Raw genomic sequence first — 56132 nt, forward strand, 5'->3', positions numbered from 1 at the left:
ACTATAAAGGCCCGCCAGGCTCCCGCCCGGCGTGCCTTTGTGTGTCTCGGCTCCCATGTGCCGGTACGGCTCTCTCGAATGGCCGCCTCGCCTTCCAACACCAACCCAGAGCGTCTAAAAAAGGTGCCGCCCTTAAGGCGACCGGACGGCCGACATCCGCATTGGTCCTGATTGCGTCAGGACTCTATTTGTCGCCAAGAACCCGATTGAGCCGGCCAATCGACACCACAACGAGAAAGTCCTGACAATGAGCGAAGAAGAGATCCAAAACAGCGAACCTACCGTGCCGTTGGCAAACTGGGGCGCGCCCGAACTGCGCGTGATCGAGCTGTCCGATCTGACCGAGCAGTTCAACGGTGGGGCCGGGGACGCCAACACCGGCAGCTGACGCGTATCAGGGCTTTCCGTTCGAGACCCCTTCCCACAAATCCACCTGCGGGAAGGGCGAGATTCGGTTATGGTCGCGCCATGATACTGTTTTCCTTTGCCTCCGCGACCAACCGATCATGAGTCTCTCGCTCTGGCATGGCCTGTTCGTGGCGCTGATCGTCACGATGGCGATGGAAGCGGTCGCCTGGGCCGTACACCGCTATGTGATGCATGGGCCGGGATGGATTCTGCATCGGTCACATCATGTGCGGTCTGGCGGGTGGCTCGAGTGGAACGATCTCTACGGCCTGTTCTTTGCGCTGATCAGTGTCGCGCTGCTGATGAGCAAGCCGCTCGACAGTCCGGGCTACTGGGTCGGCATAGGCATGACCCTCTATGGCGCATTATACGCCGTGCTGCATGACGGGCTGGTACATCGGCGCCTGCCGCTGCGCTTCGATCGGATGAACGGCTACCTTCGCCATCTCGTCCGCTCGCATCATCTTCATCACGCCACCCAGGGGCGCGATGGAGCGGTGTCCTTCGGGTTCCTCTATGCACCGCCGCTCAAGGCGCTCGCCGAGCGGCTTCGCCATAATCGGCAGCGCCGCCGTGGATGATGTTTCGCCGACACGCGGCCTGCTACTCGCTACCCTCGTGCTCAGTAGCTGGGCTGCGCTGCACATCTGGTCGGTCTTCCTGATCGATATCGGTCAGGCCCCGCTGTGGCTGACGGCATCGTTGGTGCTGCTGCTCTGCTGGCTGAGCGTCGGGCTGTTCATCGTCGCCCACGACGCGATGCATGGCTCGCTCGCGCCGGGACGGCCGGCGCTGGGCCGCGCGATCGGCCGGCTATGCCTGTTCGTCTATGCCGGCTTTTCCTTCGATCGGCTTCTTCCCAAGCACATGGCGCACCATCGCCATGCCGGGACGGGCGAAGATCCCGATTTCCATGCGCCCGCGCCGCGCAGTCTGTTGCGCTGGTACGGGGCCTTCTTCCGTCAATATTTCGGTCTGCGCGAACTGGCGATGATGTCGGCGATGATCGCCGTCTATCTTTTTCTGCTCGGCGCCCGTTACGAGAATCTGTTGCTGTTCTGGGCTTTGCCTTCGATCCTGTCGTCGATGCAGCTGTTCTTCTTCGGCACTTATCTGCCGCACCGCGCCGGGGACGACTTCGTCGACCGGCACCGTGCGCGGAGCGCCGACGTGCCTGTCTGGGCTTCGCTGCTCAGCTGCTACCATTTCGGTTATCATCATGAGCACCACCGCTGGCCGCATGTCCCCTGGTGGGGCCTGCCGGCGGCACGCCGGCGAGCGGTGGCCCAAGCGGCTACGCCGTCAGGCGGCGGCGCGTAGCAGCGAGCGCGCAACGATCGCGAGTTTGCGCGGCGTCGATATTGCCACCCGCTCATCCCAGGCTTGAGCGCCGCGGGCTGCGACTTCCCGACCGATGCCGCCATAGATCGATCGGGCGCTGTGGATCGCCCAGCGCGAGCGGAAGTCGAGCCGGTCGATCCCCGCCATCGCCCGCTCCTCGTATAGCAGCGACAGATCGACGATCCGTCCGACCAGCGCAACCAGCGCTTCGCGCCGCGCCGGGTTCATCGGATCGGCAGGATCCACCCCCAACTCATCCATCCACGCGCTTGGCAGATAGCAGCGGCCGCCGGCATGATCTTCGGCCACGTCGCGCGCGATATTGCCGAGCTGGAAGGACAGGCCGAGCGCGCAGGCCGTGTCGAGCGTGGCGTCGTCGTCCGGATCGATGCCCATCACCACCGCCATCATGCAGCCCACCGTGCCCGCCACATGATAGCAGTAGCGGAGAAGATCGGCTTCGCTCTCGGGCGTCCAGCCAGCGCAGTCGAGGGCGAACCCCTCCAGATGATCGTCGATATAGCGGACTGGCAAGCGACGTTCGGCAGCGACGGAAGCCAGCGCACGGTAGGGCGCCGCGACCGACATGTCCCCCGCCAGCGCGCGGTGCGTCTCGCGGCGCAGTTCGTCGATCATATCGGCGTCGCTGGCGCTGAGCGGACCGCCCAGCTCCTGCCCGTCGCAGCGGTCGTCGCAATGGCGGCACCAGGCATAGAGCAACCACGCCCGCTCGCGCGTGGCACGGTCGAACAACTGGCTGGCCATATGGAAGGAGCGCGAGCCGATCCGGATCGTCGACCCGGCCCAGTCGACCAGTTCGCTCCGATCGTTCGGAACGGTCAGAGGTGCGTTTCCGCTCACCCGGCGAGGTCTTCGATCATCAGGGCCGCAGTGGCCTTCGCGCTTCCCACGACGCCGGGAATGCCCGCACCAGGATGGGTGCCCGCCCCGACGAAATAGAGATTGCCCATGTCGGAATCGCGGTTGTGGACGCGGAACCAGGCACTCTGGGTGAGCACCGGTTCCAGGCTGAAGGCCGAACCGAGATGCGCCGCCAGGTCGTCGCGGAAATCGAACGGCGTATAATGGAACATCGTCGTGATCCGCTCGCGCAGGCCCGGCATGAAGCGCTGCTCGAGAATCGACAGGACCTGGTCGCGATAGCGCGGTCCTTCGACCTCCCAGTCGATATCTGCCTTGCCCAGATGCGGTACCGGCGCGAGGACGTAGAAAGTCGAATGGCCGGTCGGCGCCATCGACGGATCGGTAGCGGTCGGATGATGGAGATAGAGCGAGGGATCCGGCGCGAGACCGCCGCCCTTGTAGATGTCGTCGAGCAGCCCGCGATAGCGCGGCCCGAACACGATCGAATGGTGAGGGACATCGGGCCAGTCCCCGGTCGTGCCGAAATGTACGACGAACAGCGACGGGGAGAAGCGCTTGGCCTTTAGCTTGCGCTGCTTGCGCTCGTCACCGAGCAGGCCATAAGTCGAAACCACGTCGGCGTTGGATGCGACCGCATCATAGCGTGCGCTGTGCCCGGAGCGCGTGATAATCCCGCGTACCCGGCTTCCGCCGCTGCTTATGTTCACGACCGGATCGTCGAGGCGCAGCACGCCCCCGAGCCGCTCGAAATGCCGCACCATGCCGCTTATGAGCGCGTTGGTGCCGCCCTTTGCGAACCATACGCCGCCATCCTTTTCCAGCTTGTGGATCAGCGCATAGATGGCGCTGGTCGTCATCGGATTGCCGCCGACCAGCAGGGTGTGGAAGGAGAAGGCCTCACGCAGCTTCTCGTTGCGGATGAAGCTCGACACCATCGAATAGACCGACCGCCAGGCCTGATAGCGTGCCAGTTGCGGTGCGGCCTTCAGCATCGAGGCAAAGTCGAGGAACGCGACCGTGCCGAGCTTGCGATAGCCTTCCTCGAACACGCCTGCGGAATATTCGAGGAAGCGGCGGTAGCCGGCGACGTCGGCAGGGTCGAGCGCGGCGATCTGCCGCTCGAGCGCGGCATCGTCATTGTCATAGTCGAAGGTCGATCCGTCGGGCCAGGACAGACGGTAAAAGGGCCGCACGGGGACGAGGTCGACATCCTTCGCCATCTCCGCGCCGCTCAGCGCCCAGAGCTGCTGCAGGCAATCGGGATCGGTGATGACGGTCGGCCCGGCATCGAAGACATGGCCGTCCTCTTCCCAATAATAGGCCCGCCCACCGGGGCGGTCGCGGGCTTCGTAGATCGTGGTCGCGATCCCCGCCGACTGCAGCCGGATCGCGAGCGCCAGGCCGCCAAAGCCCGAACCGATGACCGCCGCGCTCTTCATGCGCGGCCTGCGATCGCCGAGAGCGCGGCGAAGATGCCGACCGGCGGCTTCCCGCTGAGCGTACGCAGCTTGTCGAGCGCAGTCAGGCGGGTCGCGTAGAAGCGGGCCACACTCGCCTCCGGCAGATGATAGAAATGTTCGAGTACGCGGTAGCGCTGTTTGGGTGGGGCGGCGTGGAAGAGCATGCGGTTCAACATCCTGTAGAAGCCGCGTTCACGCCAGAGGCGTTTTGCACGGTCGTGGAGAAGCCGGCGGAGCCCCGATGTGGTCATGTCGGATGCCTCGGTCAGCAGCATGGCATTGGCGACCGCATCCGGAACCGAATAGCCGGTGGTAGGATGGAAGAAGCCGCCGCGCATCCCAATCCGTCCAAATGGGTAGTCGTCCGGCCACAGCGCGTCGAGCCTGCCGCCGAGGACGATCGGCAGCACGCCGGTTTCTTCGCCCAGCGTCTCGAACGTCCGTCCGATGCGATCGTCGACATAGGCGTCGATCCGCTGCCGCAGCAGGCCTACGTCCAGCGCCGGATCGAGGCTGTAATAGGTGTCCTCGACCAGCAGTTCGGTGGAGGAGAAGGGGAGGAGATAGACGAAGCGATAGCCGTCGGCCTGGTCGACCTCGGCATCCATGATCATCGGCTCGGCGACCCCGTGGGGCGCCGCGAAACGCAGATGGCGCCCGACGAACTTCTGCCAGCCCAGATCCAGTCCTTCGATCGGGCCGCCTCCGCGTGCATCGACCACCGCATCGGCGGCGATCGTCTCGCCATCGGACAGCCGCACGCCCTCCGGCGTCACCTCGACGGCCTCCCGGCCGAGCCGCAAGGACGCGGCGGGCAGGGTCCGGAGCAAAGCGTCGTTGAGGTCGGACGATCGCAGGCTGTTATAGCCGAGACCGATATGTCGTCGCCGCGCCGGGAAGGCGATCCGGTGCGAGGGCCAGCGGGTCGGGCCGATCGCATCGACGAGCCAGCGGTGGCCGGCGTCCACGTCCTGATCGAAAAAGGACCAGATATGATTGCCGCCAAAGCGATCGCCGCGTTCGACCAGGATCGGCTCGACATCGCCCCTTCTCGCATGGAGGGCGAGTGCGCTAAGCCCTCCGGCGAGACCGCCGCCCAGAAGCAGGACACGCCGCTTCATGCGGCGTTCCGCGCCGCGTCCCGGCATGGGCAGACCGAAGGAAGGGCAGGATGATGGCGAGGCGCGGATATCAATGGGTGGCCCTTATCGTCGCGGTGACCCTCGGCGCGGAGCCCGGCCATGCCGCTACCGCCGAGCTTCGGCTGTGTCTGGAGGGGTTGCGTAGCACGCGGGGCATGCTGCGCCTATGCCTCGCGCGCGAAGCGTCGGCCTTTCCCGATTGCAAGGCAGGGGCGTCGGTTCGCCGGGATGTGCCGATCGGTGCTGCGCCGGACCATTGCTTCATTGTGACCGCGCTCCAACCCGGGCCTTACGCCATATCGCTCTTTCATGATGAGAATGCGAATGCGCGGCTCGACAAGACAATGGCAATACCCCGCGAAGGTTTCGGCTTCTCGCGAAACCCCAAGATCGGTTTCGGCCCGCCCCGGTTCGACGCGGCGCGCATCGACGTGAAGGCCGGGCAAAATACCGAGGCGATCAGGGTCCGCTATCTGCTGTGACGCGGACAGCTGTACCTTAGGTCGCTGCGATGAAGCCCTGCGTGTGACTATCGCTCGTGCCAAGCCTCGGGACCAGGCGATAGGGCGCCCGCCACCGGGTGTTTGTCCGTTCCGTTCGTCGCGACTGGCGACGCGATCTGCTTCCAAAGTCTCGAAGGATGCGGCATCGTCGGATTGTCCGATGCCGCATCACGGTGGAGGACGGCGTCGACAGGGCCCTGTCCGCGCTGACTGAGAGAAACAGGCTCTCGATCGGCGAGATGGATGCGCGGGCGAAGTCGATGCCCTTGAGGGGGAGACCGCTGCATGACGATCGAGATGTTGACTGACCAGGACCTGCCTACGGCGATGCGGCAGGTGTCGGATTCGGTCGACGCGGTGTTTGCCGACATATTGGCGACCCCGCCCGGCGCGAGCGAGCGGCTTTACGAAGCGATGCGCTATGCCGCGATCGGCGGCGGCAAACGGATGCGACCTCTGCTGGTGGTTGCGTCGGCCAGGCTGTTCGAAGTCGCGCCGCAGAACGCCCTGCTCGCAGGCGTCGCGGTCGAGTGCGTCCACGTCCACTCGCTGGTTCATGACGACCTGCCTTGTATGGACGATGACGATCTGCGGCGTGGCCGGCCGACGCTGCACAAGCGGTTCGACGAGGCGACCGCCGTACTTGCAGGGGATGCGCTGCTGGCGCTTGCCTTTGAGCTTCTGGCGCGGCCCGAAACCCATGCCGATGCGCTGGTGCGCGCCGAACTGATCTCGACGCTCGCCTCGTCCGCCGGCGCGTCGGGCATGGCGAGCGGACAGATGATGGACATGGCCGCCATCGATGCGACGCTCGACATGGATGCGGTCGTCCAGCTGCAGCAGTTGAAGACCGGCGCGATGATCGGCTGGTGCGTCGGTGCCGGCGCGGCTCTCGGCGCGGCCGATGCCGGCCAGCGCGCGGCACTGTCGCATTATGCCCAATGCGTCAGCCTGGCCTTCCAGATTGCCGATGACCTGCTCGATGTCGAAGGCGATGAACAGGCCGTGGGCAAACGTCTCCGCAAGGACGACGAGCAGGGCAAGCAAACTCTGGTTCGCATGCTCGGCCGCGAGAGCGCGCGCAACTATGCGAGTGGGTTGATCGACCGGGCGGTAAGCAGCCTTTCCCCCTTCGGTCCCTCCGCCGATCTGCTCCGCTCGATCGCGCATTTCAGTATCCATCGCGACCGCTGACCGGTCGCCGTTGCAGCAGCGGCAACGATCCTCTCGTCGGCAGAGATTGCGTTTCGGACCGTCCGGCTCATCCATGGTCGCGACGGCCACCGGGCCGTCGGTCAGGGAGAGATCGGCATGGCGACCGACACCATGGACATGGTCATCCGCTATCGCGCTGGCGCGATCTGCCGCGATAGCGTCATGCCAGCGGCACCGGGTCCCGGAGAGGTTCGCTACCGCGTGGCGGCCTTTGCGCTCAACCGGTCCGAGCTGCTGTTTGCCGACGATCGCCATTATGTTCCGCGTCTTGATGGTGCGCGGCTGGGTTACGAGGCCTGCGGGATGGTCGATGCGGTTGGGCCGGATGTCGTCGCTATGGCTATAGGCGACAAGGTGAGTTCGATCCCCTTCGCCAGCGACGCCTATGGGGTCAACGGCGGCTGGGCGGTGACGCCGGCGGAATGGCTGGCACCCTGGCCCTCCGCGCTTAGCGCCGCCGAAGCCTGCAGCGTCTGGATGCAGTATCTGACGGCTTATTTTCCCTTGTTCGAGCTGACGCCGGTGGGGCACGGCGACGCCATCATCGTCTCCGCGGCATCGAGCAGCGCCGCCATCGGCGCCTGTCAGCTCGCGCGGATTCGCGGCGCCCGCGTAATTGGACTTACCCGGCGTTCGTCAAAGCGCGCCGCGCTGCTGAAGATCGGCTATGATGCGGTGGTCGCCAGCGACGAAGTCGCGGATCTGGCGGAAGCGATCGACGCCGCCGCCGCCGGACATCCGATCCGGCTGTCTTACGACGCCGTCTGCGGCGACCTCATCGGCCGCTATGCCGGGGCACTGGCCAGCGGCGCCACCATCTTCGCTTATGGCAATCTCTCGGGCGACGCCGAGGTGCGGCTGCCCTTGATCGCGGGGGTTCGCGGCGACCTGCGCCTGCACGCCTACTCGACGCCGAATTTCTCCCACGATCCCGCGCGGCGGGCGAAGGCGCTCGCCGTGATCACGCCGCTGCTCGAAAGTGGCGCGCTCCGGCCGGTCCTCGACCGCTGCTACGCCTTTGCCGACTGGCAGCACGCCTATGCACGGCTGCGCAGCGGCGATCAGATCGGGAAGATCGTCGTGACCATCTGAGCCTCGCTCTGGATTGGCTACCCACAAAGCCTTGAGTCGGTTCCGGAAACGCGCGACGCTGGCGGTCTGTCAGTTTCGAGGGATGCCATGATCAAGACGTCGCTGCTCGCCCTGTTCGCGGGCGCCTCCATCTTCGCCACGCCGGTCCTTGCCCAGGAGGCGGCGAGCACGGTTTCGCGCTTCGAGGGGAAGGATATCTTCGCACTGCAGGTCGCGGCCGATCCGCAGATCAGCCCCGATGGCCGCAGCGTCGCTTATGTGCGGCGGCAGGGCGACATCATGACCGACCGCCAGAAGGGGGCGATCTGGCTCGTCGACGTGACCAGCGGTCGCCAGCGGCCGCTGGTCGAGGGCGCGAGCCAGCCGCGCTGGTCGCCCGATGGGCGGCGGCTGGCCTATGTCGCGGCAGACGCGAAGGGCAATGCCCAGCTGTTCGTTCGCTGGATCGCCGAGGACGCCACCGTTCGCGTGACCGGGCTGCCCGACAGCCCCAGCGCGATCAGCTGGTCGCCCGACGGCAAGAGCATCGCCTATGTCATGCGCGTTCCGGGCGAGCCGATGAAGCTGGGCAAGGCGCCCGACAAGCCCGAAGGCGCCGAATGGGCCAAGCCGCTCGAGGTGATCGACCGGATCGATTATCGCAGCGATGGCGGCGGCTATGTCGAGCCGGGCTATGACCATGTATTCCTCGTCGCGGCGGATGGTGGCCCGTCGCGCCAGCTGACCAGCGGCGACTATCAGCATGGCGGGCCGCTCTCCTGGTCGCCCGACGGTCGGACCCTGCTGTTCAGCGCGGTGCGCAAGCCCGACTGGCAGCGTGAGGTGTTCGATCCCGAAATCTACGCGCTCGATCTGGGCAGCGGCGCGATCCGCGCGCTGACCGATCGGCGCGGGCCGGACATTGCGCCGGTGGTCTCCCCCGACGGCGCCACGGTCGCCTATCTCGGCTATGATGATCGCCGCCTCTCCTATCAGAACACGCTGCTCTACGTCATGAACCGCGACGGCAGCGGCGTGCGGGCGATCACGGCGGGGCTCGACCGCAGCATCGACCGGGTCGAATGGGCTGCCGACGGCCGCTCGCTCTATGCCCAATATGACGAGCGCGGGGTCAACCGTGTCGCGCGGATCACGCTCGACGGCAAGCTCACCGAACTGGCGACGGGGCTGACCGGCACCGCTTTCGACCGACCCTATAGCGGCGGCGACTTCACCGTGTCGCGAGGTGGCGTCATCGCCTTCACCAGCGGATCGGCGCTACGTCCTGCAGACCTGTCGGTCGTGAGTGGCGGGAAGGCGCGCCGGCTGACCGCGCTCAACGACGACTTCCTGGCGCACAAGAGCCTGGGCCAGGTTCGCGAGCTGGCGGTCAAGGCGCCCGACGGTCGCGAGGTGCCGGCCTGGCTGGTCACCCCGCCCGGCTATCGGCCGGGGCAGAAGGTCCCGCTGGTCCTCGAAATCCATGGCGGCCCGCACACCGCCTATGGCCCGCATTTCTCGACCGACGACCAGCTCTATGCTGCCGCCGGCTATGCGGTGCTCTACACCAATCCGCGCGGGTCGACCTCCTATGGCGAGCAGTTCGCCCAGCTGATCCACCATAAATATCCGGGCGACGACTATGGCGACCTGATGGCGGCGGTCGATGCGGCGATCGCGGCGGGCGTCGCCGATCCCGACAATCTGTTCGTTACGGGCGGATCGGGCGGGGGCGTGCTGACCAGCTGGATCGTCGGCAAGACCGATCGCTTCCGCGGGGCGGCGACGCAGAAGCCGGTGATCAACTGGGTCAGCGAGGCTTTGACGATGGACAATACCCTGTTCACGTCGCGCTACTGGTTTCCCAAGCTGCCTTGGGAAGATCCGATGGGCTATTGGAACCGCTCGCCGCTCAGCCTGGTCGGCAATGTGAAGACGCCCACGCTGGTGGTGGTCGGCAGCGAGGATTACCGGACGCCCGTCAGCGAGTCGGAGCAATATTATGCCGCGCTCCAGATTCAGGGGGTGCCCACCGCATTGGTGAAGGTGCCGGGGGCGAGCCATGGCGGCATCGCTGCGCGCCCGTCGCAGTCGGCGGCCAAGGCTGCAGCGATCATCGCCTGGTTCGACCGCTACCGCACGGGCGCCAAGGGCACGACCGCACCCTGACCTTCGGGGCATAGGCCGTTCGGCCTAGTCGAAGCGGACGATGCCCGGCCCGGCGCCGCCCGTTATGCCCGCATCACATATGGGAGAGGATCGGCACGCGGCCTGGCTTCGGGCCGATCCGACCCCTGCAAGAAAAGGACAGGGTCGACATGGCGAAGGCGTTGAGGTTCGTGGTGATCGGTGCGGGGATGTCGGGCATCCTGGCAGCGATCAAGCTCAAGGAGCAGGGGCAGAGCGACGTCACCGTCTATGAGAAGGGCGCGACGATCGGCGGCACATGGCGGGAGAACCGCTATCCCGGCCTCACCTGCGACGTGCCGGCCCATTGCTATACCTACAGCTTCGCGCCCCATGCCGACTGGAGCGCCTTCTATGCGCCCGGCCCAGAGATTCAGCGCTATTTCGAGAAGGTGATCGACGATTTCGGCGTCCGCGACATGATCCAGCTCGAACGCGAAGTGACCGAATGCATCTGGCAGGGCGGCCGCTGGCAGCTGCGACTGGCCGATGGCAGCAGCGATGCCGCCGATATCGTCATCGCCGCCTCGGGCGTGCTGCACCATATCAATATGCCCGAGATCGAGGGCATGGCCGATTTCCAGGGTGCGCTGTTCCACTCGGCGCGCTGGGACGACAGCGTCGCGCTCGACGGGCAGCGGATCGGCATCATCGGCAATGGCTCGACCGGTGTGCAGATCGTCACGGCGCTGTCGACCCGCGCGGCGAAGCTGGTCCATTTCCAGCGCTCGCCGCAGTGGATCATGCCGGTCCAGCAATTCCCCTATAGCGACGAGGACCGTGCCGCCTTCCGCAGCAACCTCTCGAAGATCGATGCCATCCGCTATGGCGACGATTATTGGAACGGTGTGCGCCGCTTCAACAAGGGGCTGGTCGACCCGGATTCGGACGCGATGCAGGAGATCGAGGAGCTGTGCCGCCGCAACCTCGAGGACAATGTCCGTGACCCGGTGCTGCGCGAGAAGCTGCGCCCCAGTTACCGCGCGGCGTGCAAGCGCCTGATCTATTCCTGGAATTATTATGAGGCGGCGCAGCGGCCTGCGGTGGAGATCGAGACGGGCAGGATCGACCGCATTACCGCGACCGGTATCCGCATGCAGGACGGCACCGAGCATCTGCTCGATGTGATCGTGATGGCCACCGGCTTCCGCGCCGACCGCTTCATCCGGCCGACCGTGGTGCGCGGCGAGGATGGCGCCGATCTCGACGAGCTGTGGCGCGAGCGGCCCACCGCCCATTATGCGGTGACGCTGCCGGGCTTCCCCAATTTCTTCATGCTCAACGGCCCGACCGGCCCCGTCGGCAATTTCTCGCTGATCGACATCGCCGAGCAGCAATGGGGCTATATCGCGCAGCTGTTCGCGCCGATCGTCGAGGGGCAGGCCAGAGCGGTCGCGCCGACCCCCGAGGCGCATGCCGACTATGACCGGCGTCGTGCCGATGCCGCCCGCAACACCATCTTCGGCTCGGGCTGCACCAGCTGGTATCTCGACAAGAACGGCGTGCCGCTGACCTGGCCGTGGAGCTACGACGCCTTCGCCGAGGCGATGAGCGCGCCGAAGCGTGAGGAGTATAGCTGGGCCTGACCGGTTTCCGGGGCGCTCGCCCTGGCAGGCGCCCCGCTTACCATTTGAAGCGCTGGACGATGCCGCGGCGACGGCCGTCCAGTTGCTCGCGCCGTTCTTCCGGCCCGATCCGTTTCATCCCCGCGGGCAGATGATCGAACAGCGCGCCGCGCTTGACCTGCTGGCAAGTCGGAACCGGATAATGATCGGCGATCATCCAGCGATAGGTGACATAGCCCTCGCTATGGCCTGACGGGTCCAGCCAGTTGGCCACGCCCGGGTCGTCATGGCTGACGACGACGATCAGCTCGCCATCCTCCTCCAGCGCGGCATAATGGCAATTGGTGTTGGCCAGGCGGTAGCGATAGTCCATCGTCTCCCACCAGTAATTGCCGAACTCGACCGCCCAGTAGCGTGCCTCGGGCGGGCGGACGCGGATGATCAGCGCCTCGTCCTTGGGCAGCATCCAGTAGCAGATCAGCGGTTCGCCGCCCGGCGTCGCATCGATCTTGTTGTCGTCGAGCTGCCGATAGGACAGGAAGCGGTTGGGCTGCACCTTCCACTTGTCGATCATGTCGGCCCAATAGGTCACCGACCAGTGGAGCCAGTGCGCCGCGGCAGCGAGACCGTCCGCCACCGTCTCGGGGGTGATCTGGGGCGGGGCGCCGTCGCCGGTGATGCGGTCTATCCGCGCTTCCATCGGCTTCTCGCCCTCCCAGTCGGCGAAGAACTGGCGGAAGGTCAGGCGGAAAGTGTCGGGCGTGGTGCGGATCCAGTTGCCGGGGCGTTCCTCCGGACCGACCCACAGCTCGAAATTGCCGTCCGCGTCGACCTCCAGATCATCCCCGAACAACACCGAGGGTACAGCTCCGCCCCAGGGCGTGGCGCCGCGCTCGACCACGGTGACGCTGAAATAGCGGGCGTTGCCGCGCTTGCCGCTGACCCGGTAGGTGTCGGTCCCGTTGATCGGGGCGCCGACATAGAGGGCGTCGCTGTTGTCCCCGCCCTGTTTCCGCATCGGATCGAAATAATGCATGATTTCGGGGTGGAGCGGGTCCTTGTTCTCCAGCTCGAAGGCCAGAGCGAGGCCGATGTTACGCGACAGCAGCCTTATCGCGGCCGCCCGGTCGACCGGATTCGACGAGGCGGTCTCGCGGAAGCTGATCTCGCCGGCGCGCTTGAGCGAGTCGCAGAAGGCGTTCCACGCATCGCGCAGCAGCAGGTCATGGTCCGCAGTCATCGGCTCGATCCTTTCGTGACGGGCGTGGTTCGGTTCAGGCTTCGCTGGGGACGTCGAAATAGCTCTGGTAGCGGTGGAACAGCTGGCGGGTGCGGTCCTGCTGGTCGACCCGATAGGCGTGCGCGCCGAACTTCCCCTTGGGCTTGTGCGCGAGATAATCGGCGACCGCCGAGCGGGCCTGCTCGGTGAAGGGGAGGCCGATCCGGGCGTAGAGCGTCTCGAGCGCGTCGAGCGGAGAGTCGATCAGCGCCGCATAATGCGAATGCACGATCTGGTCGGCCGGGATCGCGCCCTGCTCGATCCAGTCGATCATCTGCTCCAGCCGCGCGGCCGTTCCTTCCGGGGTCAGCAATTCCTCGAAGGCGCGCGCGTCGAATGCCTTGTCGCTGCGCATCCAGTAGATGGTGCCGAGCAGGTTGGTGACCGAGCCCTGCGCCTTGACCGGATCGCGGTGGGTGACGATCACCCGGGCATCGGGGAAGACATCGAACAGGGTCGGCAGGAAGCTCTGATGCTCGGGCGCCTTGAGCAGCCAGTGATCGCGCGGGTTGCGCCACTGCAGCAGCTTCAGCAGCCGACGATAATAGGCATAGACCGGGGTCTGATCGGCGCCGAACAGCCAGTTCACATAGGTCGGGACCTGGAAGGCGGCGGCGAGATGCTGCGAGCGGAACGTCAGCCGGAAGGCGACGCCGCACTCGTTCGGGATCCACGCGCCCATCTCATGCATCGCCTGATAGGTGGGGGCGACGCGGCCCATCTGCGTGATCATGTCGTGCGCGCGGGGGACGCGCGGATCGGTGCGATAGGTGGCCGCCTCGGGCGGCGGGCAGGGGAGGACGAACTCCCAATTGGCGGGCGCCAGGAACTGCCTGTCCTGCGCCAGCAGCTCGAACAGGATCGAGGTGCCCGAACGCGGCAGGCCGGTGACGAAGACGGGACGGTCGATCACCTCATCCTCGATCTCGGGGTGCTGGCGATAGGCCTCTTCCACCTGCAGCCGGACCTCGAGGAAGTGCAGCAGCTCCTGTCGGGTCCACAGCCGGCCGAAGAGGTGGAGCTCAGCCTCCTCGTTGATCGCCCTGACCATGATCTCCAGCGGCTCGCGCCAGTCGTCGCTGCCGAAATCGCTCAGACCCGTCCGCGCGCTGGCGGTGGCGATCAACTCCTGCGCGTCGAGCGGAGCGACGGCGTCCGCGTCCCAGCCCGAGGTCTCGGCAAGGAACTGCGCCAGCCACTCAGGTCGTGGTGGCGGCGCCCAAGTGGAGATCGGCGACCCGTCCTTCTCGCTCATCCTCATCCTCCGATCGACCGGCACGATCCGCGCGCGCCTTATATGTGGGCAGACGATAGGATGACGCAGGCTGGAACTGGATAGGATATTCCTTCATTGAATAGAGGGTTTTCGTTCGGGAGCGGGGATGATCGACGGCACCGGCTCTGTGGCCGAACTGCTCAAGCTGCTGCAGAAGATATCGCGTATCGGCGGTGAGCCTGCGGATCTGCTGCGCAAGGCCGGAGCCTCCTTCCTGCTCGAAGACCTCGAACATGGTCGGGTCACGGCGATCGACCGGCGGCAGCTGGTCGCGATCTACCGCGAGGCGATCGTCACCATCGGTTGGCATTCGAGCCGGCTCGACCGCAAGCCGCAAATGCATCCCGACGAGTTCCGGCTGATGTGTCACTGCGTCATCACTTGCCGGACGCTCGAACAGGTGATCGAGCGGCAGGCGGCCTTCTTCCGCACGCGGCTGGAGAAGATCTCGACCATCCGGCTGGAGCGCGGAGACGGAACGGCGCATGTCCTGGTCGACACGCTGCGGCGACGGACCAACCTCAGCAGCTTTCTGTCCGACCTCGCCGGCATGTCGATGTTCTGTCGTCTCTATGGCTGGCTGCTGGGCACGGGCGAGCATGTCTTCTCGGTCGGGCTCGCCTATGATGAGCTTTATGCCGCAGAGGCTGTGTCCGACTTTTTCTCTGGCGAGCTTGCCTTTGGCTGTGCGGTCAACCGCATTTCCCTGCCGGCGCACATGCTGGCGATGCCGATCGTCAGGACGCCCGATGATCTCGATCGGCTGCTGGTCGACTTCCCGTTCGATTTTCTCGCGGCGTCGCCCGACAGTCTGGCGCTTACCGACCGGGTGCGCACGCTCTATGCGATGGCGCTGGCGCGGGACGGGCGCCTCCCGACGCTCGATCAACTCGCGGCGCTGACAGGCCGCAGCCAGAGCAGCCTGCGGCGGCACCTGGCCGATAGTGGCGAGTCGATCCGCTCCCTGCGCGAGGAAGCCCAACGCGGCCTTGCGACCGAGGTACTGGCGGTCGGCGGTCGTTCCATCGACGAGATCGCGCTGCGCTGCGGGTTTCGCGATACCGGCAGTTTCCGGGCGGCGTTCCGGCGCTGGACCGGGCACTCGCCGGCCGCGTACCGGCGTGGGCGGCGCAATGGTGAAGAGACATAAGGTCGGAGAGGGGAAACCATTTCGTAACAGCGTCTGTGGCAAGGTCAGGTTTCCCCTTTCCCAGCAGAGCACTCCCCCTGATGAAGATTTTTCGCGCCCTTCTCGCCGGCCTGTGCCTGATTTCGGCAGCCCAGCCTGCCTTTTCGAGTACGACTAAGGACGAGCAGGCCTGGGTGAACCTGACGGTGATGGGAACGCTCACGGGCAAGATCGTTTATTTTGCGGAGGTGCAGCCGCGCTTCGGCGACGGCGTCAGCCGGCTCGACCAACTGCTGCTGCGCCCGGCGGTCGGCGTCAAATTGTCGCCGACCATGACGCTCTATCAGGGCTATGCGCGGGTCATCACCAAGCGCGAGGGGGCGCGCGATCTGCGCGAGCATCGCAGTTTCCAGCAGCTCAGCTGGGTCATGGGCAAGCCCTGGGGTGGCGAGTTCTCCACCCGCACCCGGCTGGAGCAGCGCTGGCGTGCCGATGGCGACGATGTCGGCCACCGGCTGCGCGAGATGGTCCGGCTGGAGGTGCCGGTGGCGAGCAACGGTCTCGCGGCGCTAGGTTATGCCGAAGGGTTCATCGCGTTCAATGACACCGACTGGGGCGCCCGGTCCGGCTTCGACCAGCTGCGCAGCTTCGTCGGCGCCGAGATTCCCGTCGTCGGCAAGACCACGATCGAGCTCGGTTATCTGAACCAGCTGGTCAACCAGACCGGCGGGCGCCGCCGGATGAACCACGTCCTGTCCTTTGCCCTGTTCGCGCGCCTGTAGAGATCAGGCGGGCGGAAGCGGCAGCGCGGTCGTAGACTTGATCTCGGACAGGGCGGCGATCGAGTTGATTTCCTGCACGCCCTGCAACCGACTGAGCTTGTCGAAGAAGAAGCGCTCATAAGCGTCGATATCGGCGGCGACGATGCGCAACAGGAAGTCGACCGGCCCCATCAGCACAAAGGCTTCGAGCACTTCCGGAAACTCCCGGATCGCGGCTGTGAACTCGTCGAGATGCTGCCGGCCATGGGCGTTGAGCTTCACCTGCGCGAAAATCTGGGCATTGAGGCCGATTTTTCGACGATCGACGAGTGCCACCTGGCGCGCGATCACGCCACTCTCGCGCAGCCGCTGGATGCGCCGCCAGCACGGCGTGGTCGACAGGCCGACCCGCTCGGCAATTTCGGTGGCGGAGAGCGAGCAGTCCTCCTGCAGCAGGGCGAGGATCTTGCGTTCATAGGAGTCGAGCTTCATCAGAAGACTATACTCGCATTATCGTTTTCATCGAAAAATTATTCTCATCATGCCATGATTATCTGGGAATGAGCACGAATTTTCTCCGCTGAACCGGCTAAAAGCCTTCCTGTCGAAACATGCACCGGAACTGCCATGAGCCCCGTCACACACACCACCTCCGTCGCCCTGCGCTCCCGCATTTCGCTCGAGGCTGAGGCCGATCTCGGTGTGACCGGCCGGCTGCTCGATCTGCTCGTGGCGCGCGACAGCCTCCCCCAGAAGATGAATATGCTGCGCGACGGCCGGACGATGACGGTGACGATGGAAATGCCCGGCGGTGTCGAGGTCGACGCGAGCCTGCTCGCACAGATGCGCGAGATCCCTGGCGTCCGGACAGCCGGTCCGCTCTGATCACGCCGCTGCGGCGTCGAGCCGCCCGACGATATCCACGTGCGGATATCGAGGGTGCTGGATGAACCGGCCGCCTCTGCCTATGGACGGATCATGGATGTTCCGCCCGATCCCGCCACTGCGCCCGATGCGCTGACGACGCTGCGCACGCTGCTGCAGGGGCAGCGAGGCATCGGATCGGTCGTCGGCCTGTCGATCCTGTCGAGCCTGACCGAAGGGATCGGGCTGTTGATCATGGTGCCGCTGCTGCTGTCGCTCGAAGCGGGCGATTGGCGGGCCGCGCGCTATCTGGACATGCTGGGGCTGTCGAAGGCGCAATTCGTGCTGCTGGCGCTCGGGCTGGGTTTCCTGCTTGTGGTCGTGCGCGTCGCCATCAATCTGGCCCTCAACGTGGAGCGGCGTCGGCTTGAGCAGGATGTGGTCGACGGACTCCGGATGCGGATCTTCGGCGCGCTGGGGCGGGCAGAGTGGCGCTGGTTGTCGCAGCAGCGTGGCGCCGACCATGTCGCGGCCATGTCCACCCAGCTCGGCCGCATCAACGCCGGCCTCTATTCGGCGATCCGCGTGCTGGGCCTGCTCGTGTCGATCGGCATCAATCTCGGCGTCGCGCTCATCATTTCCTGGCAGACGGCGCTCGCCGCTATCCTCTCGGGTGCGCTGATCGCAGCGATCTTCCGTCAACAGCGTGGTCGGGTGGCGCGGCTGGCGCAGCAGGTCACCCCGCTGTCGAACCATGTCCACCGCCTCGGTCAGGAGGGGGTAACGCAACTGCGCCTGAACCGATTGCTCCACCGGCAGCCGGCGGCCGAGGCCGAACTCGGCGCGGCGGTGCAGCGGCTGCGCGACGTCCAGATCGGCCATGGCCGCGATGTCGCCCTGATCGGCGGCGCAGCCCAGCTGGTGACCGCCTTCGTCGCGGTCGGACTCGTCGCCTTCGGCTATGCGCTGATCGGCCTGCCGATTGGCATGCTCCTGCCGCTGCTGGTCGCGATCGTCCGTATCGGTCCGATGATCGGTGGCGCACAGGACAGCTGGAACATCTGGGTCCATGCGGCTCCCACTGTAGAGGCCGTGCAGCGCCTGATCGCGCAGATCGATGCCGCGGCCGAGCCGGCCCCGGCCTCGGCCCGCATCGCGCTGGAGCGGGATATCCGCCTGTCCGGGGTCACGCTGCGCTATCCGGGGCGTGATCGGCCTGCGCTGGAGGGCATCGACTGCCGGATAGAGGCGCGCACCACGACCGTGCTGGTGGGGCCATCGGGCAGCGGCAAGAGCACCTTCGCCGATCTCGTAACCGGCCTGCTGGCGCCTGACGACGGTCATGTCGAGGTCGATGGACGGGTCCTGTCGGGCGGCGACCGTATCGCCTGGCGCCGCTCGGTCGCCTATGTCGACCAGCATGCGATGCTGTTCAACGCGACGGTTCGCGAAAATCTGCTCGCCGCCGTCCCCGATGCAAGCGAGGCGGAACTATGGGCTGCGCTGGAGGCGGCCTCGGCCCAGTTCGTTCATCGACTGCCGGCCGGGCTCGACACTGCCATCGGTGACGATGGCGTGCGCCTGTCGGGCGGGGAGCGCCAGCGGCTGGCGCTGGCGCGAGCGCTGCTCGATCGGCCCGCCTTGCTGCTGCTCGACGAGGCGACAAGCGCGCTCGACACCGACAATCAGGCTACCATCGCCGAGGCCATCGCCGCGCTGCACGGGCGTATGACGATCCTGTCGATCAGCCATGGCGGCTGGCTGCTCGACCGCGCGGACTGCATCCTGCGGATCGAGGATGGCCGACTGTCGGTCGAACGCCGAGCTTGCGGCTTGTAACAGGGGGGGAATACGTGCAGCCTTTGCGTCGGAGCTCCGCCGGACAGGCGCAGCCCGCTGGGGAGGCTATGTCGATGGCGCCACGAGGGACTGGCAGGATGTGCCATGCAGCCAGGGCTGCTGTCCCCCCGGCGGCACGAGGCGGATCGCCAGCTTCCTTTCCGCCAGCTTCAGCCGGGGAGCCGCGCCATGCTCGATAATGTCCACCATCTGGTGCAACATCGCCGTCCGGGGCCCGGGCGGCCCCGCCGCGACGAGATCGACGCCCGCAATGCCGAACTGCTGGATCAGGCGCTGGCGCTGTTTCTCGACCATGGTTTCGAACGGACGACGATCGAGGGGATCGCGTCTGCGGTCGGCATGGCCAAACGGACCGTCTATGCGCGCTATCGCGACAAGGAGGGCCTGTTCAAGGCGGCGCTGGAGCGGGCCATCGACGATTGGGCGGTCCCGCCCGAGCGCTTCGAGGCGCTCGAATGCGATGATGTGGAGCGCTGCCTGCAGGACATTGCCCGGCTGCTGGTCTCGAACCTGCTCAGCTCACGCGGGCTGCGTCTGATACGGCTGGTGAACTGCGAATCCTATCACCTGCCCGAGATCGGCCGTTACGCTTATCAGCGGGGGACGCAGCGCACGATCGTCTATCTGGCGGATATGTTCCGGCGGCGCTGGGGCGGAAGCGGGATAGAAGCCGACGAGACCGAAGATGCGGCGGCGGCCTTCCTCAACCTCGTCGTCGGCGGACCGGCTCGTACGACGGCCATGGGCATCGGCCTGCTCGATGCCGATCTGGAGCGACAGACCCGCTTTCGCGTGCGCACCTTCGTCCGCGGCGCCTTTCCGCTCCTGGTGGAGCAGCAAGACGCTATCGCTTAACCCGAAGGGGTGCGTTCGGCCGACGACACGGCGTCCGCCGCGCGCAGCGCTGCAATGATCTTCATCAGATGCTGGAGGTCGTCCACCTCGACCGTCACGTCATAGGTGTGGAAGGCCGCGTCGCGATGCGACAGGCTGAGATTGACGATATTGGCGTGATAGGTGCCGAGGATGCCCGACATCACGCCCAGCGCGCCGGGCTCATTCTTGACGATTACCGTCAGCCGCGCGCTGGCGCCGTCCGATCCGTCGCCCCAGGCGAGATCGACCCAGCCGGACTCGTCGCTTTCGGCCAGGACGCGGCAGTCGATCGTGTGGACCTGCACCGGCTGGTCGGGCTGGCGCACCCCGATGATGCGGTCGCCGGGGACGGGGTTGCAGCATTTGGAGAGCTGGAAGGCCACACCGGGGGTCAGGCCCTTCATCGAAATCGCATCGCGCTGGACCGGATCGCGCCGCTTGACGCCTGCCTTTTCGGCGCTTCCCGGCATGAGTGCATCCATCACCGAGGCGTCGTCGACCAGCTTGCGGGCGATGGCCTCCATCAGCGCGTCCTCGTCGGGCAGCTTCAGCCGCTTGAGCGCATCGGGCATGGCGTCGGCGTTGAGCGTTGCCGGCAGCCGCCGGACGATCTCCTCGTAGAATTTGCGGCCGAGCGTGATCGTCTCGTCGCGCTCCTTCTGCCGCACGAACCGCCGGATCGAGGCCCGCGCCTTGCCGGTATAGGCGAAGGCGAGCCATTCGACCTGCGGCTCCTGCGCCTTGGACCGCAAGATCTGCACCTGGTCGCCATTCTCTATCGGCGTCCGCAGCGGAACGACGCGGCCGTTCACCTTGGCGCCGACGGTGGTATCGCCGACGTCGGTATGCACGGCATAGGCGAAGTCGATCGCGGTCGATCCCTTGGGAAGCTGGATCAGCTCGCCCGTCGGGCTGAAGGCGAAGATGCGATCCTGGTACATCGCCATCTTGGTGTGTTCGAGCAGCTCTTCCGGGTTGCCCGCATGTTCGAGGATGTCGACCAGATCGCGGATCCAGCTGTGATTGCCGTTGGGATCGGTCTGCTTGCCCTGCTTATAGGCCCAGTGCGCAGCCAGGCCGAATTCGGCTTCGGCGTGCATTTCCTCGGTGCGGATCTGGATCTCGATCCGCATCTTTTCCGAATGGATGATCGAGGTGTGGAGCGAGCGATAGCCGTTGCGTTTCGGCGTCGAGATATAATCCTTGAAGCGGCCGGGGACCATCGGCCAGCGGCGGTGCAGCACCCCCAATGTCTTGTAGCAATCCTCGACGTCCTTCACGATCACGCGAAAGGCCATCACGTCCGACAATTGCTCGAAGCTGATGTGGCGTTCGGCCATCTTCCGCCAGATCGAATAGGGGTGCTTCTCGCGCCCCTGAATGTCGGCCTGGATGCCGGCGCGCCCCAGTTGCAGTCGCAGGCCCGAGCTGATCCGCGAGATCAGATCCCCGCCGCCCTCGTTGAGCTGCTCGAGACGCTTGGTGATCGAGTCATAGGCGTCGGGCTCGAGCTGCTGAAAGGCGAGCGTCTGCATCTCGCGCATGAACTCGTACATGCCGATCCGCTCGGCGAGCGGGGCATAGATGTCCATGGTCTCGCGCGCGATGCGGCGGCGCTTCTGTTCCGAGGCGATATGGTGGAGCGTGCGCATATTGTGCAGCCGGTCGGCCAGCTTGACCAGCAGCACGCGGATGTCGCTCGACATCGCCAGCAGGAATTTGCGCAAATTCTCGGCAGCGCGCTCATTCTCTGTCTGCGCCTCGATCTTGGAGAGCTTGGTCACGCCGTCGACCAGCCGCGCAACCGACGGGCCGAAGCTCTTCTCGATCTGCTCGGGGGTAGCGACGGTGTCCTCGATCGTGTCGTGGAGGATCGCGGTGGCGATCGTCTCGTCGTCGAGCTGGAGATCGGTCAATATGCCGGCCACCTCGATCGGGTGGCTGAAATAGGGATCGCCGCTGGCCCGCTTCTGGCTGCCATGCGCCTGCATCGAAAAGACATAGGCCCGGTTCAGCAGGGCCTCGTCGGCATCCGGGTCATAGCTCAGGACCCGGTCCACTAGTTCATATTGTCTCAGCACATATCCATGATTGGGGTGCGATTGCCCATGATGCAACTGCGAAAAGGCCGATTATCTGCCGACAGTCGGCTCGGCGTGTCCCAATTGCATCAGAAACGAAACGGCCCGCCTGCCATGGGCAAGCGGGCCGTGTCGAAATTGTCGTCGCTACAACGATCAGTCGTAGTCGCCGCCGATATTCTGGTTGCGCGGCGGCGCGGCGGCGGTGAGGCGGAGCGCCTCGGCCGAGGCCGCCAGCGAGCCGATCTCGTCCGGCGCATCGTCGTCGTCGACGCGGACGCGCTGCAGGGACGAAACCACCGCCTCGTGGAGCTCGGTCGGGGTCACCGTCTGCTCGGCGATCTCGCGCAGCGCGACCACCGGGTTTTTATCGCGGTCGCGGTCGACCGTCAGTTCGGCGCCGCCAGAAATCTGGCGGGCACGCTGGGCTGCCATCAGCACCAGGTCGAACCGGTTGGAAATCTTGTCGACGCAATCCTCGACTGTGACGCGCGCCATAGAACGCTCCGTTCTGACTCATACTTCGGAAAGAGGGCGCGGCTAACAGGGGCGGGCCCGAATGTAAAGGAAAATGCCCGATCGGCCCATATGGCGCGTCAGCTCTCGGCGGGCTTGCGCCCTTTGAGAAGGTGACAGGGCGGGATGTTCAGCCATTCGAACGACCGGTCCACCCGCGGGAAATGGGGCGCGAGCAGACGCAGGACATAGGGCGAATATTGATAGATCAGGAAGCTGCCGCCCGGGCTCAGCGCCGCGAAGGTCTGTTCGGCGATTCGCGCGCCCACGCCGGCCGGAAGGGTCGAAAAAGGCAGGCCTGACAGAACATAGTCCGCGCTCTCGAACCCATGCGCTGCAATGATCTCTTGCACGTCGGCGGCGGAGCCGTGGACCGCAATGAAGCGGCTGTCGGCATAGCGGCGCCGCAGAAAATCCACGAAGACGGGGTTGGTGTCGATCACCAGAAGGGTGGCGTCCGGGGACAGCCGTTCGAGGATCGTGTCGCAGAAGGTGCCGACACCGGGGCCATATTCGACGAAAAGTCTCGTTTCGTCCCAGCGGACGTCGGACAACATGGCTTCGATCGTCCGGCGAGAGGAGGGGATGACCGAACCGATCATCGCGGGGTGCCGCAGAAATTCCCGGAAGAACAACGCCATGGGGCTGGCCGTGCTTCGCGATGAACGGGACGCCACACCGCCGTCCAGCGTTCCTTCAGCCATCAAATCACCCATGTTCGTCCCATCGGATCTGTCGTTGTCAGCTTCCGTCGCAAAAGCCGCAGCGCATGGCAAGCGATGCTGGCGATGGAAACGACAGGACGCCTCAGAGCGGGTGCGGGTTGCAGAATCCGGACGGAGCACGAAAAAAAAGGCCGGCTGCCCGAAGGCGCCGGCCTGAAAGTTTTAGGAGAGGATGCCTGAAAGGCAGAACCTTTTTGCGCTGCGGCATGAAATCTCGCAAGTGCGAAATTCGGAATGAAGATTGCAATTTCTGCAATCTTGAATCTCCGGCCATTGCTGCCATAAGATGTTTACACGCCGTTGCTGAGCGCCGCGATTGCATTTTGCATCGCAGTGCAAAGCGGCGGAATGAAAGGGTCGCATGCGCAGACTGCCCCCGCTGACCGCCATCGAGGCGTTCGTCCAGGTCGCCCGACTGGGTTCGGTCAAGGCCGCCGCCGAGGAACTGGCGCTGTCGTCGCCTGCGTTGAGCCGTCGGGTCCAGGCGCTGGAGCGATTCATGGGCCGCAACCTGTTCGAGCGTCGGCATCAGGCGATGATCCTCTCCGCCGAGGGGGAGAAGCTGCTGTCGCGGATCGCGCCGGCCCTCGATCAGCTGACCCTGGCGATCGACGCCAGTTCTGGCGAGACCGAGCTCGTACGTCTGCGCCTGGGCGTCATGCCCCTCTTCGCGTCGCAGCGCCTGATGGGACGCCTGCCGGAGTTGCGCGGGCGACATCCCGAATTGCATATCGATATCGACACCGGCAGCCATGCACTCGCGCGGCTGGGGGAGGGCGTCGATGCGGCGATCGTGTTGACACGTGACGTCGATTCCAGCCTCTATTCACGCCGGATCGACCGCGACACGGTGGTCGGCATCGTCAACCGTTCGTTGCTGTCCGGGCGTTATCCGGTGAGCAAGGTCGACGATCTGGCCCGCCTGACGATCTTCCTGCACCGCGACATGCCCGAACTGTTCACCATCTGGCGCGAGGCGCTGGGGCGGCCCGATCTCGAGCCGGCGGCGGTCGACGTGTTCGATTCGGGGCAGCTGATGCTCGATGCGGCCGCTCAGGGCCTGGGCGTCGCCTTCATGCTCCGCAGCCATCTCGAGGATGCGCATGACGAGCGGCTGACGCATATCTTCGACGAGTCGATCGACAGCCCTTATGGCTATTTCTTCGCCTGTCGCCGTCCCGCGCTGTCGACGCGCGCTGTGCGCATCTTCCATGACTGGCTGTTCGAGGCGATCTCGACCGTCTGAAAAAAGAAAATGCCTCCCCGGCGGGCCGGAGAGGCATGTTCGGATGCTGGATATGAAGATCAGGCGTCGGCGGCGATGCGCGCCTTGACGATCTTGCCCGGCGCGCGCGGCGGCTCACCCTTCGGCAGCGCGTCGACATGCTCCATGCCCGACTCGACGATACCCCACACGGTGTACTGGCCGTCGAGGAAGCGCGCGTCATCGAAACAGATGAAGAACTGGCTGTTCGCGCTGTTCGGGTTGGCGCTGCGCGCCATCGAGCAGACGCCGCGGACATGCGGCTCGCGGTTGAACTCGGCCTTCAGGTTCGGTTTGTCCGAACCGCCCATGCCGGTGCCGGTCGGATCTCCGCCCTGTGCCATGAAGCCGTCGATGACGCGGTGGAAGACGACGCCGTCATAGAAGCCTTCGCGGGTGAGCTCCTTGATGTGGGCGACATGGCCGGGGGCGAGGTCGGGGCGCAGGTTGATGACGACATCGCCGCCCTCCAGCGTCATGATCAGGGTGTTTTCGGGATCTGCGGACATCGGGAACTCCTTCTGGTCGATGCGACTTCGCTCCGTCCCTATCGGCAGATGGCGTTTGAGGCGAGTGCTGATTGAGCGGGCCCGGAGCCAGCCGGCGCTAAATGTCCGGCAAGCTGCAAAAGGCGTGATTACCGCCATTGCCGTTTGCCGGTCCCGGCCCTAGACCGGCGCTCCAGCCAGGCGTGCGGAGGATGGCGTGAGCGAGACGGACAGCGAAATCCTCGAATCCTCCGCCGCAGAGACGCTCCACGACGAGGATGACCGGCTGAAGTCTAGCTTCGTCGACGCCGTCATCGAATGCGTCGAGCAGGGCGACACCGACGGCGCCCGGGCGCTCGTGTCGCCGCTGCACCCGGCCGACGTCGCCGACCTGTTCGAACTGGCGCCGCAGGAGATGCGGCGGCCGATCGCTTCCGCCATTTCCGACCTGCTCGATGCCGACGTCTTTGCGGAAATGAACGAGTGGGTGCGCGAAGAGCTGATCGACGCGCTCGACCCGCATGAGGTGGCGGAGATCGCCACCCAGCTCGACACCGACGACGCCGTTGCGATCATCGAGGAGCTGGAGGAAGAGGATCAGCGCGCGGTGTTGCGCGCGATGGAGCCCGACGATCGCGCTGCGATCGAAGAGGCGCTTTCCTATCCGGAAGAGTCCGCCGGCCGCCTGATGCAGCGCGACCTGATCGCGGTGCCCGAGCATTGGACGGTCGGGCATGTGCTCGACTATCTGCGTGGCAACGAGGATCTCGTTACCGATTTCTGGGAAGTGTTCGTCGTCGACGCCGGGCATCGGCCGATCGGCACCTGCAAGCTCAGCTGGATCATGCGCACCCCGCGCCAGGTCTCGGTCGGCGACGTCATGGCGCGCGAGCAGACCCTCATCCCGGTCGACATGGACCAGGAAGAGGTCGCCCTCCGCTTTCAGAAATATGCGCTGATCTCGGCGGCTGTGGTCGATCATTCGGGCCGGCTGGTCGGCATGATCACCGTCGACGACATCGTCCACATCATCCAGGAAGAGGCCGGCGAAGACATATTGAAGCTGTCGGGCGCGGGCGATGGCGATATCAACGAACCCGTTCTCGAAACGGTCAAGGTCCGGCTGACCTGGCTGGTGGTCAACCTCGGCACCGCGATCCTCGCGGCGTCGGTCGTGGGGCTGTTTCAGGACACGATCGCGCGGCTCGTGGTCCTCGCCGTCCTGATGCCGATCGTGTCGGGCATGGGCGGCAATGCGGGTACGCAGACCATGGCGGTGGCGGTCCGCGCGCTTGCGCTCAACCAGCTCACCTCGTCGAATACCGCCCGGATGATCTTCCGCGAATTCCGCATCGCGATCATGAACGGCCTCTGCCTCGGTGCGCTGATCGGGCTCGCGGTCTTTCTGATCTATGGCAATCGCGACCTCGGGATCGTGATCTGCCTCGCGATGATCATCAACAACATCACGGCGGGTCTCGCCGGCATATTGGTGCCGGTCGGCCTCGACAAGGCCGGCGCCGATCCTGCGGTATCCTCGGCCGTCTTCGTGACGACCGCGACCGACGTGATGGGCTTCTTCTCCTTCCTCGGGCTGGCTGCCCTTTGGGGATTGCACGGTTGAAGCCGGCCGGCTCCTTGCCGATATGGGCGCCATGAGCGACCTCCACATCACCAAGATCGCCTTTGGTTGCGACGGCTTCGACGACCTGCGTGCACGGCTGTCGCCGCGGATCGAGCGCGGCGAGCCGATCCTGCTGACGACACGCTACAAGCCCAAGAGGTTCGAGGAGCTCGACGGCGGATCGCTCTACTGGATCTCCCAGCATCGGTTTGGCCTGCGGCAGCCGCTGATCGGCTTCGAAGATATCGAAGGCGGTCGCTGCGCCATTGTCCTTGCGCCGATACTGATCCCGGTAGAACCGCGCCCCCGGCGCGCGCATCAGGGCTGGCGCTATCTGACGGCGGCCGACGCGCCGCGCGACATCGACGAGAATGCCGCCGACGGCGACGCCATCCCGGCGACGCTTCAGGCCGAACTGGCGACCCTCGGGTTGCTCTGAGCCCGGTTCAGCCGCCGCAGCGGATCGATCCCGACCCCGTCTTGCGCTGGGTGCAATTCGGCCGGCCCGCTATCCTGATATCGCCCGAGCCCGTGACGGTCGCCTTTGCCGAACGGGTCGCACCCATATCGATATCGCCCGATCCGGTCACCGTTGCCACAAGATCGGCCGCGGCGAGGCTGCCCGCCGCGATGTTGCCGGACCCCGTCACGCTGGCGGTCACGTTCTGCGCGGTGCCACGTGCGGCGAGATCGCCCGATCCGGTGACGCGCAAGGACAGCGTGTCGGCCTCGATCCGGTCGATCCGCATGTCGCCCGAACCGCTCACCCCGGCAGAGAAACTGGTCCCCTTCGCCTGATCCAGCACGATATTCCCCGAACCGCTGAGCTGAACCGAACGGAGCGCAGGCGCCGTGATCGCAACGCGCGTGGCATTGCGGCCCGTGCTCCAGCCCCAACTGGACTTTCGGGTCTTCACCACCAGCACATCGCCCTTAACCACCAGGATCAGGCGGTCGAGTTGCTCCTGCGGGCCTCGCGCGGAGGCGGCGGGGCGGCTGCCGGAGCGTATGTCGACATCATAGGGGCCTTCGACCACCACCCGGTTGAACCCTGCAACGGGAAAATCGCGGTTGGCGACCGTGTCGGCCAGCGCAGGCGAGCCGAGCCCGGCGGACATCAGCAGTAGAACTGGCACGCGCATTTTACCCTCCCGACTGTGTTGTATCTATAATACACAGACGGCGGTCACAGGCCAGAGAGAAGGCAAAGAAAAAGGCGGCCCGCGAAGGCCGCCTCATTCGTCCTTCCGGGGAAGGGGCTTATTTGTTGTGGATCGCAGCCGCCTTGCGGAGGATGTCGAGGATCTTCTCCTGCGCCGTGGGCTCATCGACCGCTTCCATGGCGGCGAGTTCGCGTGCGAGACGGCTGGTGGCCGCTTCGAAGATCTGACGCTCCGAATAGCTTTGCTCGGGCTGGTCGTCGGCCCGGAACAGGTCGCGGACCACTTCGGAGATCGACACGAGGTCGCCCGAGTTGATCTTCGCTTCATATTCCTGGGCGCGGCGCGACCACATGGTGCGCTTGACCTTGGGCTTGCCCTTGAGCGTGGCAAGCGCTTCGCTCATCGTCAGGTTCGACGAGAGTTTGCGCATGCCGACGGCCTCGGCCTTGTTTGTCGGAACGCGGAGCGTCATGCGCTCCTTTTCAAAACGCAGAACGTAAAGTTCGAGTTTGGCTCCAGCAATTTCCTGGCTTTGCAGTTCGACCACGCGGCCGACACCATGCTTGGGATAAACAACATAATCGCCGACGACGAAGCTCAGCGCCTTGGCAGCCATTTAGCAGACCTTTCATTGGGATGCCGTATCAGTTCCGTCCGATCCGCCCTCCCCTTAGCGGCCGACGGCAATCCTCATACGGCGACTCGCAGGTTCCTTGTTGCAGGCGCGCTGGATCGCGCCCGGACGCGAGTCCTGTAACACATCAGTAAGCGAAAAGCCAGCATCCGGGCCCATTCCGGCCCGGATAGGACAAATCCGGTCGCTTTTTGCAGCTGCGAATGGTGCGATCAGTCGCCCTGGCCGGGCTCGGGCGAGAAATGCTTCTCATATTTGCCCTCGACACCCTTCCACTCGTCCGCATCGGCGGGCGCTTCGCGCTTGCGCGTGATGTTGGGCCACTGCGCGGCGAAGGTATTGTTGAGTTCCAGCCACTGCTCCAGGCCGGATTCGGTGTCGGGCAGGATCGCCTCGGCCGGGCATTCGGGTTCGCAAACGCCGCAGTCGATGCACTCGCTGGGATTGATCACCAGCATGTTGTCGCCCTCGTAGAAACAGTCGACGGGGCACACCTCGACACAGTCCATATACTTGCAACGGATGCAGGCATCGGTGACGACGTAGGTCATTATCCACTTTTCCCCAGGGGCTGACGCGGCCCCCGTTAGGTTGCGCGTCGCGGCTCGTCAACAGGGGGCGGCGAAAGGTCGGTATAGCAGGCCGCCGCTTCAGGGGCCGGTCCGCGGCGGTTGGGCAGTGCCTCGATCCGCACGATGCGGACACGGTCATAGAGTGCGAAGGTCAGCACATTGCCGATCCTGACCGTTGCATGGGCCCGGTCGATGACCCGGCCATCGATGCGCATATGCCCCGCCTCGGCGAGGTCCTGCGCAAGCGCACGGGTCTTGGTAAGACGAGAGAACCAGAGGAATTTATCGAGCCGCATTCCGCTGTGACCGTGACGGGTAGAGATCGGCCAGCGCGCCGAACATATTGCCGGGACGCTGGCTTTCGGGCTTGCGCGGCGGACGTTTGCCCTTCCACGTCCATTCCTCGCTATTGCCTGGTTGGGCGGCGCGGAAACCCAGCGCCAACATCAGCTGGGTGAAGCTGGCGGGGCGCAAGCCGAGCGAGGTGGACAGCGCCGGGTCGGGGGTGAAAGGCTTCCGTCCCGTGCGCGCCTCATGGGCGATTCGGGCGAGCCGCTCGGCCAAGTCTACGCGGAGCATCTGCGCGCCGAGCGCCCGATAGCCTGCACGCGTCATCGCCTCGCAGGCGGCATTGTCGGCGGGGGTGGGCATCGACACCGCGCCAGGGACCGGCAGGTCGGGCATCATCTGATCCTCAGCCGCAGCGAACAGAGCGAGGCGCCAGCGCGTCGATTCGGGCTTGAGAAGGGTCGGGGAATAGACATCGATCGTCCCGATCTTGACGTCCAGTCGCTCGGCGCGCGACCGGTCCTCGCGTTCGAGATGCTCGATCGCCGAGGCGAGCTGGTCGCGCGGCACAATGCCGCCGGCTTCGGCGAGCGGTGCCAGCAGTGCGCGGAGCGACGGCGGGCAGGCCGGGTCGCGGGCTGCATCGGCATAGCGGGCAAGCGGCTTCAGCTCCCGTTGGATCCGCGATTCGAGCCATGCGGTTACGCGCTGTTCGACGGCGGCGCGATCGACCGGAGTGAGAGTATCGAGTGCGCGGTGTAGCCGGACACGGGGGCTCAGCAGGCTGCGCCCCTTTTCGAGCCGCGCCACGACGTCGCCCCTCCAGAAGATCGCCACCGGCCGCCCGGCATCGGTGGCGAGCGAGAATTCGGCATCGCCGTCGGCCGCCAGCTGTCGTGCGCGGCTCGACAGTTCCACGCCCAGCCGCCGTTCCGCCGCCGCCATCAGCCGCTTCATGTCGCCATGCCGCGCGAGGTGATCCGCCTTGAAGCGGAAGCCGATCAGCCGACCGATCGGCTCTCCGTCGACGGTGACGATCCCGTCCTCGTCGACCTTGACGGGGAGCAGCAGATCGCCGCCCTTGGCGCCGAGATCGCGCATCAGCACCGACGTTCGACGATCGACAAAGCGTTGGGTCAGGCGCTGATGCAGCGCATCCGAGAGCTTTTCTTCGAGCGAGCGGGTGCGCTCCGCCCAGCTGTCCGCATCGGGCAGCCAGTCCTGCCGATGAGCGATATAGGCCCAGGTCCTGACCCCGGCGATGCGGTCGGCGAGCGTCTCGACGTCGCCCTGCACGCTGTCGAGCCGGGCGAGTTCGTCCGCGAACCAGCTGACCGGAAGGAAGCCGTTGCCCTCGCTCAGATGGCGAAAGATGCGTGCGACCAGGCGACCGTGCGGTTCCGGGCCGGTCTTGCGGAAGTCGGGCAGTCCGCACGCCGCCCACAAGCGGGCGATGACAGGCTTGCTTCGGGCGCGTTCGCGGACCCAGTCTTCCTCGGCCAGCCGCTTGAGTACAGCGAGGTCGATCGCCTGGGGCGCTGCGCGCAGCACCTGCCGGTCAGGACGCCTTTCGAGATCGGTGATCAGCCCGTCCAGCGAGGCGAGGGTCGGTTGCCCCTCGCGCCAGAACAGATGATCGATCGGCTGGAAGGCGTGGGCCTCGATCGCGTCGACCTCTTCATCCTCGAATCGCGCACCGCTGCTGCCCTCCAGCGCGAGTGTCCCGAAGGTTCCGTCGCGCTGGTGGCGTCCGGCGCGTCCGGCGATCTGCGCCATCTCTGCGATCGTGAGTCGCCGGGTTCGCCGACCGTCGAACTTGCGCAGCGAGGCGAAGGCGACATGCGCCACGTCCATGTTCAGGCCCATGCCGATCGCATCGGTTGCAACCAGATAGTCGACCTCTCCGGCCTGGAACATCGCGACCTGCGCGTTGCGGGTGCGCGGCGAGAGCGCCCCCATCACCACGGCCGCGCCCCCGCGCAGGCGACGCAGCATCTCGGCCACCGCATAGACTTCCTCGGCCGAGAAGGCGACGATCGCCGAACGGGGCGGCAGCCGCGACAATTTGGTCGCGCCCGCGAAACTCAGCGTCGAAAAGCGCGGCCGGCCAATGATCTCAGCGTCCTTGACCAGCGCGCGCACCATCGGGCGGAGCGCCTCCGATCCGAGGATCATCGTCTCTTCGCGGCCCCGGGCGCGCAGCAGTCGATCGGTGAACACATGGCCGCGTTCGGAATCGGTGCCGAGCTGCGCTTCGTCGAGTGCGACGAAGGCGAAGTCTCGGTCGATCGGCATCGATTCGGCGGTCGTCAGATAATATTGCGCATGGGGCGGCAGAATCTTCTCCTCGCCGGTGATCAGTGCGACGCGCTCCTTGCCCTTGATCGCGACGACCCGGTCATAGACCTCTCGTGCCAGCAGGCGGAGCGGGAAGCCGATCATGCCGCTCGAATGGCCGCACATCCGCTCGATCGCGAGATGCGTCTTGCCGGTGTTGGTCGGACCCAACACGGCCACGACCGGCTGGGCGCTGAAGATGGCCATGGAGCGAGGATCGGCGCGTCGCGTGACGAACGCAAGCGCGAAACCGCAGGCCGACTCGACTCATGGCCGCAAAGGACTCGATTCATCGCATATGGCCATTTCGGCTCGACCCTTTAGTTTGACATTAACCATGTCCGGGCAGACTGACTGCGTCCGACACGAATTTGTCTCGTCAGGGCAGTCGGATAGGCGATTCGTTGAAAGGTCGGGGGCTTTTGTTTCGGGGCGGCGCTCAGGATCTGGCATCGGAAGGGCTCGCCGCTGGCGGCGGTCGTGCCCTCGCGCTCGTACGGCCCGCTCGTTTTCCCCAATTCGACCGGCTGATAGATAGCCCGCTCGTCACCGCCGTCGACCGGCTCGCCGGCGCGGATCTCGTCGTCGATCTCGGCGCACGCATCGGGTCGCGCGAATGGTTTCGCGGGCTGTTCACCTGTCTGTCGCTGTGCACCGCTGCCGGGCTCATGGTGCCCGACTTCCGGCCGGTCCGCTTGCCGGCCGAGCCGCAGATGGGCGCCGCGCAATATGAGCAGGCACGCACCCTGGCCATAGCGCCGCTGGCGCTCGGCGCCGACACCGGCCGTCGGCTTGCGCCCACCGCGCAGGTCGAAACGCTCGATGACACGCCAGAGCGCCCCCGCATCGAACTTACCGCCACGCTGGGGCAGGGCGATGGTTTTGCCCGCGTCCTCGAGCGTGCCGGCGTCGCACGCAACGAAGCCGCGCAGCTTGCCACGCTGGTCGACCGGACGGTCCCGCTGGACGATCTGCGTGCAGGCACCAGGATGGACCTCGTGCTCGGCCGCCGCGAATCCAAACGCGATGCCCGGCCGCTGGAAAATCTGGCTTTCCGCGCCCGCTTCGACCTCAAGCTCGCGGTCGAGCGCATCGATGGCGCGCTGCGTCTCCAGCGGATCCCGATCCGCGTCGACAACACGCCGCTGCGCATCCAGGGCCGCGTCGGTTCCAGCCTCTATCGCTCCGCGCGCGCCGCCGGCCTGCCCGCCGGCGCGATCGAGACCTTCATCAAGGCGGTGTCGCAAAAGCTGTCGATGCGCAGCATCGGCTCCGACGCCCGCTTCGACGCGATCGTCGAATATGCCCGCGCCGAGACCGGCGAGGTCAAGGTCGGCGAACTTCTCTATGCCGGCGTCACCGAGGGCAAGAAGAAGGTCCAGATGCTGAAATGGACCACCGGCGGCCGCCAGCAATGGTATGAGGCCTCCGGCGTCGGCGAGAGCAAGGGCGTCATGCAGCGCCCGGTGCTCGGCCATCTCACCTCGACCTTCGGCATGCGCATGCATCCGATCCTCGGCTATTCGCGGATGCACCAGGGTGTCGATTTCGGTGCTCCCATGGGTGCGCCGATCGTTGCGGCGACCGACGGTGTCATTGTCTTCGCCGGTCGGCATGGTGGCCATGGCAACTATGTCCGTATCAGCCATTCGGGTGGGATCGCGACCGGCTATGCCCATATGAGCCGGATCATCGCCAGGATCGGCGAGCGCGTGCGGCAGGGGCAGCTGATCGGTTATGTCGGTTCGACCGGGCTCTCGACCGGACCGCATCTCCATTATGAGATGTATCGCGATGGCCGACCGATCAATCCGACCTCGCTGAAATTCACCACCGTCCAGCAGCTGTCGGGACGCGATCTCGCCAATTTCCGCGCCAAGCTGAGCAATCTTCTCGCGGTGCGTGTGGCGGGGCATGCTGCCGCGTCCGAAACGCCCGACAAGAGCGCCGAAGCCGGCGACCGCGCCAAGCCGCGCAAAGGCTGATCCGCCGAAGGTAAATTCTGCGCATGTCGTCGCGGCCTGGCGTGCCGACGCTTTCGTCGCGCCGTCCGCAAGGCTAGGCTGATACCTCCGCAGGAGGAGGCGTTTCATGGTCGACGGGCAGGGTATCTTTCTGGGTGGGAGCCTGTCCGGCTCTTCGATCGACGCGCAATATCTGAACCTCAGGCGTGCCAATCGCCACGGTCTGATCGCCGGCGCCACCGGCACAGGCAAGACCGTCACTCTTCAAGGCATCGCCGAGAATTTCTCGGCAGCGGGCGTGCCCGTGTTCATGGCGGATGTGAAGGGCGATCTGTCGGGCATGGCCATGGCGGGGTCACCGGTGGCGAAGAATGCCGACAAGCTGGTCGCGCGCGCTGCGGAAATCGGGATGGAAGGCTTCGGCTGGCGCGACAATCCGGTGGTCTTCTGGGATCTCTACGGCGAACAGGGTCACCCGATCCGTACGACCGTCTCGGAAATGGGGCCGCTGCTCCTCGCGCGGCTGATGAACCTGAACGAGGTGCAGGAAGGCGTCCTCAACATCGCCTTTCGCTTGGCCGACGAGGAGGGGCTGTTGCTGCTCGACCTCGGCGACCTGCAGGCGATGCTCGTCCATTGCGCCGAACAGGCCGACACGCTCTCGGCGCGCTATGGCAATGTCAGCAAGGCCAGCGTGGGATCGATCCAGCGCCAGCTGCTCCAGCTTGAAAGCCAGGGAGGCGGCCACTTCTTCGGAGAGCCGGCGCTGGCGATCGAGGATTTCCTCGGCATCGACGATCAAGGGCGCGGCTATGTGAATATCCTTGCCGCCGACAAGCTGATGCAGAGCCCGAAGCTCTACGCGACCTTCCTTCTCTGGCTGCTGAGCGAGCTGTTCGAGGTGCTGCCCGAGGTCGGCGACCCGGACAAGCCAAAGCTCGTCTTCTTCTTCGACGAGGCACATCTTCTGTTCGACGACGCCCCCAAGGCGCTGACCGACAAGATCGAGCAGGTAGTGCGCCTGATCCGGTCGAAAGGCGTGGGGGTCTATTTCGTGACCCAGAACCCGATCGACATACCCGAAGATGTCGCAGGCCAGCTCGGCAACCGCGTCCAGCACGCGCTGCGCGCCTTCACCCCGCGCGACCAGAAGGCGATTGCGGCCGCCGCCGAGACTTTCCGGATCAATCCCGGTCTCGACGTGGCGAGAGTCATCACCGAACTGAAGGTGGGCGAGGCGCTCGTCTCGGTCCTGCAGGAGGACGGAAGTCCGTCGATCGTGCAGCGGACCCTGATCGCGCCGCCAGGTTCGCGGCTGGGGCCGGTCGATACTCGGGAACGAGCGCTGCTGCTGTCGACCTCTCCGGTCGCGGGCAAATATGACGAGGCGATCGACCGGGAGTCGGCCGAGGAAATCCTGGCGGCGCGCACCGATGCCGCCGTGGCGGCAGCCGGCGCCGCAAAGGCGCAGGCCGAGGCAGACCGGGCCGCAGCCAATCAGGCCAAGCTCGAAGCCCGGCAACGCGAAGCGGAGGCGCGGGACAATGCGCGCCGTCAGGCCGCCGCCGACCGGGAGGCGGCGAAACCGGGCGCTGTGGAGAAAGCGCTGCAATCGGCCACCCGCGCGGCGGCGTCTTCGATCGGGCGGCAGATCGCCAATGAAGTGGGCCGCGCCGTCCTCGGCGGCGGGCGTCGACGGGCATCGTCGGGCGGTATTGCCGGCCAGCTGGTGCGCGGCATTCTGGGCGGACTTTTCAAGTGAAGGCTCCGGCACCGGAGTTGCGGACTGGATGTATCAGCGGTCAATTCTCCGTTGCGTTCCGAAGCGGAACCGTGTGAACCGCCAGCAACGTGAACTGGGGGATCGGCTTTGGCGACGAAGGTGGAGGACGGCGGCAAGCTTGGCGTCCTGTTCGGATCGGACAGCCAGCATGGGAAGCTCTGGGCGGGTGAGGAGCGACACGGCGTGGTCGGCACGACCGACGTCCGCCTGCTGCAGTCGGGGGACCAGAATGATTTTGTCCGGCTCAACATTCCGGTCAACTTCCTCCGGTTGAAGACGCGCCCGTCGCTTGATCGGGTCGGCGTCGTTCTCAATCTGATCACCGACGCGGATCTTAACCCCACGGTATTGGGACTCGCCGACCGTTTTCTGAAGGGGTTTCGGGGGCGCGTGCTCAACCGCCCCCAGGGGGTGATGGAGAGTCGGCGGGACCGGGTCGCGGCGCGCATGGCCGATGTCGAAGGGCTGATCGTTCCGCCCGTGGCCAAGTTCAAGGGGCGCCCCACTCTGGCGATTGCAGCAATCGAGAAGGTCGGCCTCGGATTTCCAGCGATTCTGCGGATCGCCGGGCACCATGACGGGCGGGTCGACGGGGTGTGCGCGGATGTCGATGCCGTGTTGCGGCAGATCGATCCGAAGCAGACCTATTATCTCACCCAGTTCTTCGACCTGCGCCAGCCGACCGGCCTCTATCGCAAGTTCCGCGTCTTCTATTTCGGTGACCGCGCGGTCGTCCGGCACCGGCTGGTGTCCGACAACTGGAATGTCCACGGGCCTGCCCGCGAAGCCGTCATGCCTGACTATCCCGACGAGATCGCAGAGGAAAAGCGTGTCGTCGAAGGTGGCCTCGCTGCGCTGCCGGAGCAGGTTCAGCGCATATTGGGCGATATCAGGCGGCGGATGCCGCTGGATTTCTTCGGAATCGATTTCGACATCATGCCCGACGGTCGGGTCATCCTGTTCGAGGCCAACGCGACCATGATGTTCTTCCCTGTGTCGACGGATCCGCGTTTCGCTTACGGGCATAGCGCCCGAGAACAGGCGACCGCGGCCTTCGATGCGATGATCGCAGGCTGACATGCTCGACAGCTATGCCGACATCTTCGCCCGCCGCGCCGATCGCTATTATCGCGCGATGGACATGTTTCCGAAGGCCCGGGACGCCGAGTTTGCGGCGGTCGCCGATTGTCTGGATCCCGATTGCGCCGTTGTGTTCGACATGCCGTCGGGAAGCGGCTGGCTGCGCGGCTATATCGCGGACCATATCCGCTATGTCGCGGTCGAACCCGCCGAATATTTCCAGCAGCGCTGCCCGTCCGACGACCGGTCGAGCAGTTTTCTCGCGCCTGTGGAAGCGGTGCCGGCACCCGATGGCGCAGCCGGCGCGATCATCTCGCTCGCCGGACTGCACCACGCGCCCGATATCGCAGTGATCTTCGCCGAAATGTATCGGTTGCTGACACCCGGCGGCCAGCTCGTGATTGCCGATGTCGGTCTCGGGAGCAGTGCCGATCATTTCCTCAATGTCTACGTGCATGCGAACAACAGCATGGGGCATGAGGGGCGGTTCCTGGATAAGGAAACGGCCAGGCTGCTGGTATCGGCGGGTTTCGAGATCGTCGAGGACCGGCAGGTCGGGACTCCATGGGTCTTCGGCGACCGGATCAGCGCGGGGCTGTATTGCCGCGACATGTTCGGCATCGACGGGCAATCGGCCGAGCAGGTTGCGGACGCCCTGGCCGAGACCGTCGGCCTGACCGAAGAGGGCGGCGTCCATATCGTGCGGTGGAGCCTGCGTCGGATCATCTGCCGCAAGACTGCATGATTTCAGCGCGAAGCTGCGTCAGCGCCCCTGGTTGCGCCAGCGGCCGATCACCTGTTCGACCAGGGCATCCTCGTTTCCGCCGCGCTTCCACAGGTCCGAGAAGAGCGGATCGTGCGATGCGGGGCGGAGTTCGGGGGCGAGATCGTCGAATGCCACACGGATCGGGATCGGGACGCCTTCGCCGCAGATGATCGCTTCGCGGTTGCGCAGTGCGGGAATGGTGTCGAGAAAGCCGCGCGCGCCTTCCGGCATAGCCGCGCGCACGAAGGCCTGATCGCGTTCGTTGTTGAGGCGCATCGCGATGATCGTGCCGCATTGCGAGAGTACCCCTTCGGCTAGGTCGGAGGGACGCTGCGTCACCAGCCCCAGTGCCACGCCATATTTGCGGCCTTCCTTCGCGATCCGTTCGAGGATGCGGCGCACCGGCCCGCTGCTCTGCTGCCCGTCGGAGGGCACGTAACGGTGAGCCTCCTCGCAGACGAGGAGGATCGGGTGCTCGGCGCTGTTGCGCGCCCAGATCGCATAGTCGAACACGCAGCGCGCGAGCACCGAGACCACCACCGAGGTGATTTCGGACGGGACGCCCGAGACGTCGATGACCGAGATCGGCCGGCCTTCTCCCGGCAGACGGAAGATTCGCTTAATGAAGCTCTTCATGCTGTCGCCCACCAGCATGCCGGAGAACATGAAATGATAGCGCGGGTCGGAGCGGATCTCGTCGATCTTGTGCTTCAGGCGCAGATAGGGCGCGTTGCTCGATGCCTTCTCCAGCTTGCCCATCTCGGTCTGGATGATCGTCGTCAAATCCGAGAGCACATAGGGGATCGGGCTGTCGACGGTGATCCGGCTGACGCCCTCGGCCGCGCGGTTGCGCTGGCGCGCGGCGAGCAGGCACTTGGCCAATATGTCGGCATCCATCTGCCGTTCGGCACCGCTGGTCGTCAGGAGCACCTCGCAATGCTCCTCGAAATTCATCAGCCAATAGGGCATCGCCAGATTGGCGACACCATAGGCCGCGCCGACGCTGTCGAACGCTGCTGCATATTCGCCGTGGGGGTCGATCATCACGATATGGCCATGCGGTGCCATGTCGCAGATGCGATGCAGGATAAGGGCGGTGGCGGTCGACTTGCCGGTACCGGTCGACCCGAGAAGCGCGAAATGCTTGGACAGCATGGCGTCGACGTGCAGCGCGGCGCGGGTGCTCCTGGTCGGGTGCACCGTTCCGACCTCTATGTTCGGGACGTCGCGCGCTGCGAAGATGGCGTCCATGTCGGGCGTGGCGACACCCGTCACCGTCGTTCCGGGAAGCGGGAAGCGCGTGACCCCGCGACGAAAGGCGGTCAGCCGGCCATTGGCATCGCGCTCCCCCTCGCCCAGAAAGGCGAGATGCGCGAGCACGCCATGCGCATCGTGGTCGAGGGCATGAACGGTCGCGATCACGCTGCGACCCGCAATGGTCATTGCCAGCATCGAGCCGATCTCGCCGGCCATGGCCAGCGCGCTGTCGTGATGTTCGGCAAGCAGGTCGAGGCTCTGCCGGTCCAGGCGAATCCGAGCCCCTCCGCCGGAGACGGCCTCGACCCTGCCGAGCCTGATGTCTCCGATCCCGCCGGCCGGCTGCAGGTCGCGCGTCATCTCGTTCATTATATCAAGCGTCCCGATCCATGGCCGGGGGTCTAGCGGCGGGCGGTTAACAAAGCCGCCACGTCGCGCAGGATCTTGCTATTCGCGCAGGCGACGGAAAGCCACGCTCGCGGCCCAGCCGAGCGCGAGCGAGAGAAGGACGGCGGTCAGGCCGTAGACTATGCCGTGACGTTCCGCAGCGCGGGCTACGAAGGCTTCCATCCCCGACTTGTGGATCTCGATCTCGCGGGTCGCGGCAGCAACCACGCGGCCGCGCTCGATCAGGAAGGTCTCGGCGGTGTAGCGCCCGACCGGCACGCGTGCCGGGATGGCGATGCGTGCCCGATAGAGCACGCCTTCGCTGATCTCGACGCCCCGGTCGGTCTCGGAATAATAGCCGCCGCGCCGCTTGAGCTCGATCAGCCCCTCCTCGAAGCGCTGATCCTCGGCAAGGTTGCCCGAGCTGGCGGGGGACAGCTGCAGATTGTCGATGCCCAGCTCGTAGATGACCGCCGTGCGCTGGTCGACGAGCTGCGCAATCGGGCGCGAGGAGGCGAGCGCGTAGAAGGACGGCACCGAGCGGAAGTCGCTGCTGTCGGCGTTGATCCACATGCCCGCGATCTTGCGCTTCTCGCGCACCAGCACGGGCTCGGAAGGGCCCTTCACCACCACGGCGATCTGGGCGTCGTCGCTGGGCGTTCGTCCGCCCGGATAAAGGATCGCCCCGAACAGCAGCAGTTCGGCACCGGTGAAGCTGTAGATGATCTCGATCTTGCGTTGCGATACGTCGGGGACGAGCTTGGGGCTCGATGCCGCGATCAGGGCCGGTGCCAGACAGGCGAGGAGCAAGGCCCTCATAGCGGCTGCACCGTGAAGATTTCGGGCGGCCGCCAAGTAAGGCCCAGCAACATGCGGATCGCGACGACGAGGACGATGAAGGCAAGCGCGAGGCGCAGATATTCGGGCTTCATCTTCAGCGCCATGCGCGTGCCGACCTGCGCGCCGGTCACGCTGCCGACGAGCAGCAGGGCGGTCAGCACCAGGTCGACCGCGCGGGTGGTGAGGGCGTGAACCATCGTCGTCGCCGCCGTCACGAAAAGGATCTGGAACAGCGAGGTGCCGACGACCACCCGCGCGGACATGCCGAGGATATAGATCATCGCCGGCACCAGGATGAAACCGCCGCCGACGCCCATCAGCACGGTCATGACACCGGTCGCGAGACCGAGCAGGAACGGGGCCAGCGGCGAGATGTAGAGGCCGGAGCGGTAGAAGCGCCAGCGGAACGGCATCATCGCGATCAGCGGATGGTGGCGTCGCCCGCTCGCCGGCGGCGCGACTCCGCGCCATTGCGCATGCAATGAGCCGATCGCATCCTTGGCCATCACGATGCCGATGCTGCCCAGCATCAGCACATACATGACGTTCACGACCGTATCGATCTGGCCGATGTCCTGCAGCAAACGAAACAGGAAGCCGCCCAGCAGCGATCCGATCGCGCCACCCGCGACCAGCACGCCCCCCATCTGATAATCGACGCCGCCACGCGTGCCATGGGCAAGCACCCCCGATACGCTGGCGCCGGTGATCTGAGGTGCGGAGGAGGCGACGGCAACGGCGGGAGGGATGCCGTAGAAGATCATCAGCGGCGTTGTCAGGAACCCGCCGCCGACACCGAACATGCCCGACAATATGCCGACCAGGCCGCCCAGGCCGATAATCACCAGGATGTTCACCGACAGTCCGGCAATGGGCAGGTACAAATCCATGGCTGCAGGGCTAGAGCATTTTCGCCGCTCGGGGAAAGGCCCAAGCGCCACAGAATGTCGGTTTCGGTGGGTGATCGGATCGTTGCAAAGACCAGCCCCTTGCCCATCGCGCCGGTGCAGGGCTATGCAAGGCCATGGTTCCCTTTTCGTTCTGTTCGGTCGATCTGCTGGCGCTCGGCGAGGGCGGGCTGTTCCACGCGCCGACGGCCAGCCTGCTGTTCGCCGATCTCCATCTCGAAAAGGCGAGCAGCTACGCACGGCGCGGGCAGATGCTGCCCCCCTATGATTCGATCGAGACGCTTCGTCGTGTGCTGGCGCTGGTCGAACGCACAGGAGCGGAAGCGGTCTATTGTCTCGGCGACAGCTTCCACGACAGGAAAGGCACCGAGCGTCTGACCGACGAGGCGCTCGGCCTCCTCGCCCTGCTGACGGCGCAAACACGCTGGACCTGGATCGTCGGCAACCATGATCACGCCATCGCCGATCCGCTGGGCGGCCATATCGTCGCCGAGGCGGAGCTGGCCGGGCTGGTGCTCCGCCACGAGGCCGACCGCCGTGACCCTCGCCCGGAGATCTCCGGGCATTACCACCCCCGCTATATGGTTATGTTGCGCGGGCGGCGGGTGTCCCGGCCCTGCTTCGTGGCGGGCGCAACCAAGCTGATCCTGCCGTCCTTCGGCGTTCTGACCGGCGGAATGGATGCGGCCGATCCCGTCATTCTCGGGACGGTCGGGGCCGGTGCGCGGGCGCTGATCGCGGTTCAGGAGCGGCTGTTGGGTTTCCCGCTCGCCGCCTGAGCGATGGGATCAACCCTTGGGATAGACCATCACGGGCTGCTTGCGGAACCGCTCGGGGAAGGCGATGCGCAGCGCCTCGACCTTCGGCAGGTCGTTATAGACGATATAGGGATAGTCGGGTTTCCGCAGGAGGAAGTCCTGATGATAGCGCTCGGCCGGATAGAAGGCCCGATAACGCTCGACCTTCGTCACGATCGGTGCCTTCCACAGCCGCGCGGCCGACAGCTGGGTGATATAGGCCTCTGCTGTCGTGCGCTGTGCCGGCGTCGTCGGGAAGATCGCGGTGCGATACTGGCTGCCGCGATCGGGGCCCTGCCGGTTGAGCGTGGTCGGGTCGGCGACCAGCGCGAAGAAGATGCGCAGCAACGTCCCGTAGCTGACCTTGGACGGATCATAGGTGATACGCACCGCTTCGGCATGGCCGGTGCTTCCCGATCCCACGGCCTCATAATTGGCGGTGTCGGCCGAGCCGCCCGAATAGCCCGATACGGCGGACTGGACGCCTTCGACATATTGGAACACGCCCTGCACGCCCCAGAAGCATCCGCCGGCAAAAATGGCGGTTGCGGTAGCGGCCCGATCCGCGGGGTCGACCGCAGGCGCTGGAACGCGAACGATGGGGCCGGGCGCAACCTTGGGGGCCGGGGCGATGGCCGGGCTGCGCGTGGCCATCGTTCCAGCTGCGGCCAGAAGCAGCACGCCAGCGCAAATGCCAGCGATCATCGGTCGGTTAGGACTGTCCGTCAAAAGGTCATCCTTTTTTTCGATCCTGTGACGTTTATGTCACACAGATAGCGAGCCGCCAACCGGATTCAAGCCGGGCGGTGTTTGCGATCGTGTCGGGATGAGGCGATACGACCGCGCCCTCCCCGATGCGGGGAGGGCGGGAAATCGTCAGGCGAGCGCCGCGCAGGCGGCCTGGATACGGGTGCAGGCTTCGGTCAGCACCGCTTCCGACGTGGCATAGCTGACGCGGAAGGCCGGCTCGAGACCGAAGGCCGCGCCATGGACGGCGGCGACGCGGTGATCGTCGAGGAAATAGTCGATCAGGTCGGCGTCGGTCGCGATAGTCTTGCCGGTCGGGGTCTTGAGGCCGATCAGGCCCGACACGTCGGGATAGACATAGAAGGCGCCTTCGGGGCGCGGGCAGTTGATGCCCTTGGCCTCGTTCAGCATCGCCACGACGAGGTCGCGGCGCTTCTGAAAGGCGATGGCGCGCTCGGCCAGGAAGGACTGGTCGCCGTTCAGCGCGGCGGTCGCCGCCGCCTGGGCGATCGAGCAGGGATTGGAGGTCGACTGCGACTGCAGCTTGGACATCGCCTTTATCAGCTGTGCGGGGCCGCCCGCGAAACCGATGCGCCAGCCGGTCATCGAATAGGCCTTGGAACAGCCATTCACCGTCAGCGTGCGCTCATAGAGGTCGGGCGCGACCTGCGCGATCGTCGCGAATTCGAAGCCGTCGTACAGGATGTGCTCGTACATGTCGTCGGACATGATCCAGACATGCGGATGGCGGCGCAGCACCTCGGCGATCGCCTTGAGCTCGTCGGCACTATAGGCGGCACCGCTCGGGTTCGACGGCGAGTTGAGCAGCAGCCACTTGGTCTTGGGGGTGATCGCCGCCTCGATCTGCTCGGGGGTGATCTTGTACAGCTGATCGGCGCCCGCGCGGATGAATACCGGCGTGCCGCCCGCGAACTGGACGATGTCCGGATAGCTGACCCAGTAAGGCGCCGGAATGATCACTTCGTCGCCCGCCGAGACGGTCGCGACGAGCGCGTTGAACAGCGTGTGCTTGCCGCCGACATTGACGCTGATCTGCGAGGCTTCGTAGGTCAGGCCGTTGTCGCGCTTGAACTTGGCCGCGATCGCAGCCTTGAGTTCGGCGGTGCCGTCGACATTCGTATATTTGGTCTGGCCCTTGCGGATCGCTTCGATCGCCGCCTCCTTGACGAAGTCGGGCGTGTCGAAGTCGGGCTCGCCTGCCGAAAGGCCGATCACGTCGATGCCCTTCGACTTCAGCTCGAGCACCCGGCTCGTCATGGCGAGCGTGGGCGAGGGCGAGATGCGGTTGAGGGCAGGTGCGATGAGGCTCATGGCGAGGCGCTTTCCTGTTGCTGCGCTGATGGAAACGGCCGCGCTATAGGGGAGAGGGGGCTCTGCCTCAACCTCCGTTGTGCGCCGCCGCAACAAGGCGTGCCGCGATGAGGCCGCGCAGCGAATTACCGATGAAGAAGCCGTCGGCGAGATCGGCTGCGGTCAGCCGCTCCTCATAAGCGCGCCCTTCGTCGATCAGACGCTCGCGGAGAATGCCGGGGAGCAGCCCGCGGCCGGGCGGGGTTGCCAGCCGATCGCCGCGCGGCACGAAGATGTTGGTGAAGCTGCCTTCCGTCAGGCCCCCGTCGGGCGTGCAGAACACGATCTCGAATGTGCCGGCTGCCCGACGCGGGGCATCGTAGAAGTCGCGGTCGGTGGTCTTGTGGACCAGCCTTATGTCGTCTGCGGGAACGGTCAGATCGACCAGTGCCACATCGACCGGTTCGGTCGGCTTGGGCGGCAGGCGCCGGACTTCGATGGCGATCGCGCCGCTGCGACCCAGCAGCAAGCGCACCCGCGCATCATGGGTCAGGCGAAAGGTCGCAGCCTGCAATTCGTTGCGGCAGTCATGCCGGTTGAACCGGAAGCCGAGATCGTCGGCGCTGCGGCGCATCCGCTCAAGATGGCGTTCGAGTTCGACGAATCCGTCAAGGGCTTCGAAACGCATCGTTTCGATGAGGTCGAACGCCGTCGACGTCATGGCTTTCCGCTGCTCCCTGTCGCCCCGTGGGCGGCGCTCATTGGCCCTGCCCTCCCTATGGTGCGAAACCGTGCCGAGCAAAAGGGCTTATCGCCGTTGGTCCCGTCCGTGGCTGTCGAGAAGCCTGGGCCACGCGGCATATTGCATCTGGTTCCTCGCGCCGCCATGTCCGCTAAATGACCAATCAAGCCACTCCGCCCCTAAAGGCCGCCATCGTGCCGGTCACGCCCTTGCAGCAGAACTGCACCCTGATCTGGTGCACCAAAACGATGAGGGGCGCGTTCGTCGACGCCGGGGGCGATCTCGAACGGCTGAAGGCTGCCGCCGCCCAGCATGGGGTAACGATCGAAAAGCTGCTCGTGACCCACGGCCATATCGACCATTGTGGCGGCACCGGCATTTTGGCGGAGCAGCTTGGCGTGCCGATCGAAGGACCGCACCCCGACGATCGCTTCTGGATTGCGCGGCTGGACGATGATGGCCGCAATTACGGCATCGAGGGGCGGGCGTTCGAGCCGGATCGCTGGCTCGACGACGGCGACAAGGTCACGGTCGGGGAGCTCGAGCTCGACGTGATCCACTGTCCGGGGCACACCCCGGGGCATGTCGTCTTCCACCATGCCCCATCGAAGCTGGCGCTGGTCGGAGACGTTCTGTTCCAGGGATCGATCGGCCGGACCGACTTTCCGAAGGGCAATCATGACGATCTGATCGCTTCGATCACCGGCAAGCTGTGGCCGCTGGGCGGCGCCACCGCCTTTGTGCCCGGTCATGGACCGATGTCGACCTTTGCCCATGAACGGATGAACAATCCGTTCGTGGCGGACCGGGTCGTCGGCGCCTGATGCGGGGAGCGGCATTGCTGCCGCCCCCGTCGCGGGTCAGCGGTCTGCCGTAAGGCCGTCGTTGGTGACGGTCGTGACCATGCCGTTCTTGGTCGTGTAAGGGATGGTCAGCGCATAGCCGGCCAGGCCCAGGGTGACGACGAAGCTGATGAGGACTCCGGCCGCGCGAAGGACGTTGGGCGTCTGCCGGTCCATGCCGAACGGGTGAAGCACGCGGCCGGCTATATATATAATGCCGGCACCCCACAGCCAGTTCTGCGTCCCCTGAGTGAATTCGATCAGCGCCATCAGGATCAGAATGATCGGCGTATATTCGATGAAATTGGCCTGGGCGCGCATCCGCGCCAGCAGCAGCGGCTTGCCGCCATCGCCGATCAGCACCTTGTCCTTGACGCGGATCGTCGCGATGCGGATGGCGAGCCATATGTTCAGTATGGCAGCGGCGCCGGCGATCGTCAGCGTGATGGGCAGGATCATATCCCCTCCTTGGTTGGAAGCGCGTTGATTGGCAGGTCGTACCGATACTTGCAACGCGGAGCGAAATCGCTATAGGTCGCGCGCTCGCGACGAGCCCGACCCCCCACAGGGTTACGGGCGTTCGTCGCTTTATTTGTTTAGCTAGGAACAGGTGCCGACATGGCCGTCCCCAAGAGAAAGACCTCGCCCTCCAAGCGCAACATGCGCCGCAGCCACCACGCGCTGACGGTGGAAGCGTTCCAGGAGTGCCCGAACTGTGGCGAGCTGAAGCGCCCGCACAATCTCTGCAACGCCTGCGGTCATTATAACGGCCGCGAGATCCTCTCGGTCGAGGCCTGACCAAGGCCTTATCCGGGGGATGACCGTGGACGAAGCACCGCGAATCGCCATTGACGCGATGGGCGGTGACGGTGGGCCGGCGACGATCGTTGCCGGCGTCGCCCTTGCTCGCCAGCGTGATCCATCATTGCGATTCACCCTGTTCGGCGATGACGCCGCGCTGCGCGCGGAGTTGCGTCGCCACTCGGGCATGGCCGATTCGGACGTCGTTCACTGCCCTGACGTGATCACCGGCGACGACAAGCCGAGCCAGGCGATTCGTCGGTCCAAGACCAGCTCGATGGGAGCCGCGATCCAGGCTGTGAAGGCCGGGGACGCGGCCGCTGCATTGTCGGCCGGCAACACCGGCGCTTTGATGGCGATCGCGAAGCTGTCGCTGCGGACGATGCATGGCATCGATCGGCCGGCGCTCGCCGCGCTGCTGCCGACGCTGGGTGAGCGCGATCTGGTCATGCTCGATCTGGGCGCCAACACCGATTGCGACGCGCGCAATCTCGTCGAGTTCGCCGTCATGGGGGCGGCCTATTCGCGTTTGGCGCTCGGCACCGAGCAGCCGCGCGTTCGGCTCCTCAACATCGGCACCGAGGAGCTCAAGGGCACCGGCGAACTCAAGGATGCGGCAGCCCAGCTGCGCCAGCAGACCGGCAGTGGATGGCGCTTCGACGGTTTCATCGAGGCCGATCGGCTTGGCCGGGGTGAGGCGGACGTCATCGTCAGCGACGGCTTCTCGGGCAATATCGCGCTCAAGTCGATCGAAGGTACGGCGCGCTTCATCACCGATCTGCTGCGCCGCGCCTTCTCCAGCTCGATCCGGTCCAAGGCGGGTTTCCTTCTGTCCAAGCCGGCGTTCCAGCTGCTGCGCCATCATCTCGACCCCAATAATCACAATGGTGCCGTCTTCCTCGGCCTGAATGGGCTTGTGGTGAAGAGTCATGGCGGCGCCGACGAGAAGGGAATCGCCAATGCGATCAGCCTTGCCGCCAAGATCGCTCGCGAGGACCTCACTCGCCGGATCATCGACGATCTGGAGGATTTCCGGGGCAGCGTCGTCCAGCCGGAAGATGTCGCATGAGCGCTGAGCGGGTGCGTCGCGCCGTTATCGCCGGCACCGGCTCGGCTCTGCCGCGCCGCCAGGTGACCAATGCGCAGCTCGCCGAGACCGTCGATACGTCCGACGAGTGGATCGTCGAGCGGACCGGCATCCGCATGCGCTATATCGCGGGGGCGGGGGAAACCACCTCCTCGCTGGCAACAGACGCCGCCCGGCGGGCGATCGAGAGCGCAGGGATCGCGCCGTCGGCGATCGACCTGATAATCCTGGCCACCGCCACGCCAGACCAGACCTTTCCCGCATCGGCCACGATCGTGCAGACCGCACTCGGCATCGACGATTGCGTGTCTTTCGACGTGCAGGCTGTGTGTTCGGGCTTCCTCTACGCGCTGTCGGTCGCCGACAGCATGATCAAGAGCGGCGCGGCCAACCATGCGCTGGTGATCGGCGCCGAGACGTTCAGCCGCATCCTCGACTGGGAGGACCGCACGACCTGCGTCCTGTTCGGTGACGGTGCGGGCGCGGTCGTTCTGCGCGGCGAGGACAGCGACTCCGGCGTGCTGGCGACCCGGCTCCATGCCGATGGCCGCCATAATCAGCTGCTCTATGTCGATGGTGGTCCGTCGACCACGCAAACCGTCGGCAAGCTCCGCATGAGGGGACAGGAGGTCTTCCGCCATGCGGTGACGAACCTCGCCGAGGTGCTGCGCGAGGTGCTGGCGGCGGCCGACCTGACCGTCGCCGATATCGACTGGGTCGTTCCGCACCAGGCCAATCGCCGCATTCTTGACGCTACGGCACGCAAGCTCGGTCTGCCGGCCGAGCGCGTCATCATCACCGTGGACCAGCATGCCAACACCTCGGCTGCCTCGGTTCCGCTCGCGCTCGATACGGCTGTCCGCGACGGTCGCATCAAGCGCGGCGACCTGCTGGTGCTGGAAGCCATGGGTGGCGGATTTACGTGGGGGGCCGCTGCGATACGCTATTGAAGCCCTTGGAATCGGCTTTGATTCGTGCGCTACTGTACGTAAGATAAGCGATACGTAACCGACCGGGGGGTTCTATGGCGTTGGATGGGGGCACTTTGACGCGGGCGGATCTGTCAGAGGAGGTCCATCGTGAGATCGGCCTCTCCCGCGCCGACTCGGCGGCGGTCGTCGAACAGATCCTCGAGCATATGAGCTCTGCCCTGGCGCGCGGCGAGAATGTGAAGATTTCCGGTTTCGGAAGCTTCATCCTCCGCCAGAAGGGAGAACGGATCGGCCGCAACCCCAAGACCGGGGTCGAGGTGCCGATCGCACCGCGGCGTGTTCTCACCTTCAGGGCCAGCCAGATGCTCCGCGATCGGATCGTTGCGGGGAATTAAGGCTTTTTCTTGAATGACTTCTGCTGGTGAAAAATCCGACGACGCCTTTCGGACCATTGGGGAGCTATCGGCGGAGCTTGGTATCCAGCAGCATATCCTCCGCTATTGGGAGACGCGTTTCCCGCAGCTGAGGCCGCTTCAGCGCGCGGGCAACCGGCGCTATTATCGACCTTCCGATGCCGCCCTCGTGCGTCGCATCCACAGCCTGCTTAACGAGCAGGGCTATACGATTCGCGGTGTGCAGAAATTGCTCTCGCAGAAGACCCCCGTCGACGATGCACCGCCTGAACCGGCGCCCGCTGCCATCCCGGCTCAGGCGATGGCGCTCCCCGAATCGGACATGGAAGCCGCTGCCGAACCGGCTCGGCCCTCTGCGCCGATCGCGCCGCAGCCGGTCCTCGTGGTCAATCAGACCTTGCCGGCGCCCGCACGGGCTGAGCTGCTCGCCATTCGTGAAGCTCTCGTCGAGGCGCTCGCCACCGATATGGACTGAGGCTCGCGGCTTCAGTTCTGATCCGGGCCGAGGCTGGGATCGAGATCGCGCGGGCGGATGAACAGCGACAAGGTGCCTCCATTGGCGCGCACGTCCTCCCAGCGCTCCACCGGAAAGCTGATCTCCGCGACGCTCGCGGTCGGGAATTTCTCCTCGACCTGGTCGCGCGCCTCATCGTCGATCCGGTCTGGGACAAGCATCAGGACGAGGTCCTCGAGCCCGGGATTGTGCCCGACCAGCAGAAGCGAATCATGGCGGTCGTCGGTTTCCTGTACGACATCGAGCAAGGACACGGCCGAGGCGAGATAGATTCGCTTGTCCCAGGCAGGGGCGATCGTCTCCCCGACGCCCTGCGCCAGCTCCTCGATCGTCTCGACGCAGCGTATCGCCGGCGAGGACAGGACATGGTCATAGTGCAGGCCGTTGTCGCGCAGATATTGCCCAATACGCAGCGCCGCCCGCTTGCCGCGCGCATTGAGGGGCCGGTCGAAATCGCGGGCGACGGGATCGTCCCACCCCGACTTGGCATGGCGCAAAAGCGTCAATTTCTTCACGGTGGCAGCACACTCCCTCGACCTTGGGCCGTGATGCCCGAAACAGGCGTCGGAAGAAAGTCCGCTTGCGGCAGCTATTCGCCTGCGGATCAGCGGTCGTCGCGACGGCCCTCATGCTTGTCATCGGCCAGCCTGGGCAGGAAATCGGGGCCCGTATGTTCGATACCGGCGGCCAGCGGCTTGTGGCGATCGGGTCGTTGCTGACCGGCGATTCGTCCGATCGCCTCGTCCAGCGTCACGCGCAGCACGGGCACACCGCCCGGAAAGGCGTCGAGCAGGCGCGATGGCGTGGCCGCGCCCAGCAGAACGAAATGGCCCCGGTCACCAGCGCTGCGGATCAGCCGGCCAAAGGCCTGGCGCAGGCGGGCGCGGACGATGCGGTCGTCATAGACGCTGCCGCCGCCGGCCGCCTTGCGTGCGGCGTGGAGGACGGTGGGGCGGGGCCAGGGGATACCTTCCATCACCACGAGCCGGAGCGATTCGCCCGGCACGTCGACCCCGTCGCGCAGTGCATCGGTGCCGAGCAGTGACGCGCGGGGATCGTCGCGAAAGATGTCGACCAGGGTGCCGGTGTCGATCGGATCGACATGCTGCGCGTAAAGCGGCAGCCCGTCCCGGGCGAGCCGGTCGGCGATGCGGGCGTGGACGGCGCGAAGGCGCGAGATGGCGGTGAACAGGCCGAGCGTGCCGCCGCCGGCCGCCGCGATCAGGCGGTGATAGGCCTGCCCCAGCTGTGCGACATCACCGCGCTTCAGGTCGGTGACGACCAGGACTTCGGCGCTGGTGGCATAATCGAACGGGCTCGGCACCGACACATGACGCGGGCTGTTGTCGAGATGGACGGTTCCCGCCCGCGCCTCGGCGCCGGCCCAATCCTCGCCGTCGCGCAGCGTCGCCGAGGTCACGAGCACGCCATGCGCGGCCTTCAGCACGGTCTCTGCCAGCGGTCGCGATGGATCGAGCCAGTGCCGGTGGAGGCCGATGTCGAGCTCGCGCCCCTCGACCCGGTCGACCGCCAGCCAGTCGACGAAGTCGGGATCGAGCGGCCCGCCCAGCCGCGCCAGCATCGCGATCCACGACGCGACCAGCTGTCCGCGCTGGGTGAGGCCGGCAATCGCCCCCTCGATCCGCGCGCGGGCCTGTCCGTCGAGCCAGTCGGGCCCGTCCTCCATCACCGCCGCCAGCCTCTGCCGCAGTTTCGCCATCGGCCGCATCAGCGCTTCCAGCGCTTCGATCGCGGGGCGGGCGGCGTCGATCAGTTCGGGTTCGGGCTGGCCGGCATCGGTTTCGAGGCCATAGCCCGCATCCTGCGCATCGGCGCGGGCGTAGACGGTGGCGCGCACCGCCGACAGCAGTCGCTCGATCGGGCCGAGCGGCAGGCTTTCGCCGAGCCGGCCGAGCCAGCCGTCGGCCGGCAGCAGGGTCGCAGCCGCAGCCGCTGCCTCGATCGCCAGACCACCTTCCTCGTCATAGCTGGCGACGTCGGACAGCCGGGCCGACAGGCCGCGCCGCCGCCCCCGCGCCTTGGCTTCGGGACCGATGATCCAGCGGCGGAGCTCGATCGTCTCCTGTCCGGTCAGCGCCGCGGCGAAGGTCGAATCGGCGGCGTCGAACAGGTGATGGCCTTCGTCGAACACCAGCCGCGCCAGAGGCTGCCCCTCGTCGGCGCGCCGCTGCGCCAGGATCATGACCAGCGCATGGTTGGCGATCACGATATCGGCATTTTCCGACGCGCGAGCCGCGCGCTCGATGAAGCATTTCCGATAATGCGGGCAGCCGGCATAGACGCACTCGCCGCGCCGGTCGGTCAGCGCGGTCGATCCCGCGCGGCGGAATAGCGTGGGGAGCCAGCCGGGCAGGTCGCCCCCGACCATGTCGCCGTCGCGCGTGTACATCCCCCAGCGCGCAACCAGTTGCGCCAGGATCGCGGCGCGATTCTGGAAGCCGCCCTGCAACGCATCCTCGAGGTTGAGCAGGCAGAGGTAATTTTCCCGCCCCTTGCGAACCACCACCCTGCGCGCGCGCTCGGCTGCATCGGGGAATATTCGCCGCGTCTCCTTGTCGAGCTGACGCTGCAGCGCCTTGGTGTAGGTCGACACCCACACCGCGCCATCGGCCTTCTCGGCCCAGAGCGAGGCCGGCGCCAGATAGCCGAGCGTCTTGCCGATCCCCGTTCCCGCCTCGGCGAGAACGACATTCGGTCTTCCTTCCCCGGCGCGGGGATCGAAGGCGCGGGCATTGGCGGTCGCATAGCTGCGCTGCCCCTCGCGGCTTTCGGCCTGCGGCCCGACGAGCGTGCCGAGGCGGTCGAGCACCTCCTGCTCGTCGAGGCGGACGTTGCGGGGCTGGGGACGGGCGTTCGCCTCGTCCCATTCGGGCAGGCGCGCGAACAGTCCGCGTTCGGATTGAGCCGGGGATTTGAGGATCTGCCCGATCGGCCCCGACCACGGCCAGCGCAGCCGGGCGAGCGACTGCGCGCTGTTATAGGCGCCGTAAGCCTCGGCCCAGTCTTCGGGTTGCGCCATGCGCGCAAGCAGCGCCCGGGCGGCTTCGATCAGAAATAGCGAGGCGCGCGCATCGTCGACCGGCGGCGTGAGGTCAAGCGCCCGGGCGAGGCCGGCGGGGGTCGGCACGGCGAAGCGCGCCGGATGGACGAAGGCGAAGAGTTCAAGCAGATCGAGACCCGAGAACTCCGCGATGCCGAGGCGGCTGGCGGTCACCGCAGCGTTCAGCACGATCATCGGGGTCTCGGCCGCACGTGCCGCAGCTTCCCCGCGCCCGATGCCCCGGACCTCGCCCTGCGGCGAGGCCAGCCAGATGCCGCCATGAGTGGCGTGCAGCGCCGGATAGGGGAGATCGGGGAGCATGGCTCCCATCTAGGGGCTAAGGAACGATTGGGGAACAGGCATCCGACAGGATTTGGCGGTGTCGCCGCCGATGTTGATTCGCGCCCCGCGCGCGCTACAGGACCGGATCATGACCGACAGCATCACCCCCGCCGCGCTGCGCGAAGCCGCGCTCGTCTCGAAGGCCTGGCCCTATGAGGAAGCTCGCAAGCTCCTCAAGCGCTACGAGAAGGGTGCGCCGCAGAAAGGCTATGTGCTGTTCGAGACCGGCTATGGCCCGTCGGGCCTGCCGCATATCGGCACCTTCAACGAGGTTCTGCGCACGACGATGGTGCGCCGCGCCTATGAGGAGATGTCGGACCTGCCGACGCGGCTGATCGCGTTCAGCGACGATATGGACGGCCTGCGCAAGGTGCCCGACAATGTCCCGAACCAGGAGATGCTGCGCGAGCATCTGGGCAAGCCGCTGACGCGCATTCCCGATCCGTTCGGCAAGTATGAAAGCTTCGCGCATCACAACAATGCGATGCTGCGGGAGTTTCTCGACCGCTTCGGCTTCGATTACGACTTTCGCTCGTCGACCGAAGCCTATGAGGGCGGCCAGTTCGACGAAGCGCTTAAGGACGTGCTGCGCCATTATGACGGGATCATGGCAATCATGCTCCCGACGCTGCGCAAGGAACGCCAGGCCACCTATTCGCCGGTCCTGCCGATCAGCCCGACCAGCGGCATCGTGCTGCAGGTCCCGGTCGAGGTGGTCGACGCAGACGCCGGGCTGATCCGCTTCGATGATGGGAGCGAGACGATCACCCAGTCGGTCCTGGGCGGCAAGGCCAAGCTCCAGTGGAAGGTCGACTGGGCGATGCGCTGGGTCGCACTCGGGGTCGACTATGAAATGTCGGGCAAGGATCTGATCGACTCGGTCGTCCAGTCGTCGAAGATCTGCCGCGAGCTCGGCGCCCGCCCGCCCGAAGGCTTCAACTATGAGATGTTCCTCGACGAGAAGGGCGAGAAAATCTCCAAGTCGAAGGGCAATGGCCTCAGCCTCGAACAATGGCTGACCTATGGCCCCGAGGAGAGCCTCGCTTTCTACGCCTATCGCGAGCCGAAAAAGGCCAAGCAGCTGCACATGGGCGTGATCCCGCGCGCGGTCGACGAATATTGGCAGTTCCGCGGCAATTATCCGGCTCAGCCGATCGAGCAGAAGCTCGGCAACCCGGTTCATCACATCCACCGCGCGACCAATGATCCGGTCCCGGAGAGCACGCTGCCGGTCACCTTCGGCCTGCTGCTGAACCTGGTGGGGGTGATGGGCGATGCGTCGCGCGAGCAGGTCTGGGGCTATCTCTCCAACTATGTGGAGAATGCCTCGGCGGAGAAATATCCCGAGCTTGATCGGCTCATCGGCCACGCGCTCGCCTATAACCGCGACTTCGTCGCACCGACGCTCAAGCGCCGCAAGCCCACCGAGAACGAGGCTGCGGCGCTGCGGGCGCTCGACGCCAAGCTTGCGGAAATGCCGGCCGGCACCGCCGCCGAGGATATTCAGAACGAAGTCTATGCGATCGGCAAGGACGAGGCTTATGGCTTTGCCTCGCTGCGCGACTGGTTCAAGGCTCTTTACGAGACGCTGCTGGGCGCCGAGCAGGGCCCGCGCATGGGCAGCTTCATCGCGCTTTACGGCATCGACAACAGCCGCCGCCTGATCGCCGAGGCGCTCGCCTGAGCGTAATTTTTTGAAAGCCAAGGGAAACCCTGGCTTTCTGCAGCGTTTCCGAGCCGGTCCAACCCCTTTCGGACTGGCATTGCGCGGCTCCGCGCATGTCGGCCGCGCCGTTGCGTATCACGCGGCGCGGCCACCCATGGTCAGCGCTGCGCGCGGGTCTGCTGGATCCAGTCGTCGATCTTGGCTTCGAGCACCGTCATCGGCAGCGCGCCGGTGTCGAGGACCTGGGCGTGGAAGGCGCGCGGGTCGAACCGTTCACCCAGTTCCTTGCGAGCCTTGTCCTTGAGCCGGAGGATGGTCAGCGCGCCGATCTTGTAGGCCAGCGCCTGGCCGGGCATGGCGATATAGCGCTCGACCTCGGCGGTGGCATCGGTGCGGCCGATGTTCGAATGCGACAGCATATATTCGATCGCCTGATCGCGGCTCCATCCCTTGGCATGGATGCCGGTATCGACGACCAGTCGCATGGCGCGCAGCATCTCGTCCGACAGCCCGCCGAAGCGCTGATAGGGATCGTTTTCCATGCCCAGATCCTTCCACAGCGTCTCGGCATAGAGCGCCCAGCCCTCGACGAAGGCGGTGTTGCCGCCGAACCGCATGAAGGCGGGGAGCGCATCATTCTCCTGCGCCAGGCTGATCTGGAAATGGTGCCCCGGCACGGCCTCGTGGAGATAGAGCGTCTCCATGCCGGGCGTCGTGCGCGACTTCAGGTCATAGGCGTTGAAGTAGAAGACGCCAGGCCGGCTGCCGTCGGGCGTCCCCGACTGGTAGCTGCCAGCAGCCTCGCTCTTCTCGCGATAGGGCTCGACCGCCTTGATCTCGAGCGGGCTCTTCGGGAGCAGTGAGAATTGCTCTGGGATGCGCTGGTCGACGCGCTTGCCGATGCGGAAATATTCGTCGCGCAGCCAGTCCGCGCTCTGCGGTTGGAACTTCGGATCCTCGCGCAGATAGACGAAAAATTCGGCTAGGCTGCCCTTAAAGCCCACCTGCGTCTTGATCTTCTCCATCTCGGCGGTGATCCGCGCCACTTCCTGCAGCCCCAACTTATGAACGTCCTCCGCCTTCAGCGGCAGGGTGGTGTGGACTTCGATCAGATGGGCGTAGAGCCGGTCGCCGCCCTTCAGCCCGACCAGCCCGACGCTGTCGCGCGCCACCGGCAGATAGTCGTTCTTCAGAAAATCTCGGAACCGCTTATAGGCGGGAAAGATGCCGTCGCGAATGATGGCGCTGGTCTCGGTGCGCAGCCGCTGCTGGTCGGCGGCCGGGATCTCGGCCGGGAAGCTCTTGACCGGGCCGTAGAAGACCGAGCCCTCGACGCCCTGCGCCATCTGCGTATCGATCTGCTCGATCATGTTGTTGACGATCAGCTTCGGCTCGACGACGCCGGAGGCCATGCCCTGGCGGAAGCGCTCGATCCAGCGATCGACCATCACCACATATTCGCGGTGCCGCTTCAGGTTGTTCTCATAATCGGCGACCGTCTTGAACGGCGCCGCGCCCTCGCCTGAGGCGAAGCCGGGATAGAAGGTGTGGAAACCCTGGAAATGGTCGACCGGCTGGACGACCGTTACTGCCATCAGGTCGGACGCAAATCCCTTGAGGTTGAGTTCGCTCTGCCATTTGAAGACGTCATAGGCGATCTGGTCGGTCGGGTTGAGTTTGGACCGGTCGATCTTCGCAAGCGCCGCGAGGTCGGCTTCGACCGCCGCCTTCTCGCCCGCCATATAGCCGTCGCTGACATAATCGCCGAGGCGATCGGCATAGCGCATGTCGCCACGGAACAGCGCGCTGAGCGGATTGCGGCGTAGCGAGGCTTCGTCGCTCTCGCGGAACAGATCGAGCAAGGCCTTGTCCTGCGCGGAAAGAGGGGAGGCGGGAGCGGTCGTCGCTGCAGGGGCGGCGTGGGCCGCGCCGGGGGCGATTATGAGAGCGGCCGAAAGGGCCGAGGCTGCGAGCAGCGCGGTACGGAGAATCATGGGAGCAGGCATCCTGTCTGTGATGCCCGTGCTATTTCACCCATAGAGTGTGGACGCAAGAAGCCCCGACATCGCGGGGATGCCGGGGCCTCCTGTGCTTCCGATGGCGTTACCAGAAGAAGCGGTTGTGGACTTCGACCACGCGACCGGTCCGCACGTTCACCAGGACCACGTCATTGCCGTAGCGCACCCAGCGATTATAGCCGGCCGGGCGCGGCAGGCGGTAGCGAACGGGATCGGCGATCACGTAGCGCGAGTGATAATAGGCCGGCGCGAAGCGGTAGCCGGGCGTGACCGGCCGATAGGCAAAGCCACGCGGGCCGACATAAGCGGGGCGGCGGAAGACGTCCCGATGCGACTGACGATAGTCGCGCCAGTCGCTGC

At 65.6% G+C, this 56132-nt stretch carries 53 protein-coding genes and 1 pseudogene (1 of these 54 running past the window's edge); 28 read left to right on the forward strand and 26 right to left on the reverse strand.

Annotated features, from left to right (window positions below):
- The first annotated feature begins 247 nt into the window (after positions 1–247).
- From ACNI3R_RS13690 to ACNI3R_RS13700, 3 genes are all read left to right on the forward strand, one after another.
- The gene (locus tag ACNI3R_RS13690) at positions 248–388 is read left to right on the forward strand and encodes a hypothetical protein (protein ID WP_426184211.1); all 141 of its coding nucleotides are present in this window, start codon (positions 248–250) and stop codon (positions 386–388) included.
- A gap of 118 nt (positions 389–506) precedes the next feature.
- Entirely contained in the window at positions 507–989 is a 483-nt protein-coding gene (locus ACNI3R_RS13695; protein ID WP_426184213.1) for a sterol desaturase family protein, read from the forward strand.
- Entirely contained in the window at positions 982–1728 is a 747-nt protein-coding gene (locus ACNI3R_RS13700) for a fatty acid desaturase (protein ID WP_426184216.1), read from the forward strand. Before ACNI3R_RS13695 ends, ACNI3R_RS13700 begins: the two co-directional genes overlap by 8 nt.
- Here ACNI3R_RS13700 and ACNI3R_RS13705 read toward each other — a convergent pair.
- From ACNI3R_RS13705 to crtY, 3 genes are read right to left on the reverse strand one after another with little or no spacing between them, the layout of a single operon-like run.
- On the reverse strand, positions 1711–2610 hold the full coding sequence (locus ACNI3R_RS13705; protein ID WP_426184218.1) for a phytoene/squalene synthase family protein: 900 nt from the start codon (positions 2608–2610) through the stop codon (positions 1711–1713). The two genes, ACNI3R_RS13700 and ACNI3R_RS13705, sit on opposite strands and share 18 nt — an antisense overlap.
- A complete protein-coding gene (locus ACNI3R_RS13710; protein ID WP_426184221.1) occupies positions 2607–4073 on the reverse strand; it encodes a phytoene desaturase in 1467 nt (488 codons plus the stop codon). The genes ACNI3R_RS13705 and ACNI3R_RS13710 overlap by 4 nt, the downstream gene beginning before the upstream one ends.
- Positions 4070–5215, reverse strand: a complete 1146-nt coding sequence (crtY, locus tag ACNI3R_RS13715; protein ID WP_426184223.1) for a lycopene beta-cyclase CrtY — start codon at positions 5213–5215, stop codon at positions 4070–4072. Before crtY ends, ACNI3R_RS13710 begins: the two co-directional genes overlap by 4 nt.
- Before the next feature lie 50 nt (positions 5216–5265).
- Between crtY and ACNI3R_RS13720 the strand changes: the two genes are divergently transcribed.
- The 5 genes from ACNI3R_RS13720 (at position 5266) to ACNI3R_RS13740 (ending at position 11798) form a co-directional block, all read left to right on the forward strand.
- On the forward strand, positions 5266–5718 hold the full coding sequence (locus tag ACNI3R_RS13720) for a DUF2141 domain-containing protein (protein ID WP_426184225.1): 453 nt from the start codon (positions 5266–5268) through the stop codon (positions 5716–5718).
- A 306-nt stretch (positions 5719–6024) separates the two neighbouring features.
- Positions 6025–6933: a polyprenyl synthetase family protein gene (locus ACNI3R_RS13725; RefSeq protein WP_426184227.1), complete on the forward strand. Its 909-nt coding sequence runs from the start codon at positions 6025–6027 to the stop codon at positions 6931–6933.
- 117 nt (positions 6934–7050) lie between these two features.
- A complete protein-coding gene (locus tag ACNI3R_RS13730; RefSeq protein ID WP_426184229.1) occupies positions 7051–8046 on the forward strand; it encodes a zinc-binding dehydrogenase in 996 nt (331 codons plus the stop codon).
- 87 nt (positions 8047–8133) lie between these two features.
- Positions 8134–10194 carry a prolyl oligopeptidase family serine peptidase gene (locus ACNI3R_RS13735; RefSeq protein WP_426184231.1) on the forward strand — a complete coding sequence of 687 codons (2061 nt, stop codon included), beginning with the start codon at positions 8134–8136 and terminating at the stop codon, positions 10192–10194.
- Between the two features lie 149 nt (positions 10195–10343).
- Entirely contained in the window at positions 10344–11798 is a 1455-nt protein-coding gene (locus tag ACNI3R_RS13740) for a flavin-containing monooxygenase (RefSeq protein WP_426184233.1), read from the forward strand.
- 37 nt (positions 11799–11835) lie between these two features.
- Here the strand turns inward: ACNI3R_RS13740 and ACNI3R_RS13745 are convergent, their stop codons facing one another.
- A complete protein-coding gene (locus ACNI3R_RS13745; RefSeq protein WP_426184235.1) occupies positions 11836–13017 on the reverse strand; it encodes a DUF1214 domain-containing protein in 1182 nt (393 codons plus the stop codon).
- A 34-nt stretch (positions 13018–13051) separates the two neighbouring features.
- On the reverse strand, positions 13052–14311 hold the full coding sequence (locus tag ACNI3R_RS13750; RefSeq protein ID WP_426184237.1) for a sulfotransferase family protein: 1260 nt from the start codon (positions 14309–14311) through the stop codon (positions 13052–13054).
- A 127-nt stretch (positions 14312–14438) separates the two neighbouring features.
- Here ACNI3R_RS13750 and ACNI3R_RS13755 point away from each other — a divergent pair, with 127 nt between their 5' ends.
- Together ACNI3R_RS13755 and ACNI3R_RS13760 are read left to right on the forward strand one after the other, a co-directional pair.
- Positions 14439–15482, forward strand: a complete 1044-nt coding sequence (locus tag ACNI3R_RS13755; RefSeq protein ID WP_426184239.1) for an AraC family transcriptional regulator — start codon at positions 14439–14441, stop codon at positions 15480–15482.
- 80 nt (positions 15483–15562) lie between these two features.
- Positions 15563–16243, forward strand: a complete 681-nt coding sequence (locus ACNI3R_RS13760) for a DUF2490 domain-containing protein (RefSeq protein ID WP_426184241.1) — start codon at positions 15563–15565, stop codon at positions 16241–16243.
- Positions 16244–16246: 3 nt separating this feature from the next.
- On the opposite strand, the gene ACNI3R_RS13765 is transcribed toward ACNI3R_RS13760, so the two are convergent.
- Complete coding sequence (locus ACNI3R_RS13765) at positions 16247–16714, reverse strand: Lrp/AsnC family transcriptional regulator (protein WP_426184243.1); 468 nt, start codon at positions 16712–16714, stop codon at positions 16247–16249.
- Positions 16715–16849: 135 nt separating this feature from the next.
- Here ACNI3R_RS13765 and ACNI3R_RS13770 point away from each other — a divergent pair, with 135 nt between their 5' ends.
- From ACNI3R_RS13770 to ACNI3R_RS13780, 3 genes are all read left to right on the forward strand, one after another.
- Positions 16850–17107, forward strand: a complete 258-nt coding sequence (locus ACNI3R_RS13770; protein WP_426184245.1) for a hypothetical protein — start codon at positions 16850–16852, stop codon at positions 17105–17107.
- A 54-nt stretch (positions 17108–17161) separates the two neighbouring features.
- Complete coding sequence (locus ACNI3R_RS13775; protein WP_426184247.1) at positions 17162–18925, forward strand: ATP-binding cassette domain-containing protein; 1764 nt, start codon at positions 17162–17164, stop codon at positions 18923–18925.
- Between the two features lie 105 nt (positions 18926–19030).
- Positions 19031–19801, forward strand: a complete 771-nt coding sequence (locus ACNI3R_RS13780; RefSeq protein WP_426184250.1) for a TetR/AcrR family transcriptional regulator — start codon at positions 19031–19033, stop codon at positions 19799–19801.
- On the opposite strand, the gene ACNI3R_RS13785 is transcribed toward ACNI3R_RS13780, so the two are convergent.
- The 3 genes from ACNI3R_RS13785 to ACNI3R_RS13795 all read right to left on the reverse strand — a co-directional run bounded on the left by ACNI3R_RS13785 (position 19798) and on the right by ACNI3R_RS13795 (position 23060).
- Positions 19798–21903: a RelA/SpoT family protein gene (locus tag ACNI3R_RS13785; RefSeq protein ID WP_426184252.1), complete on the reverse strand. Its 2106-nt coding sequence runs from the start codon at positions 21901–21903 to the stop codon at positions 19798–19800. The two genes, ACNI3R_RS13780 and ACNI3R_RS13785, sit on opposite strands and share 4 nt — an antisense overlap.
- A gap of 156 nt (positions 21904–22059) precedes the next feature.
- Complete coding sequence (rpoZ, locus tag ACNI3R_RS13790) at positions 22060–22401, reverse strand: DNA-directed RNA polymerase subunit omega (protein ID WP_426184255.1); 342 nt, start codon at positions 22399–22401, stop codon at positions 22060–22062.
- Positions 22402–22499: 98 nt separating this feature from the next.
- Complete coding sequence (locus ACNI3R_RS13795) at positions 22500–23060, reverse strand: class I SAM-dependent methyltransferase (RefSeq protein WP_426184258.1); 561 nt, start codon at positions 23058–23060, stop codon at positions 22500–22502.
- 445 nt (positions 23061–23505) lie between these two features.
- On the opposite strand from ACNI3R_RS13795, the gene ACNI3R_RS13800 reads away from it, so the two are divergent.
- Positions 23506–24390 carry a LysR substrate-binding domain-containing protein gene (locus tag ACNI3R_RS13800; protein ID WP_426184260.1) on the forward strand — a complete coding sequence of 295 codons (885 nt, stop codon included), beginning with the start codon at positions 23506–23508 and terminating at the stop codon, positions 24388–24390.
- A 59-nt stretch (positions 24391–24449) separates the two neighbouring features.
- On the opposite strand, the gene ACNI3R_RS13805 is transcribed toward ACNI3R_RS13800, so the two are convergent.
- Complete coding sequence (locus ACNI3R_RS13805; RefSeq protein ID WP_426184262.1) at positions 24450–24917, reverse strand: peptidylprolyl isomerase; 468 nt, start codon at positions 24915–24917, stop codon at positions 24450–24452.
- A gap of 196 nt (positions 24918–25113) precedes the next feature.
- On the opposite strand from ACNI3R_RS13805, the gene mgtE reads away from it, so the two are divergent.
- Positions 25114–26520 (forward strand): magnesium transporter, encoded by a 1407-nt coding sequence (gene mgtE / locus ACNI3R_RS13810; protein ID WP_426184264.1) that lies wholly within the window; start codon positions 25114–25116, stop codon positions 26518–26520.
- Positions 26521–26542: 22 nt separating this feature from the next.
- Positions 26543–26959, forward strand: coding sequence for a DUF1489 family protein (locus ACNI3R_RS13815; RefSeq protein WP_426184267.1), 417 nt, complete (start codon positions 26543–26545; stop codon positions 26957–26959).
- 7 nt (positions 26960–26966) lie between these two features.
- Here ACNI3R_RS13815 and ACNI3R_RS13820 read toward each other — a convergent pair whose 3' ends face one another.
- From ACNI3R_RS13820 to ACNI3R_RS13840, 5 genes are all read right to left on the reverse strand, one after another.
- Entirely contained in the window at positions 26967–27662 is a 696-nt protein-coding gene (locus ACNI3R_RS13820) for a head GIN domain-containing protein (RefSeq protein WP_426184269.1), read from the reverse strand.
- A gap of 118 nt (positions 27663–27780) precedes the next feature.
- Positions 27781–28299, reverse strand: a complete 519-nt coding sequence (locus tag ACNI3R_RS13825) for a CarD family transcriptional regulator (RefSeq protein WP_426184271.1) — start codon at positions 28297–28299, stop codon at positions 27781–27783.
- A 230-nt stretch (positions 28300–28529) separates the two neighbouring features.
- Complete coding sequence (gene fdxA / locus ACNI3R_RS13830) at positions 28530–28868, reverse strand: ferredoxin FdxA (RefSeq protein ID WP_165322809.1); 339 nt, start codon at positions 28866–28868, stop codon at positions 28530–28532.
- Between the two features lie 35 nt (positions 28869–28903).
- Positions 28904–29185, reverse strand: coding sequence for an RNA-binding S4 domain-containing protein (locus ACNI3R_RS13835; protein WP_426184273.1), 282 nt, complete (start codon positions 29183–29185; stop codon positions 28904–28906).
- The gene (locus ACNI3R_RS13840) at positions 29172–31721 is read right to left on the reverse strand and encodes a helicase-related protein (protein WP_426184275.1); all 2550 of its coding nucleotides are present in this window, start codon (positions 31719–31721) and stop codon (positions 29172–29174) included. Before ACNI3R_RS13840 ends, ACNI3R_RS13835 begins: the two co-directional genes overlap by 14 nt.
- Before the next feature lie 215 nt (positions 31722–31936).
- On the opposite strand from ACNI3R_RS13840, the gene ACNI3R_RS13845 reads away from it, so the two are divergent.
- The 4 genes from ACNI3R_RS13845 to ACNI3R_RS13860 all read left to right on the forward strand — a co-directional run bounded on the left by ACNI3R_RS13845 (position 31937) and on the right by ACNI3R_RS13860 (position 37086).
- A complete protein-coding gene (locus ACNI3R_RS13845) occupies positions 31937–33499 on the forward strand; it encodes a M23 family metallopeptidase (protein WP_426184277.1) in 1563 nt (520 codons plus the stop codon).
- A 106-nt stretch (positions 33500–33605) separates the two neighbouring features.
- Positions 33606–35240 (forward strand): helicase HerA-like domain-containing protein, encoded by a 1635-nt coding sequence (locus tag ACNI3R_RS13850; protein ID WP_426184280.1) that lies wholly within the window; start codon positions 33606–33608, stop codon positions 35238–35240.
- Between the two features lie 108 nt (positions 35241–35348).
- On the forward strand, positions 35349–36338 hold the full coding sequence (locus tag ACNI3R_RS13855) for an ATP-grasp domain-containing protein (RefSeq protein ID WP_426184283.1): 990 nt from the start codon (positions 35349–35351) through the stop codon (positions 36336–36338).
- 1 nt (position 36339) lies between these two features.
- Positions 36340–37086 carry a class I SAM-dependent methyltransferase gene (locus ACNI3R_RS13860; protein ID WP_426184285.1) on the forward strand — a complete coding sequence of 249 codons (747 nt, stop codon included), beginning with the start codon at positions 36340–36342 and terminating at the stop codon, positions 37084–37086.
- 18 nt (positions 37087–37104) lie between these two features.
- Here ACNI3R_RS13860 and ACNI3R_RS13865 read toward each other — a convergent pair whose 3' ends face one another.
- From ACNI3R_RS13865 to ACNI3R_RS13875, 3 genes are all read right to left on the reverse strand, one after another.
- On the reverse strand, positions 37105–38733 hold the full coding sequence (locus ACNI3R_RS13865; protein WP_426184288.1) for an ATP-binding protein: 1629 nt from the start codon (positions 38731–38733) through the stop codon (positions 37105–37107).
- A 78-nt stretch (positions 38734–38811) separates the two neighbouring features.
- A complete protein-coding gene (locus ACNI3R_RS13870; protein ID WP_426184290.1) occupies positions 38812–39570 on the reverse strand; it encodes a TIGR02186 family protein in 759 nt (252 codons plus the stop codon).
- The gene (locus tag ACNI3R_RS13875; protein WP_426184292.1) at positions 39567–40481 is read right to left on the reverse strand and encodes a sulfite exporter TauE/SafE family protein; all 915 of its coding nucleotides are present in this window, start codon (positions 40479–40481) and stop codon (positions 39567–39569) included. Before ACNI3R_RS13875 ends, ACNI3R_RS13870 begins: the two co-directional genes overlap by 4 nt.
- 134 nt (positions 40482–40615) lie before the next feature.
- Here ACNI3R_RS13875 and pdeM point away from each other — a divergent pair, with 134 nt between their 5' ends.
- Entirely contained in the window at positions 40616–41278 is a 663-nt protein-coding gene (pdeM, locus tag ACNI3R_RS13880; protein WP_426184295.1) for a ligase-associated DNA damage response endonuclease PdeM, read from the forward strand.
- A gap of 9 nt (positions 41279–41287) precedes the next feature.
- On the opposite strand, the gene msrA is transcribed toward pdeM, so the two are convergent.
- From msrA to ACNI3R_RS13895, 3 genes are all read right to left on the reverse strand, one after another.
- Positions 41288–42025 carry a peptide-methionine (S)-S-oxide reductase MsrA gene (gene msrA, locus ACNI3R_RS13885; protein ID WP_426184297.1) on the reverse strand — a complete coding sequence of 246 codons (738 nt, stop codon included), beginning with the start codon at positions 42023–42025 and terminating at the stop codon, positions 41288–41290.
- A 147-nt stretch (positions 42026–42172) separates the two neighbouring features.
- Positions 42173–43375, reverse strand: a complete 1203-nt coding sequence (locus ACNI3R_RS13890) for a pyridoxal phosphate-dependent aminotransferase (RefSeq protein ID WP_426184299.1) — start codon at positions 43373–43375, stop codon at positions 42173–42175.
- Between the two features lie 67 nt (positions 43376–43442).
- Positions 43443–44075 carry an aminotransferase class IV gene (locus tag ACNI3R_RS13895; protein ID WP_426184301.1) on the reverse strand — a complete coding sequence of 211 codons (633 nt, stop codon included), beginning with the start codon at positions 44073–44075 and terminating at the stop codon, positions 43443–43445.
- A gap of 176 nt (positions 44076–44251) precedes the next feature.
- Here ACNI3R_RS13895 and ACNI3R_RS13900 point away from each other — a divergent pair, with 176 nt between their 5' ends.
- Positions 44252–44920, forward strand: coding sequence for an MBL fold metallo-hydrolase (locus ACNI3R_RS13900; RefSeq protein WP_426184303.1), 669 nt, complete (start codon positions 44252–44254; stop codon positions 44918–44920).
- Between the two features lie 36 nt (positions 44921–44956).
- Here ACNI3R_RS13900 and ACNI3R_RS13905 read toward each other — a convergent pair whose 3' ends face one another.
- Positions 44957–45397 carry an MAPEG family protein gene (locus ACNI3R_RS13905; RefSeq protein WP_426184305.1) on the reverse strand — a complete coding sequence of 147 codons (441 nt, stop codon included), beginning with the start codon at positions 45395–45397 and terminating at the stop codon, positions 44957–44959.
- 159 nt (positions 45398–45556) lie between these two features.
- On the opposite strand from ACNI3R_RS13905, the gene rpmF reads away from it, so the two are divergent.
- From rpmF to ACNI3R_RS13930, 5 genes and pseudogenes are all read left to right on the forward strand, one after another.
- Positions 45557–45736: a 50S ribosomal protein L32 gene (gene rpmF / locus ACNI3R_RS13910; RefSeq protein ID WP_426184307.1), complete on the forward strand. Its 180-nt coding sequence runs from the start codon at positions 45557–45559 to the stop codon at positions 45734–45736.
- A 25-nt stretch (positions 45737–45761) separates the two neighbouring features.
- Positions 45762–46808: a phosphate acyltransferase PlsX gene (plsX, locus tag ACNI3R_RS13915; protein WP_426184686.1), complete on the forward strand. Its 1047-nt coding sequence runs from the start codon at positions 45762–45764 to the stop codon at positions 46806–46808.
- Positions 46805–47776: a beta-ketoacyl-ACP synthase III gene (locus ACNI3R_RS13920; RefSeq protein ID WP_426184310.1), complete on the forward strand. Its 972-nt coding sequence runs from the start codon at positions 46805–46807 to the stop codon at positions 47774–47776. The genes plsX and ACNI3R_RS13920 overlap by 4 nt, the downstream gene beginning before the upstream one ends.
- A gap of 74 nt (positions 47777–47850) precedes the next feature.
- Complete coding sequence (locus ACNI3R_RS13925) at positions 47851–48153, forward strand: integration host factor subunit alpha (protein WP_296619559.1); 303 nt, start codon at positions 47851–47853, stop codon at positions 48151–48153.
- A gap of 13 nt (positions 48154–48166) precedes the next feature.
- A pseudogene (locus ACNI3R_RS13930) lies at positions 48167–48517 on the forward strand (MerR family transcriptional regulator); the annotation flags it as partial.
- A gap of 140 nt (positions 48518–48657) precedes the next feature.
- On the opposite strand, the gene ACNI3R_RS13935 reads toward ACNI3R_RS13930, so the two are convergent.
- Together ACNI3R_RS13935 and ACNI3R_RS13940 are read right to left on the reverse strand one after the other, a co-directional pair.
- The gene (locus ACNI3R_RS13935) at positions 48658–49200 is read right to left on the reverse strand and encodes a SixA phosphatase family protein (protein WP_426184313.1); all 543 of its coding nucleotides are present in this window, start codon (positions 49198–49200) and stop codon (positions 48658–48660) included.
- A gap of 89 nt (positions 49201–49289) precedes the next feature.
- Positions 49290–52067: an ATP-dependent DNA helicase gene (locus ACNI3R_RS13940; protein WP_426184315.1), complete on the reverse strand. Its 2778-nt coding sequence runs from the start codon at positions 52065–52067 to the stop codon at positions 49290–49292.
- 109 nt (positions 52068–52176) lie between these two features.
- Between ACNI3R_RS13940 and ACNI3R_RS13945 the strand changes: the two genes are divergently transcribed.
- On the forward strand, positions 52177–53772 hold the full coding sequence (locus ACNI3R_RS13945; RefSeq protein ID WP_426184317.1) for a lysine--tRNA ligase: 1596 nt from the start codon (positions 52177–52179) through the stop codon (positions 53770–53772).
- Positions 53773–53912: 140 nt separating this feature from the next.
- On the opposite strand, the gene ACNI3R_RS13950 is transcribed toward ACNI3R_RS13945, so the two are convergent.
- Together ACNI3R_RS13950 and ACNI3R_RS13955 are read right to left on the reverse strand one after the other, a co-directional pair.
- A complete protein-coding gene (locus ACNI3R_RS13950; protein WP_426184319.1) occupies positions 53913–55748 on the reverse strand; it encodes a DUF885 domain-containing protein in 1836 nt (611 codons plus the stop codon).
- A 109-nt stretch (positions 55749–55857) separates the two neighbouring features.
- On the reverse strand, positions 55858–56132 hold the 3' portion of the coding sequence (locus ACNI3R_RS13955; RefSeq protein ID WP_426184321.1) for an RcnB family protein. Its footprint extends 202 nt past the window's final position; 275 of the gene's 477 nt are visible here — the last part of the coding sequence; its start codon lies beyond the right edge, outside the window; its stop codon occupies positions 55858–55860.

The sequence above is a fragment of the Rhizorhabdus antheiae genome, assembly GCF_049889055.1.
Lineage (GTDB): Bacteria > Pseudomonadota > Alphaproteobacteria > Sphingomonadales > Sphingomonadaceae > Rhizorhabdus.

Bases quoted from the DNA above. Each gene is read 5' to 3' on its own strand.
- ACNI3R_RS13690 (WP_426184211.1), top strand. From the start codon at position 248: ATGAGCGAAGAAGAGATCCAAAACAGCGAACCTACCGTGCCGTTGGCA.
- ACNI3R_RS13695 (WP_426184213.1), top strand. From the start codon at position 507: ATGAGTCTCTCGCTCTGGCATGGCCTGTTCGTGGCGCTGATCGTCACG.
- ACNI3R_RS13710 (WP_426184221.1), bottom strand. From the start codon at position 4,073: ATGAAGAGCGCGGCGGTCATCGGTTCGGGCTTTGGCGGCCTGGCGCTC.
- crtY (WP_426184223.1), bottom strand. From the start codon at position 5,215: ATGAAGCGGCGTGTCCTGCTTCTGGGCGGCGGTCTCGCCGGAGGGCTT.
- ACNI3R_RS13720 (WP_426184225.1), top strand. From the start codon at position 5,266: ATGATGGCGAGGCGCGGATATCAATGGGTGGCCCTTATCGTCGCGGTG.
- ACNI3R_RS13725 (WP_426184227.1), top strand. From the start codon at position 6,025: ATGACGATCGAGATGTTGACTGACCAGGACCTGCCTACGGCGATGCGG.
- ACNI3R_RS13730 (WP_426184229.1), top strand. From the start codon at position 7,051: ATGGCGACCGACACCATGGACATGGTCATCCGCTATCGCGCTGGCGCG.
- ACNI3R_RS13735 (WP_426184231.1), top strand. From the start codon at position 8,134: ATGATCAAGACGTCGCTGCTCGCCCTGTTCGCGGGCGCCTCCATCTTC.
- ACNI3R_RS13740 (WP_426184233.1), top strand. From the start codon at position 10,344: ATGGCGAAGGCGTTGAGGTTCGTGGTGATCGGTGCGGGGATGTCGGGC.
- ACNI3R_RS13745 (WP_426184235.1), bottom strand. From the start codon at position 13,017: ATGACTGCGGACCATGACCTGCTGCTGCGCGATGCGTGGAACGCCTTC.
- ACNI3R_RS13750 (WP_426184237.1), bottom strand. From the start codon at position 14,311: ATGAGCGAGAAGGACGGGTCGCCGATCTCCACTTGGGCGCCGCCACCA.
- ACNI3R_RS13755 (WP_426184239.1), top strand. From the start codon at position 14,439: ATGATCGACGGCACCGGCTCTGTGGCCGAACTGCTCAAGCTGCTGCAG.
- ACNI3R_RS13760 (WP_426184241.1), top strand. From the start codon at position 15,563: ATGAAGATTTTTCGCGCCCTTCTCGCCGGCCTGTGCCTGATTTCGGCA.
- ACNI3R_RS13765 (WP_426184243.1), bottom strand. From the start codon at position 16,714: ATGAAGCTCGACTCCTATGAACGCAAGATCCTCGCCCTGCTGCAGGAG.
- ACNI3R_RS13770 (WP_426184245.1), top strand. From the start codon at position 16,850: ATGAGCCCCGTCACACACACCACCTCCGTCGCCCTGCGCTCCCGCATT.
- ACNI3R_RS13780 (WP_426184250.1), top strand. From the start codon at position 19,031: ATGCAGCCAGGGCTGCTGTCCCCCCGGCGGCACGAGGCGGATCGCCAG.
- rpoZ (WP_426184255.1), bottom strand. From the start codon at position 22,401: ATGGCGCGCGTCACAGTCGAGGATTGCGTCGACAAGATTTCCAACCGG.
- ACNI3R_RS13795 (WP_426184258.1), bottom strand. From the start codon at position 23,060: ATGGCGTTGTTCTTCCGGGAATTTCTGCGGCACCCCGCGATGATCGGT.
- ACNI3R_RS13800 (WP_426184260.1), top strand. From the start codon at position 23,506: ATGCGCAGACTGCCCCCGCTGACCGCCATCGAGGCGTTCGTCCAGGTC.
- ACNI3R_RS13805 (WP_426184262.1), bottom strand. From the start codon at position 24,917: ATGTCCGCAGATCCCGAAAACACCCTGATCATGACGCTGGAGGGCGGC.
- ACNI3R_RS13815 (WP_426184267.1), top strand. From the start codon at position 26,543: ATGGGCGCCATGAGCGACCTCCACATCACCAAGATCGCCTTTGGTTGC.
- ACNI3R_RS13820 (WP_426184269.1), bottom strand. From the start codon at position 27,662: ATGCGCGTGCCAGTTCTACTGCTGATGTCCGCCGGGCTCGGCTCGCCT.
- ACNI3R_RS13825 (WP_426184271.1), bottom strand. From the start codon at position 28,299: ATGGCTGCCAAGGCGCTGAGCTTCGTCGTCGGCGATTATGTTGTTTAT.
- fdxA (WP_165322809.1), bottom strand. From the start codon at position 28,868: ATGACCTACGTCGTCACCGATGCCTGCATCCGTTGCAAGTATATGGAC.
- ACNI3R_RS13835 (WP_426184273.1), bottom strand. From the start codon at position 29,185: ATGCGGCTCGATAAATTCCTCTGGTTCTCTCGTCTTACCAAGACCCGT.
- ACNI3R_RS13840 (WP_426184275.1), bottom strand. From the start codon at position 31,721: ATGGCCATCTTCAGCGCCCAGCCGGTCGTGGCCGTGTTGGGTCCGACC.
- ACNI3R_RS13850 (WP_426184280.1), top strand. From the start codon at position 33,606: ATGGTCGACGGGCAGGGTATCTTTCTGGGTGGGAGCCTGTCCGGCTCT.
- ACNI3R_RS13860 (WP_426184285.1), top strand. From the start codon at position 36,340: ATGCTCGACAGCTATGCCGACATCTTCGCCCGCCGCGCCGATCGCTAT.
- ACNI3R_RS13865 (WP_426184288.1), bottom strand. From the start codon at position 38,733: ATGAACGAGATGACGCGCGACCTGCAGCCGGCCGGCGGGATCGGAGAC.
- ACNI3R_RS13870 (WP_426184290.1), bottom strand. From the start codon at position 39,570: ATGAGGGCCTTGCTCCTCGCCTGTCTGGCACCGGCCCTGATCGCGGCA.
- ACNI3R_RS13875 (WP_426184292.1), bottom strand. From the start codon at position 40,481: ATGGATTTGTACCTGCCCATTGCCGGACTGTCGGTGAACATCCTGGTG.
- pdeM (WP_426184295.1), top strand. From the start codon at position 40,616: ATGGTTCCCTTTTCGTTCTGTTCGGTCGATCTGCTGGCGCTCGGCGAG.
- ACNI3R_RS13890 (WP_426184299.1), bottom strand. From the start codon at position 43,375: ATGAGCCTCATCGCACCTGCCCTCAACCGCATCTCGCCCTCGCCCACG.
- ACNI3R_RS13895 (WP_426184301.1), bottom strand. From the start codon at position 44,075: ATGACGTCGACGGCGTTCGACCTCATCGAAACGATGCGTTTCGAAGCC.
- ACNI3R_RS13900 (WP_426184303.1), top strand. From the start codon at position 44,252: ATGACCAATCAAGCCACTCCGCCCCTAAAGGCCGCCATCGTGCCGGTC.
- ACNI3R_RS13905 (WP_426184305.1), bottom strand. From the start codon at position 45,397: ATGATCCTGCCCATCACGCTGACGATCGCCGGCGCCGCTGCCATACTG.
- rpmF (WP_426184307.1), top strand. From the start codon at position 45,557: ATGGCCGTCCCCAAGAGAAAGACCTCGCCCTCCAAGCGCAACATGCGC.
- ACNI3R_RS13920 (WP_426184310.1), top strand. From the start codon at position 46,805: ATGAGCGCTGAGCGGGTGCGTCGCGCCGTTATCGCCGGCACCGGCTCG.
- ACNI3R_RS13925 (WP_296619559.1), top strand. From the start codon at position 47,851: ATGGCGTTGGATGGGGGCACTTTGACGCGGGCGGATCTGTCAGAGGAG.
- ACNI3R_RS13940 (WP_426184315.1), bottom strand. From the start codon at position 52,067: ATGCTCCCCGATCTCCCCTATCCGGCGCTGCACGCCACTCATGGCGGC.
- ACNI3R_RS13945 (WP_426184317.1), top strand. From the start codon at position 52,177: ATGACCGACAGCATCACCCCCGCCGCGCTGCGCGAAGCCGCGCTCGTC.
- ACNI3R_RS13950 (WP_426184319.1), bottom strand. From the start codon at position 55,748: ATGATTCTCCGTACCGCGCTGCTCGCAGCCTCGGCCCTTTCGGCCGCT.